General features: G+C 60.4%; 58 protein-coding genes and 1 pseudogene (2 of these 59 running past the window's edge). 17 read left to right on the forward strand and 42 right to left on the reverse strand.

Going from position 1 to position 55,266, the window contains the following annotated elements; translation table 11 throughout:
* The 13 genes from lipA to FHT69_RS07960 all read right to left on the reverse strand — a co-directional run.
* Positions 1-818 carry the 5' portion of a lipoyl synthase gene (gene lipA, locus FHT69_RS07900; protein WP_063475516.1) on the reverse strand. The gene continues 154 nt to the left of window position 1, outside the view, so 818 of the gene's 972 nt are visible here — the first part of the coding sequence; the start codon lies at positions 816-818; its stop codon lies off the left edge, out of view.
* 46 nt (positions 819-864) lie between these two features.
* Positions 865-1,113, reverse strand: a complete 249-nt coding sequence (locus tag FHT69_RS07905; RefSeq protein ID WP_047614990.1) for a GlsB/YeaQ/YmgE family stress response membrane protein — start codon at positions 1,111-1,113, stop codon at positions 865-867.
* A gap of 19 nt (positions 1,114-1,132) precedes the next feature.
* Positions 1,133-1,387, reverse strand: a complete 255-nt coding sequence (locus FHT69_RS07910; protein WP_003539329.1) for a GlsB/YeaQ/YmgE family stress response membrane protein — start codon at positions 1,385-1,387, stop codon at positions 1,133-1,135.
* Positions 1,388-1,441: 54 nt separating this feature from the next.
* Complete coding sequence (gene lpdA / locus FHT69_RS07915) at positions 1,442-2,887, reverse strand: dihydrolipoyl dehydrogenase (protein WP_063475515.1); 1,446 nt, start codon at positions 2,885-2,887, stop codon at positions 1,442-1,444.
* Positions 2,888-2,903: 16 nt separating this feature from the next.
* The gene (locus FHT69_RS07920; protein ID WP_063475514.1) at positions 2,904-3,485 is read right to left on the reverse strand and encodes a GNAT family N-acetyltransferase; all 582 of its coding nucleotides are present in this window, start codon (positions 3,483-3,485) and stop codon (positions 2,904-2,906) included.
* A gap of 2 nt (positions 3,486-3,487) precedes the next feature.
* Positions 3,488-4,129 carry an SGNH/GDSL hydrolase family protein gene (locus tag FHT69_RS07925; protein ID WP_047614987.1) on the reverse strand — a complete coding sequence of 214 codons (642 nt, stop codon included), beginning with the start codon at positions 4,127-4,129 and terminating at the stop codon, positions 3,488-3,490.
* Positions 4,130-4,148: 19 nt separating this feature from the next.
* Entirely contained in the window at positions 4,149-5,510 is a 1,362-nt protein-coding gene (locus FHT69_RS07930; protein WP_047614985.1) for a pyruvate dehydrogenase complex dihydrolipoamide acetyltransferase, read from the reverse strand.
* 15 nt (positions 5,511-5,525) lie between these two features.
* The gene (locus tag FHT69_RS07935; protein ID WP_063475513.1) at positions 5,526-6,911 is read right to left on the reverse strand and encodes a pyruvate dehydrogenase complex E1 component subunit beta; all 1,386 of its coding nucleotides are present in this window, start codon (positions 6,909-6,911) and stop codon (positions 5,526-5,528) included.
* Between the two features lie 16 nt (positions 6,912-6,927).
* Positions 6,928-7,974, reverse strand: coding sequence for a pyruvate dehydrogenase (acetyl-transferring) E1 component subunit alpha (gene pdhA / locus FHT69_RS07940; RefSeq protein WP_047614983.1), 1,047 nt, complete (start codon positions 7,972-7,974; stop codon positions 6,928-6,930).
* 145 nt (positions 7,975-8,119) lie between these two features.
* Positions 8,120-8,440 (reverse strand): FtsB family cell division protein, encoded by a 321-nt coding sequence (locus FHT69_RS07945; protein WP_047614982.1) that lies wholly within the window; start codon positions 8,438-8,440, stop codon positions 8,120-8,122.
* 136 nt (positions 8,441-8,576) lie between these two features.
* Positions 8,577-9,851 (reverse strand): phosphopyruvate hydratase, encoded by a 1,275-nt coding sequence (eno, locus tag FHT69_RS07950; RefSeq protein WP_047615742.1) that lies wholly within the window; start codon positions 9,849-9,851, stop codon positions 8,577-8,579.
* A gap of 222 nt (positions 9,852-10,073) precedes the next feature.
* Positions 10,074-10,919 (reverse strand): 3-deoxy-8-phosphooctulonate synthase, encoded by an 846-nt coding sequence (gene kdsA / locus FHT69_RS07955; protein ID WP_047614980.1) that lies wholly within the window; start codon positions 10,917-10,919, stop codon positions 10,074-10,076.
* Positions 10,916-11,812 carry a VOC family protein gene (locus FHT69_RS07960; RefSeq protein WP_183905162.1) on the reverse strand — a complete coding sequence of 299 codons (897 nt, stop codon included), beginning with the start codon at positions 11,810-11,812 and terminating at the stop codon, positions 10,916-10,918. Before FHT69_RS07960 ends, kdsA begins: the two co-directional genes overlap by 4 nt.
* Before the next feature lie 197 nt (positions 11,813-12,009).
* On the opposite strand from FHT69_RS07960, the gene lexA reads away from it, so the two are divergent.
* A complete protein-coding gene (lexA, locus tag FHT69_RS07965; RefSeq protein ID WP_003539306.1) occupies positions 12,010-12,729 on the forward strand; it encodes a transcriptional repressor LexA in 720 nt (239 codons plus the stop codon).
* On the opposite strand, the gene FHT69_RS07970 is transcribed toward lexA, so the two are convergent.
* Entirely contained in the window at positions 12,710-15,142 is a 2,433-nt protein-coding gene (locus tag FHT69_RS07970) for a ComEC/Rec2 family competence protein (RefSeq protein ID WP_183905163.1), read from the reverse strand. The genes lexA and FHT69_RS07970 overlap by 20 nt on opposite strands.
* A gap of 290 nt (positions 15,143-15,432) precedes the next feature.
* Here FHT69_RS07970 and gltA point away from each other — a divergent pair, with 290 nt between their 5' ends.
* Entirely contained in the window at positions 15,433-16,722 is a 1,290-nt protein-coding gene (gltA, locus tag FHT69_RS07975) for a citrate synthase (protein WP_047614976.1), read from the forward strand.
* 28 nt (positions 16,723-16,750) lie between these two features.
* Here the strand turns inward: gltA and lpxB are convergent, their stop codons facing one another.
* From lpxB to FHT69_RS08045, 14 genes are all read right to left on the reverse strand, one after another.
* A complete protein-coding gene (gene lpxB, locus FHT69_RS07980; protein ID WP_183905164.1) occupies positions 16,751-17,920 on the reverse strand; it encodes a lipid-A-disaccharide synthase in 1,170 nt (389 codons plus the stop codon).
* Entirely contained in the window at positions 17,917-18,798 is an 882-nt protein-coding gene (locus FHT69_RS07985) for an LpxI family protein (RefSeq protein WP_183905165.1), read from the reverse strand. Before FHT69_RS07985 ends, lpxB begins: the two co-directional genes overlap by 4 nt.
* Positions 18,799-18,801: 3 nt before the next feature.
* Positions 18,802-19,620 (reverse strand): acyl-ACP--UDP-N-acetylglucosamine O-acyltransferase, encoded by an 819-nt coding sequence (lpxA, locus tag FHT69_RS07990; RefSeq protein ID WP_047614971.1) that lies wholly within the window; start codon positions 19,618-19,620, stop codon positions 18,802-18,804.
* On the reverse strand, positions 19,617-20,084 hold the full coding sequence (gene fabZ / locus FHT69_RS07995) for a 3-hydroxyacyl-ACP dehydratase FabZ (RefSeq protein WP_047614969.1): 468 nt from the start codon (positions 20,082-20,084) through the stop codon (positions 19,617-19,619). Before fabZ ends, lpxA begins: the two co-directional genes overlap by 4 nt.
* Complete coding sequence (gene lpxD, locus FHT69_RS08000; protein ID WP_183905166.1) at positions 20,077-21,141, reverse strand: UDP-3-O-(3-hydroxymyristoyl)glucosamine N-acyltransferase; 1,065 nt, start codon at positions 21,139-21,141, stop codon at positions 20,077-20,079. Before lpxD ends, fabZ begins: the two co-directional genes overlap by 8 nt.
* 50 nt (positions 21,142-21,191) lie before the next feature.
* Positions 21,192-23,525 (reverse strand): outer membrane protein assembly factor BamA, encoded by a 2,334-nt coding sequence (bamA, locus tag FHT69_RS08005; protein ID WP_047614966.1) that lies wholly within the window; start codon positions 23,523-23,525, stop codon positions 21,192-21,194.
* A gap of 197 nt (positions 23,526-23,722) precedes the next feature.
* Complete coding sequence (rseP, locus tag FHT69_RS08010) at positions 23,723-24,856, reverse strand: RIP metalloprotease RseP (RefSeq protein WP_047614964.1); 1,134 nt, start codon at positions 24,854-24,856, stop codon at positions 23,723-23,725.
* Positions 24,857-24,884: 28 nt separating this feature from the next.
* Positions 24,885-25,715 (reverse strand): phosphatidate cytidylyltransferase, encoded by an 831-nt coding sequence (locus tag FHT69_RS08015; RefSeq protein WP_047614962.1) that lies wholly within the window; start codon positions 25,713-25,715, stop codon positions 24,885-24,887.
* Positions 25,715-26,458 (reverse strand): isoprenyl transferase, encoded by a 744-nt coding sequence (locus FHT69_RS08020; protein WP_028757646.1) that lies wholly within the window; start codon positions 26,456-26,458, stop codon positions 25,715-25,717. Before FHT69_RS08020 ends, FHT69_RS08015 begins: the two co-directional genes overlap by 1 nt.
* 37 nt (positions 26,459-26,495) lie before the next feature.
* On the reverse strand, positions 26,496-27,056 hold the full coding sequence (frr, locus tag FHT69_RS08025; protein WP_028757647.1) for a ribosome recycling factor: 561 nt from the start codon (positions 27,054-27,056) through the stop codon (positions 26,496-26,498).
* Positions 27,057-27,324: 268 nt separating this feature from the next.
* On the reverse strand, positions 27,325-28,047 hold the full coding sequence (gene pyrH, locus FHT69_RS08030; RefSeq protein WP_047614960.1) for a UMP kinase: 723 nt from the start codon (positions 28,045-28,047) through the stop codon (positions 27,325-27,327).
* 95 nt (positions 28,048-28,142) lie between these two features.
* Positions 28,143-29,069: a translation elongation factor Ts gene (tsf, locus tag FHT69_RS08035; protein WP_047614958.1), complete on the reverse strand. Its 927-nt coding sequence runs from the start codon at positions 29,067-29,069 to the stop codon at positions 28,143-28,145.
* Between the two features lie 241 nt (positions 29,070-29,310).
* Positions 29,311-30,078 (reverse strand): 30S ribosomal protein S2, encoded by a 768-nt coding sequence (gene rpsB / locus FHT69_RS08040; protein WP_003573382.1) that lies wholly within the window; start codon positions 30,076-30,078, stop codon positions 29,311-29,313.
* A 412-nt stretch (positions 30,079-30,490) separates the two neighbouring features.
* Positions 30,491-31,327 carry a cell envelope integrity EipB family protein gene (locus tag FHT69_RS08045; RefSeq protein WP_047614955.1) on the reverse strand — a complete coding sequence of 279 codons (837 nt, stop codon included), beginning with the start codon at positions 31,325-31,327 and terminating at the stop codon, positions 30,491-30,493.
* A 136-nt stretch (positions 31,328-31,463) separates the two neighbouring features.
* Between FHT69_RS08045 and FHT69_RS08050 the strand changes: the two genes are divergently transcribed.
* The 4 genes from FHT69_RS08050 to FHT69_RS08065 all read left to right on the forward strand — a co-directional run bounded on the left by FHT69_RS08050 (position 31,464) and on the right by FHT69_RS08065 (position 34,608).
* Positions 31,464-31,934 (forward strand): RidA family protein, encoded by a 471-nt coding sequence (locus tag FHT69_RS08050; RefSeq protein WP_183905167.1) that lies wholly within the window; start codon positions 31,464-31,466, stop codon positions 31,932-31,934.
* A complete protein-coding gene (locus FHT69_RS08055; RefSeq protein WP_183905168.1) occupies positions 31,931-32,653 on the forward strand; it encodes a glycerophosphodiester phosphodiesterase in 723 nt (240 codons plus the stop codon). Before FHT69_RS08050 ends, FHT69_RS08055 begins: the two co-directional genes overlap by 4 nt.
* A 180-nt stretch (positions 32,654-32,833) precedes the next feature.
* Positions 32,834-34,024, forward strand: a complete 1,191-nt coding sequence (locus tag FHT69_RS08060; protein ID WP_183905169.1) for a GNAT family N-acetyltransferase — start codon at positions 32,834-32,836, stop codon at positions 34,022-34,024.
* Positions 34,025-34,176: 152 nt separating this feature from the next.
* Complete coding sequence (locus FHT69_RS08065) at positions 34,177-34,608, forward strand: HIT family protein (protein ID WP_063475505.1); 432 nt, start codon at positions 34,177-34,179, stop codon at positions 34,606-34,608.
* Between the two features lie 79 nt (positions 34,609-34,687).
* Here FHT69_RS08065 and clpA read toward each other — a convergent pair whose 3' ends face one another.
* The 6 genes from clpA to FHT69_RS08095 all read right to left on the reverse strand — a co-directional run bounded on the left by clpA (position 34,688) and on the right by FHT69_RS08095 (position 40,655).
* Entirely contained in the window at positions 34,688-37,180 is a 2,493-nt protein-coding gene (clpA, locus tag FHT69_RS08070; RefSeq protein WP_063475504.1) for an ATP-dependent Clp protease ATP-binding subunit ClpA, read from the reverse strand.
* Between the two features lie 10 nt (positions 37,181-37,190).
* The gene (clpS, locus tag FHT69_RS08075) at positions 37,191-37,541 is read right to left on the reverse strand and encodes an ATP-dependent Clp protease adapter ClpS (RefSeq protein ID WP_063475503.1); all 351 of its coding nucleotides are present in this window, start codon (positions 37,539-37,541) and stop codon (positions 37,191-37,193) included.
* Between the two features lie 379 nt (positions 37,542-37,920).
* Positions 37,921-38,292 (reverse strand): phasin family protein, encoded by a 372-nt coding sequence (locus tag FHT69_RS08080; RefSeq protein ID WP_047614944.1) that lies wholly within the window; start codon positions 38,290-38,292, stop codon positions 37,921-37,923.
* 272 nt (positions 38,293-38,564) lie between these two features.
* Entirely contained in the window at positions 38,565-38,768 is a 204-nt protein-coding gene (locus FHT69_RS34115; RefSeq protein WP_010021897.1) for a DUF3126 family protein, read from the reverse strand.
* 139 nt (positions 38,769-38,907) lie between these two features.
* On the reverse strand, positions 38,908-39,741 hold the full coding sequence (cysE, locus tag FHT69_RS08090; protein ID WP_047614921.1) for a serine O-acetyltransferase: 834 nt from the start codon (positions 39,739-39,741) through the stop codon (positions 38,908-38,910).
* A gap of 128 nt (positions 39,742-39,869) precedes the next feature.
* Positions 39,870-40,655, reverse strand: coding sequence for an alpha/beta fold hydrolase (locus FHT69_RS08095; RefSeq protein ID WP_047614918.1), 786 nt, complete (start codon positions 40,653-40,655; stop codon positions 39,870-39,872).
* A 170-nt stretch (positions 40,656-40,825) separates the two neighbouring features.
* Here FHT69_RS08095 and FHT69_RS08100 point away from each other — a divergent pair, with 170 nt between their 5' ends.
* Both FHT69_RS08100 and FHT69_RS08105 read left to right on the forward strand, forming a co-directional pair.
* Positions 40,826-41,071: a zinc-finger domain-containing protein gene (locus FHT69_RS08100; protein ID WP_003539274.1), complete on the forward strand. Its 246-nt coding sequence runs from the start codon at positions 40,826-40,828 to the stop codon at positions 41,069-41,071.
* Positions 41,072-41,098: 27 nt separating this feature from the next.
* Positions 41,099-42,253, forward strand: coding sequence for an FAD-dependent monooxygenase (locus FHT69_RS08105; RefSeq protein WP_183905170.1), 1,155 nt, complete (start codon positions 41,099-41,101; stop codon positions 42,251-42,253).
* Between the two features lie 32 nt (positions 42,254-42,285).
* On the opposite strand, the gene FHT69_RS08110 is transcribed toward FHT69_RS08105, so the two are convergent.
* A complete protein-coding gene (locus tag FHT69_RS08110) occupies positions 42,286-43,476 on the reverse strand; it encodes a cystathionine beta-lyase (RefSeq protein WP_047614895.1) in 1,191 nt (396 codons plus the stop codon).
* Positions 43,477-43,836: 360 nt separating this feature from the next.
* Here FHT69_RS08110 and FHT69_RS08115 point away from each other — a divergent pair, with 360 nt between their 5' ends.
* The 4 genes from FHT69_RS08115 (at position 43,837) to FHT69_RS08130 (ending at position 48,133) form a co-directional block, all read left to right on the forward strand.
* Positions 43,837-44,862, forward strand: coding sequence for an amino acid ABC transporter substrate-binding protein (locus FHT69_RS08115; RefSeq protein WP_047615731.1), 1,026 nt, complete (start codon positions 43,837-43,839; stop codon positions 44,860-44,862).
* 103 nt (positions 44,863-44,965) lie between these two features.
* Positions 44,966-46,168 carry an amino acid ABC transporter permease gene (locus tag FHT69_RS08120; protein WP_047615729.1) on the forward strand — a complete coding sequence of 401 codons (1,203 nt, stop codon included), beginning with the start codon at positions 44,966-44,968 and terminating at the stop codon, positions 46,166-46,168.
* A 1-nt stretch (position 46,169) separates the two neighbouring features.
* A complete protein-coding gene (locus FHT69_RS08125; RefSeq protein ID WP_047615726.1) occupies positions 46,170-47,324 on the forward strand; it encodes an amino acid ABC transporter permease in 1,155 nt (384 codons plus the stop codon).
* Positions 47,325-47,359: 35 nt separating this feature from the next.
* The gene (locus FHT69_RS08130) at positions 47,360-48,133 is read left to right on the forward strand and encodes an amino acid ABC transporter ATP-binding protein (protein ID WP_047614887.1); all 774 of its coding nucleotides are present in this window, start codon (positions 47,360-47,362) and stop codon (positions 48,131-48,133) included.
* A 63-nt stretch (positions 48,134-48,196) separates the two neighbouring features.
* Here the strand turns inward: FHT69_RS08130 and FHT69_RS08135 are convergent, their stop codons facing one another.
* The gene (locus FHT69_RS08135) at positions 48,197-48,874 is read right to left on the reverse strand and encodes a hypothetical protein (protein WP_183905171.1); all 678 of its coding nucleotides are present in this window, start codon (positions 48,872-48,874) and stop codon (positions 48,197-48,199) included.
* 293 nt (positions 48,875-49,167) lie between these two features.
* The gene (locus FHT69_RS08140) at positions 49,168-49,407 is read right to left on the reverse strand and encodes a hypothetical protein (protein ID WP_183905172.1); all 240 of its coding nucleotides are present in this window, start codon (positions 49,405-49,407) and stop codon (positions 49,168-49,170) included.
* Here FHT69_RS08140 and FHT69_RS08145 point away from each other — a divergent pair.
* On the forward strand, positions 49,381-49,809 hold the full coding sequence (locus tag FHT69_RS08145; protein WP_183905173.1) for a DUF3597 domain-containing protein: 429 nt from the start codon (positions 49,381-49,383) through the stop codon (positions 49,807-49,809). The two genes, FHT69_RS08140 and FHT69_RS08145, sit on opposite strands and share 27 nt — an antisense overlap.
* Positions 49,810-49,973: 164 nt before the next feature.
* Positions 49,974-50,285 (forward strand): hypothetical protein, encoded by a 312-nt coding sequence (locus tag FHT69_RS08150; protein WP_082849734.1) that lies wholly within the window; start codon positions 49,974-49,976, stop codon positions 50,283-50,285.
* Between the two features lie 95 nt (positions 50,286-50,380).
* On the opposite strand, the gene FHT69_RS08155 is transcribed toward FHT69_RS08150, so the two are convergent.
* The 3 genes from FHT69_RS08155 to FHT69_RS08165 form a co-directional block, all read right to left on the reverse strand.
* Positions 50,381-50,560 carry a hypothetical protein gene (locus tag FHT69_RS08155; protein ID WP_063475497.1) on the reverse strand — a complete coding sequence of 60 codons (180 nt, stop codon included), beginning with the start codon at positions 50,558-50,560 and terminating at the stop codon, positions 50,381-50,383.
* 75 nt (positions 50,561-50,635) lie between these two features.
* Positions 50,636-50,845 (reverse strand): cold-shock protein, encoded by a 210-nt coding sequence (locus FHT69_RS08160; protein ID WP_047614884.1) that lies wholly within the window; start codon positions 50,843-50,845, stop codon positions 50,636-50,638.
* A 245-nt stretch (positions 50,846-51,090) separates the two neighbouring features.
* Positions 51,091-51,699: a DUF2026 family protein gene (locus tag FHT69_RS08165; RefSeq protein WP_097594581.1), complete on the reverse strand. Its 609-nt coding sequence runs from the start codon at positions 51,697-51,699 to the stop codon at positions 51,091-51,093.
* 398 nt (positions 51,700-52,097) lie between these two features.
* On the opposite strand from FHT69_RS08165, the gene FHT69_RS08170 reads away from it, so the two are divergent.
* Positions 52,098-52,439 (forward strand): NIPSNAP family protein, encoded by a 342-nt coding sequence (locus FHT69_RS08170; protein WP_097544378.1) that lies wholly within the window; start codon positions 52,098-52,100, stop codon positions 52,437-52,439.
* 68 nt (positions 52,440-52,507) lie between these two features.
* Here the strand turns inward: FHT69_RS08170 and FHT69_RS08175 are convergent, their stop codons facing one another.
* On the reverse strand, positions 52,508-53,065 hold the full coding sequence (locus FHT69_RS08175; RefSeq protein WP_183905381.1) for a dihydrofolate reductase family protein: 558 nt from the start codon (positions 53,063-53,065) through the stop codon (positions 52,508-52,510).
* Between the two features lie 194 nt (positions 53,066-53,259).
* Positions 53,260-53,366, reverse strand: a pseudogene (locus FHT69_RS34120) (CopG family transcriptional regulator); the annotation flags it as partial.
* Positions 53,367-53,523: 157 nt separating this feature from the next.
* On the opposite strand from FHT69_RS34120, the gene FHT69_RS08180 reads away from it, so the two are divergent.
* Both FHT69_RS08180 and FHT69_RS08185 read left to right on the forward strand, forming a co-directional pair.
* Complete coding sequence (locus FHT69_RS08180) at positions 53,524-53,991, forward strand: tyrosine-type recombinase/integrase (protein WP_246780713.1); 468 nt, start codon at positions 53,524-53,526, stop codon at positions 53,989-53,991.
* A 257-nt stretch (positions 53,992-54,248) separates the two neighbouring features.
* Positions 54,249-55,266, forward strand: the 5' portion of a protein-coding gene (locus FHT69_RS08185) for a site-specific integrase (RefSeq protein ID WP_183905175.1). 269 nt of this gene lie beyond the right edge of the window; only the first 1,018 of its 1,287 coding nucleotides appear in the window; its start codon is at positions 54,249-54,251; its stop codon lies beyond the right edge, outside the window.

Here is a 55,266-nt window from a genome sequence, read left to right on the forward strand (position 1 = left end):
GGCGTGACGAAGCTCATGACCTTGTGGTGCTTGCGGGTCGGCTGCAGGTACTGGCCGATCGTCAGGAAATCGACGTCGGCGGTGCGCAGATCGTCCATCAGCTGGAGGACTTCGTTTCGTTCTTCGCCGAGGCCGACCATGATGCCTGATTTGGTGAACATGGTGGGATCGAGTTCCTTCACCCGCTGCAGCAGGCGAATGGAATGGAAGTAGCGGGCGCCGGGGCGAACCGTCAGATAATTGCCGGGCACGGTCTCCATATTGTGGTTGAAGACGTCGGGCTTGGCGGCGACGACCCGTTCCAGCGCTCCAGGCTTCTTCAGGAAGTCCGGCGTCAGGATCTCGATCGTCGTCATCGGCGAGGCCGCCCGGATTGCCCAGATCACCTTTTCGAAGTGCTCGGCGCCGCCGTCTGCCAGGTCGTCACGGTCGACCGAGGTGATGACGACGTGGCTGAGGCCCATCTCCTTGACTGCCTTGGCGACATTCTCAGGCTCGGCCATGTCGAGGGCATTCGGCTTGCCGGTGGCGACATTGCAGAAGGCGCAGGCGCGGGTACAAATCTCGCCCATGATCATGAAGGTCGCGTGCTTCTTGTCCCAGCACTCGCCGATATTCGGGCAACCGGCCTCTTCGCAGACGGTGACGAGCTTGTGCTCCTTCACGATCGCACGCGTCTCGGCATAACCCTTGGAGGTCGGCGCCTTGACGCGAATCCAGTCCGGCTTGCGCATGACTTCCGTGTCCGGGCGATGCGCCTTCTCCGGATGGCGCACACGCTTGGCGTCGGGATTGATCGTGTCGAGGATGGTCACCATTGCAGTTTCAGCTTTCTACCGCCTCTATGCGGCACATCATTCGGATCTAGCGCCGCACCAGTCGCACAAGGAATATCAACAGGCAGGCGCCGAGGAAACCCGTCACGAAGTAACCGAGCCGTCCGCCGACCACCTGGACATGGAACTGCGCGAGGACGGCGCTGGCGACGACCGAGCCGACGATGCCGAGCACGATGTTCAGGAAAATCCCGTATCGCGCTTCCATCAGCTTGCCGGCGAGCCAGCCCGCAAGTCCGCCGATGATGATTGCCGAAATCCAGCCGACGCCTTCCATTCCTGCCCTCTTTTGCCCCTTAAGCGACCGCTCTTGCGATCAGAACCACGATAATGGCGCCGACCGTGGCGTGGATGATCTGCACAACCAGCGCGTTCTCGATGCCCAGCGAAATGCCGAGCGCGCTGAACAGATAACCGCCGACGAAGGCGCCGATGATGCCGCTCAGCAGGCATCTTATCAACCCGCCGCCGCCGACGACCAGACTTGCGAGGAAGCCTGCAACCAGGCCGATCAGCAGAAATACCAGCAACGCCTGCGTCTCCATAGACATGATGATTTCCTTTCGTTTTTTCCACCCCGTGATACAGGGCGGATTGGGAAATTATCAAGCATTCAATACACGGCCGTAGGCATCGAGCACCGCTTCCTTCATCGTTTCCGACACGGTGGGATGCGGGAAGATCGTGTGCATCAGCTCTTCCTCGGTTGTTTCGAGGTTCATCGCGACGACGAAGCCCTGGATGAGCTCGGTGACTTCAGCGCCAACCATATGGGCGCCGAGCAGTTCGCCGGTCTTCTTATCGAAGATCACCTTCACCATGCCCTGGTCTTCGCCAAGCGCGATCGCCTTGCCGTTTGCCGCAAAGGAGAAGCGACCGACGCGGATGTCACGGCCCAGCTCCTTGGCTTTGGCTTCGGTGAGGCCGACGGAGGCGACCTGCGGATTGCAATAGGTGCAGCCCGGGACCTTGCCCTTGTCTGTGGGATGAACGTTCGGCAAGCCGGCGATCTTTTCGACGCAGACGACGCCCTCATGCTCTGCCTTGTGCGCCAGCATCGGCGGGCCGGCGACATCGCCGATCGCATAGATGCCGGCGACATTGGTCTTGCCGTAACCGTCGACGACGACGCAGCCGCGGTCGGTCTTCACACCAAGCGCCTCGAGGCCAAGATTTTCGATGTTGCCCTGAACGCCGACGGCCGAAATCAACCGGTCGGCAGTGATCTGCTGTACTTTACCATCGGACGTCTCGACATGTGCGGTGACGCTGCCGGCGCCCTTCTCGACCTTCGAAACCTTGGCGCTGGTGAAGATCTTGAGGCCACGCTTTTCAAGCTGCTTGCGGGCAATCGCGGTGATTTCGGCATCTTCGACCGGCATGATGGTCGGCATGACTTCGACGACCGTCACGTCGACGCCCATCGAGCGATAGAAGCTTGCGAATTCGATGCCGATCGCGCCCGAGCCCATGACGATCAGCGACTTCGGCAGCGCATCCGGCTTCAGCGCCTCGAAATAGGTCCAGATCAGCTTGCCGTCCGGCTCGATGCCGGGCAGCGCGCGCGGGCGGGCGCCGGTGGCGATGATGATGTGCTTGGCGGTATAGGTGCCCTCGCCCTTGACGTTCTTCGGCAGCGGGTGCTGCGGCTCGACGACGGCCTTCGACGACTTGCCGACGACGATCTCGCCGGGCTTGGAAAGCTTTCCTTCGCCCCAGATGATGTCGATCTTGTTCTTCTTCATCAGGAAGCCGACGCCCGCGTTGAGACGGGCAGAGACGGCGCGCGAGCGGCCAACGACGGCCTTGGCATCCGGCTTGACCGTGCCCTCGAGAACGAGACCGTAATCTTTGAAGTGATTTGCATGATCGAGGACTTCGGCCGAGCGCAGCAGCGCCTTTGTGGGTATGCAGCCCCAGTTCAAGCAGATGCCGCCCATATGCTCGCGCTCGACGATCGCGGTCTTGAGGCCAAGCTGGCTGGCGCGAATAGCGGCGACATAGCCGCCGGGACCCGAACCGATGATGATGACGTCGTAGGATTCAGCCATGTGTTTCCTGCCTTTGTTACGCTGCGCTGCGGGTCATGAGCACCCACGCGTGTCTCTTGCTGTTATCGAAGAGCGGCACGGCATCGGCACGCGCAGCCTCCAAGAATCCGTTTCTTCCATAAAGCGACAAAGCCGCTTCGTTATCACTTGCGGTAATGAGACTGACGGAGCGGCGATCGGCCCTTTCGATCTGATCCTCCAGCAATCTGCGTCCGATGCCGATGCCGCGCAGGTGGCGATAGACGCCGAGACTGCCGATGAACCAGCTACCCACAACCGTTTTCTGCAAGGCGAGCATCGGCTCGGTCGCCGGAACTGTCGCCTCGATCTTATCTATGCCTTCCTCCAGCGCGTGGCCGATCGCCACGCCTGCGACCTCGCCATAGGCCTCGGCGATGACGGCATCCCGCCAGCCGCCGACAGCCTCTTCCTCGCTCATCTTCAGCCGGCCCCGCTCCAGCGGCGTGTCACTCATGCCGGTCGCCACATCGGCGAACCAGAGCCAGGAGGCAAAACCGCGCGAGGCGATATCCGCCAGAATCGCCAGCTCCGAAGCATCCCGCCGTGAGGCCTGCCGGAGGGCGATGAAGGAGGTCATGGTCAGATCCCCAGCATCATCCGCACGATCGATTCCAGCCCGCGTCCGAGCGCACGCGTATTATCCGCATCAAGGTGAATGCCATCGATCGGCGTGGTCTTGGCGACGGAGTTGCCGTCGAAGAAGCCGCAGCCGAGTTCGTCGGCAAGATCACGATAAAGCGTTGCGAGCTTGGCCGATTCCTCGATGCCGCCGGGAAAGGATGCGGCAAAGGGCACATTGCCCGTCGCGCAGATCGCCGGCGGCGCCACGATCAAGATCTCCGGCCCATCGAATTCGAAGGGCCAGGCATGATTGCGGATGAGCCGCACGAGACGGCTGATGCCCTGGCAGGCGGCAAAGGCGGACCCCGCCACGACCGGCTTCATGTCGTTGGTGCCGAGCAGAAGGATGACGAGGTCGAGCGGTGCATGCGTCTGCAGGATCGTCGGCAGGATGCGCGCACCGTTGCGGTCACAATCGGCGAGGTGGTCGTCGAAAGCGGTCGTGCGCCCATTCAGGCCTTCGGCGATGACGCGCGCCTCGCTGCCGAGCGCTGCCTGAAGCACGCTCGGCCAGCGATTCTTGTACTCATGACGGCCGATCGTCTCGGCGTCATAACCCCAGGTCAGCGAGTCACCATAGCAAAGAACGGTCTTGGTCATTTCCGCCTCCGCGCTGCTATCAGACAAGCATGCCCATCGGGTTTTCGATGTAGCCCTTGAAGGCCTGGAGCAGCTCGGCGCCGAGTGCACCATCGACGCAGCGATGGTCGGTCGAGAGCGTGACCGACATCACGGTGGCGATCGCCATTTCGCCCTTCCTGACGACGACCCGCTGTTCGCCTGCGCCGACCGCGAGGATCGTCGCATGCGGCGGGTTGACGACGGCAGCGAAGTTCTTCACGCCCATCATGCCCATGTTCGAGACCGAGCTGGTGCCGCCCTGATATTCCTCAGGCTTCAGCTTGCGGTCCTTGGCCCGCTTGCCGAGATCGCGCATCTCGTTGGAGATCGTCGACAGGGTCTTTTCCTCGGCCTTGCGGATGATCGGCGTGATCAGGCCGCCGGGGATCGAGACGGCGACGCCGACATCGGCGTGCTTGTGCTTGACCATGTTGCTGTCGGTCCAGGAGACATTGGCATCCGGAACGTCGCGCAGCGCCAGCGCCATGGCCTTGATGACCATGTCGTTGACCGAGAGCTTGTAGGCCGGAGCGTTGTCCTTGCGCGGCGCCGCATCGTTCAACTGGGCGCGCAGCGCCAGCAGCGCATCGAGCTCGCAATCGACGCTGACGTAGAAATGCGGGATCGTCTGCTTGGATTCGACCAGGCGCCTGGCGATCGTCTTGCGCATGCCGTCATGCGGCACGAGCTCGTAGGAGCCCGGCTCGAAGAGCTTGAGCACGGCTTCCTCAGAGGCGCCCTTCGGTGCGGCAGCGGCCGGAGCCGGCGCAGCAGCCTGCGGGGCGGCAGCGGGTGCAGGCGCAGCAGCAGCCTTGGCGCCACCGCCGGCAACAGCCGCCTCAATGTCGCTCTTGACGACGCGGCCATGCGGGCCGGAGCCTGTCACTGCCGAAAGGTCGATGCCGGCTTCCTTGGCCAGACGGCGGGCGAGCGGCGAAGAGAAGGTGCGGTTGCCATCAGCCGAAACCGATGCGGGTGCAGCGGCAGGTGCCGGTGCTGCAGCCGGAGCGGTTTGGGCCGGAGCCGGTGCAGCCTCGGCCTTCGGCGCAGGCGCGGCTTCAGCCTTGGGCGCCGGAGCGGCAGAACCCGCACCGTTTGCGGCAGCGGCGACATCCTCGCCATCGGCGGCGAGAACCGCAATCAGCGCGTTGACCTTGACGCCTTCGGTGCCGGCGGCAACGACGAGCTTGGCGACCGTGCCTTCATCTACGGCTTCGACTTCCATCGTCGCCTTGTCGGTCTCGATCTCGGCGATCACATCGCCTGATTTGACCTTGTCGCCTTCCTTGACCAGCCACTTGGAAAGATTGCCTTCCTCCATGGTCGGAGAGAGGGCGGGCATCGTGATATTGATCGGCATCGAGCTGCCCTCCCCTTATTTGTAGCAAACAGCCTTCACCGCATCGACGACTTCGCCGACGTTCGGAAGTGCGAGCTTTTCGAGATTGGCGGCGTAGGGCATCGGAACGTCCTTGCCCGCAATCGTCAGGATCGGCGCATCGAGATAATCGAAGGCCTGCTGCATGACGCGGGTGGCGATTTCGGTGCCGACCGACGATTGCGGATAACCTTCCTCGACGGTGACCAGACGGCCGGTCTTCTTCACCGATTCGATAACGGTCGGCAGGTCCATCGGGCGAATGGTGCGAAGGTCGATCAGTTCGACGTCGATGCCGATCTTTTCGAGTTCGGCCGCCGCCTTGGTCGCGTAAGTCATGCCGATGCCGAAGGAGACCACCGTGACGTCCTTGCCCGGGCGATGGATGCGGGCCTTGCCGATCGGCAGGACGAAATTGTCGAGCTTCGGCACATCGAAGTGCTGACCGTAGAGAATTTCGTTCTCGAGGAAGATCACCGGATTCGGATCGCGGATCGCAGCCTTCAGCAGGCCCTTGGCGTCGGATGCCGTGTAAGGCATGACGACCTTCAGGCCGGGGATTGCGGAGTACCAGGCAGCATAGTCCTGGCTGTGCTGGGCGCCGACGCGAGCTGCAGCACCGTTCGGGCCGCGGAAGACGATCGGAGCACCCATCTGGCCACCGGACATATAGAGCGTCTTGGCGGCGGAGTTGATGATATGGTCGATCGCCTGCATGGCGAAGTTGAAGGTCATGAATTCGACGATCGGGCGAAGCCCAGCCATGGCAGCGCCGACGCCGACGCCGGCAAAGCCGTGCTCGGTGATCGGCGTATCGATGACGCGGCGGGGGCCGAATTCCTGCAGCAGGCCCTGCGTGACCTTGTAGGCGCCCTGATATTCGGCAACTTCTTCGCCCATGACGAAGACGTCTTCATTGGCGCGCATTTCCTCGGCCATGGCGTCGCGGAGCGCTTCGCGCACGGTCGTCGACACCATTTCGGTGCCGGCAGGAATTTCGGGGTCATTCGGAACGACGGCCTTCGGCTCGGCCGGAAGCGGCGCGGAGGCCGAACCGGTTTCGGTCGGCTTCTCTTCCTGGGCAACGGCAGGCGCGGCTGCTGCGGCCGGCTTGGCGGCGGAGAGATCGGCGGCGGATTCGCCATCCTGCAGCAGCACGGCGATCTTGGTGTTGACCTTGACACCTTCGGTGCCGGCATCGACGAGCAGCTTGCCGATGACACCTTCATCGACGGCTTCGACTTCCATCGTCGCCTTGTCGGTTTCGATTTCGGCGATCACGTCGCCTGAGGTGACCTTGTCACCTTCCTGCTTCAGCCATTTGGACAGCGTGCCTTCTTCCATCGTCGGAGAGAGGGCGGGCATGAGGATATCGATAGGCATGGGTTCCCTCCCCCGATTAGAGCAGAATGTCGGTGTAGAGCTCGGATGCATCCGGCTCCGGATCGGCCTGGGCGAAGTCGGCGCTGTCGGCGACGATGTCGCGGACATCCTTGTCGATCGCCTTCAGATCGTCTTCGGAGGCCCAGCCCTTTTCGATGAGGCGCGCCTTGACCTGTTCGATCGGGTCATGCTCGGAGCGCATCTTCTGCACTTCGTCCTTGGAGCGATACTTCGCCGGATCGGACATGGAGTGACCGCGATAACGATAGGTCAGCATTTCGAGAATGATCGGGCCCTTGCCGGAGCGGCAATGTTCGAGCGCCTCGTCGGCCGCCGCCTTGACGGCGCGAACGTCCATGCCATCGACCTGAATGCCGGGGATGCCGAAGCCGGAGCCGCGCAGCGAATAGTTCGACTGCGCCGTGGCGCGGGCGGTCGAGGTGCCCATGGCGTAACGGTTGTTCTCGACGATATAGACGATCGGCAGTTTCCAGAGAGCCGCCATGTTGAAGCTCTCGTAAACCTGGCCCTGGTTGGCAGCGCCGTCGCCGAAATAGGCGATCGAGACATTGCCGTTGCCGCGGTAGCTGTTTGCGAAAGCCAGACCGGTTCCGAGCGAGACCTGGGCCCCGACGATGCCGTGACCGCCGTAGAAATGCTTCTCTTTCGAGAACATGTGCATCGAGCCGCCCTTCCCGTGGGAATAGCCGCTGCGGCGCCCGGTCAGTTCCGCCATGACGCCACGCGCTTCCATGCCGGTCGCCAGCATATGGCCGTGGTCGCGATAGGCGGTGATGACCTGGTCGCCTTCCTTCTGCGCCATCTGCATGCCGACGACGACAGCTTCCTGACCGATGTAGAGGTGGCAAAAGCCGCCGATGAAGCCCATGCCGTAAAGCTGACCGGCCTTCTCCTCGAAGCGGCGGATCAGCAGCATTTCGCGATAGGCCTTGAGCTCCTCATCGCGATCGAAGTCGGCTACCGGGCCTCCATTCGATGCTTTGGCTGCGGGTTTTGCTGCAGTTTTGCGGCTGGAAACGGTCGCGGTCTTTCGCGGCGCCATTCAACCCTCCCTATGGGTTTGTCGGTTCTTGGTGGCGCGTACCATAGGGAAGAAATATGACCACAGCAATGCCATAATTGCATGGCTCGTATTCGGCGCTAAATCGTTGATAAAACGCCTGAAATTCCAATTAACCTGTTTCCGGTTAATTGGAATAATGGTTGAATATGACGATCTCGTCCGCGCGCGACACATTGAGCTGATAGCGCGCTTTTTCGTCCAGCATGTCCTTGTCGAGCGAGCCGTCACTGAGCAGCGCGACCTGATTTTCCAGATGTTCGCGCTTCGTCTTCAAGACTGCAAGCTCTTTTTCACGCGCGACACGCTGGTGCTCGAACGCTTCCGTCGCGCGCAGGCCGTAATCGCCGTGAATGCAGTGATAACCGAAATAGGAAAGGAAGGCGACCGTCATGGCCGGAATGACGAAGCGGCCGAGCTTTCTCTTCTTATGATGCTTTGTCCACATACACGCATGCTCTTGAACGCATTACCAATTCGCTCAATCTACAGCGCAGAGATTAACCGTTCGTTGACTCTAAAAAAGAGCAACAAAAAACCCGCGCCGGAGAGGCGCGGGTCGAACCGTTGAAAATCAGATGCGATCAGCCGCGAATGATCGAGCGGCCGGCATACTGGGCCTGAGGACCGAGGCCTTCTTCGATACGGATCAGCTGGTTGTACTTGGCAAGACGGTCGGAACGCGACAGCGAGCCGGTCTTGATCTGACCGCAGTTGGTGGCGACCGCGAGATCGGCGATGGTCGAATCTTCCGTTTCGCCGGAGCGGTGAGACATGACGGCGGTATAGGCTGCCTTGTGCGCCGTGTTGACGGCGTCGAGGGTTTCGGTCAGCGAGCCGATCTGGTTGACCTTGACGAGGATCGAGTTGGCGACACCCATGCGGATGCCATCGCGAAGGCGGGCAGAGTTGGTGACGAAGAGATCGTCGCCGACGAGCTGGGTCTTCTTGCCGGTCAGGTCGGTCAGCGTCTTCCAGCCATCCCAGTCGTCCTCAGCCATGCCGTCCTCGATCGAGATGATCGGGTACTTGGCGGCGAGTTCGGCCAGATATTCGGCCATGGCGCCCGATTCGAGCGTGCGGCCTTCCCCTTCGAGAACATATTTGCCGTCCTTGAAGAATTCCGTCGAGGCGCAATCGAGGCCGAGGTAGATGTCCTCACCCGGCTTGTAGCCGGCTTTTTCGACCGACTTGACGATGAAGTCGAGGGCTTCGGAAGCGCTCTTCAGGCCCGGTGCGAAACCGCCTTCGTCGCCGACATTGGTGTTGTGGCCCTGTGCGGCAAGTTCCTTGCGGAGCGTATGGAAGACTTCCGAACCCATGCGCACGGCTTCGGCGATCGTATCGGCGCCGACCGGCAGGATCATGAATTCCTGGAAATCGATCGGGTTGTCGGCATGGGCGCCGCCGTTGATGATGTTCATCATCGGCACCGGCAGCAGGCTGGCGGAAGCGCCGCCGACATAACGGTAGAGCGGCAGGCCGGAGGCCTGGGCGGCAGCCTTGGCGACGGCGAGCGACACGCCGAGGATGGCGTTGGCGCCGAGGCGCGACTTGTTCGGCGTGCCGTCCAGCTCGATCATGATGTTGTCGATCTGGATCTGGTTTTCGGCGTCGATGCCGCCGATCGCATCGAAGATCTCGGTGTTGGCGGCATCGACCGCCTTCTGGACGCCCTTGCCGAGGTAGCGCTTGCCGCCGTCGCGCAGTTCGACCGCCTCATGCGCGCCCGTCGAGGCGCCCGAGGGAACAGCCGCGCGGCCCATGCTGCCGTCTTCGAGATAGACATCGACTTCGACGGTGGGATTGCCACGGCTATCGAGAATCTCGCGGGCGATGATATCGGTGATTGCAGTCATGGGTTCTTCCTGCTCAGTGGGTGATAAGTCGTTCGAAACCTGTCTTAATCGAAGGCGAGCAAATTACAATGCCGCAATTGCCAGCCTTCGAACCAGCGTTCCGATGTGGACGAAAGCGCGTCGCGATCTCTAACATTCGCTTGGTCCGCGCTTTGCTCTTTGGTTTTGCGCGACATGCTTATAGCGCGATCATGTCAGACTGTTGAACGTCAAGCTGGGTAATCAGGCCTTGGCGACCGCATCGAAGGCAAGCAGCTTTTCGAGGAGCCGCGGCATGTCCTTGAGATAGACCATGTTCGGTCCGTCGGAAGGCGCATTGTCGGGGTCCTGATGGGTTTCGAGGAAGACGCCGGCAATGCCGGTCGCCACCGCTGCGCGCGCCAGCGTTTCAACGAATTCCCGCTGGCCGCCCGAGGAATCGCCCTGCCCGCCCGGCTGCGCCACGGAATGGGTGGCGTCGAAAACAACGGGAGCACCCATCGACGCCATGATCGGCAGCGAACGCATGTCGGAAACCAGCGTGTTGTAGCCAAACGAGGCGCCGCGCTCGCACAGCAGCACGTTCGGATTGCCGCTGGCGTTAAGCTTCTTCAGGACGTTTTTCATATCCCAGGGAGCGAGGAACTGGCCCTTCTTGACATTGACGACGCGGCCGGTATTGGCGGCGGCGATGAGAAGATCGGTCTGGCGGCAAAGGAAGGCCGGGATCTGCAGGACATCGACGGTCTTTGCCACCTCGGCGCATTGTTCGGCGGTATGAACGTCGGTCAGGACGGGAAAGCCGAATTCCTTCTTGAGGTCGGCAAAGATCTCCATGCCCTTTTCAATGCCGATGCCGCGTTCGGCCGAAAGCGAAGTGCGGTTCGCCTTGTCGAAGGAGCTCTTGTAGACGAGGCCGATGCCGAGCTTTCCGCAAAGCTCCTTCAGCGTGCCGGCCACCATGAAGGCGTGGTCGCGGCTCTCCATCTGGCAAGGGCCGGCAATCAGCGACAGGCGGCCGGTGTTGGAAAAGGTGACCTGGCCCTGGCCCTCGCCGATCTTGACTTGGGAATTCGTATCTGTGCTCATCGTGTTTCCTCGAAGGCGAAAAGCGTGCCCTGCCCGGGCGCGGGCTTCACCAGAATGCGATTGTTCTTGCGCGTATATGTCACCCCGTTAGCAGCCAAATGCGCTTCTGTCACGGCAAGATCGGCGACAGCGAAGAGAATCGCCCGGCCGCGCAGGCCGCGGTCGGCGTATGGGACAGCGACCTCGAAATAGGCCTCCAAACCCTCCGGCGTCATCAGGCTGATTTTCACATTCGACGCCGCGATCTTGACGCCGAAACCGGTGTTCTCGACTGCCGATTGCGCGCTGGCAAGACTGACGAAGGCGGCGAAGGCAGCCGCATCGGGCGCGCAAAGCACCACCTCGGCAATGCCGGTGACGCCATTGGCATGCGCCTCCAGCGCGCCGCGGTCGGCCGGCAGCGGATTGACGCGCTCGACGGTGAAGAGAAAGAGATCGGGCGCGCGCAGGTCGCCGGCAAAGGCCAGCCTGAAGCCGGCAATGCTCTCAGAACCATCCGGCATCGTCATCGGCCGGCTGAACGCCAGCATCTCGCCGGCGCTCGCTCCGTCGCCGACGAAATTCCGATGATCGATATCGGCATCCTCGCTGCCGAAGGCCACCGCCGAAAGCCCTTCCTCGCCGCAGCGGAATCGGAAGGCGCGGTTGCGGGCGGTGAAGACATTGCCTTGCCGCGCCGATGCTTCACTTTCCCTAACGCTCGCAATCCCGAGCGGCTCCAGATAGGTCTTATCGGCAAAAAAGACGCAGGCATTCTCCGTTCCGAAGGGATGACGCGCATCGGCGGCAACGGTAAAGCCCAGCTTGCCGAGCCTCTCGCGCGCCAGATCGATATTGACGACCGGCAGCACGACATGATCCAGCGGGCGTGGTTTGGCGGAATGCTCGTTCATGGTATCCCCTCTCCTCACACGGCAGAGATGTGCGACAGTGCCGCGCAAGGCAAGACTTGTCGGCCAATCCGGCGAATGAAAATAAAAATCTCAACGAGTTGGCGCCAAGTTTTACGGAAATTTAGCTACTTGCGGAACACATATGGAACATATAGTGTCTGTTCTGGATTTGTTTCAATCACGAGGTCACAACGTCGATGCTCACGCGCAAACAACAGGAGCTTCTCCTCTTCATTCATGAGCGCATGAAGGAATCCGGCGTTCCGCCGTCTTTCGACGAAATGAAGGACGCCCTGGATCTCGCTTCGAAGTCCGGGATTCACCGGCTGATTACTGCGCTCGAGGAGCGTGGCTTCATTCGCCGCCTACCGAACCGGGCCCGCGCACTCGAGGTCATCAAGCTTCCGGAGGCCTATAGCCCCAGCATCCAGCCCCGGCGCGGCTTTTCGCCGAGCGTCATTGAGGGCAGCCTGGGCAAGCCCCAGCCGGTCGCCACTCCCGCTCCTGCAAAACCCGTCGCCGACAATGGCAACTCAGTCTCCGTGCCGGTCATGGGCCGGATCGCCGCCGGCGTTCCGATCTCGGCAATCCAGAACAACACCCACGACATCGTCGTTCCGGCCGATATGCTCGGCTCCGGTGAACACTACGCGCTGGAGGTCAAGGGTGATTCGATGATCGACGCCGGCATTTTCGACGGCGACACCGTGATCATCCGCAATGGCAGCACCGCAAGCCCTGGCGACATCGTCGTTGCTCTCGTCGACGACGAAGAAGCGACGCTCAAACGCTTCCGCCGCAAGGGCGCCTCGATCGCGCTGGAAGCGGCCAACCCGGCTTACGAGACCCGGATCTTCGGGCCAGACCGCGTCAAGGTGCAGGGCAAACTCGTCGGCCTTATTCGCCGCTATCACTGACACCCTGCAGGCCGGTTTCGACAAAGCTGTTGCTGCGCCAGTCATAGGCGCGATGGCGGATCCATGGCCGCCACAGATCATCGAATGCGGTTGTGACCTCCATGCCGGCCTCCGCGAACCGCAGCTCGACGGAACCGGTCCGGCGCAACGTCTCGCCGGTGAAGAGCGTCGCGCCTGAGCGGCAGCTGTTGAAACGCAGGCGGACCGACGTTACCACGATATCGGCCGCATCGCAGGCCGGAGCGAGATAGGCGGCATTGTCGATGACGGCGACCACATGACCGTTGCCAAGCCTTGATATGCACCAGGCCTTCTTGACGCAGGAAAAGCGGTTTGCGTCACCGCCGGCTGCAGCCGCCCGCATCGCCGCCCTCGCTTCGTTCTGCTGATCGCGGGAGAGCTTGACGCGGCGGTCCTCTCCCGCTGGCGGGACAGCAGGACCATCCAGCATCTTCGGCGGGTCATGCGCCGGCAGGACCAGCGCGCGCTGCCATTGGTCGAAGATGAAATCCGGCGGGTTTTCACGGTTGGAGGCCATTGCCGCCGCCTCGACGACCGCGACGAGACTGCCATCTTCCGAAATCACCAGATCCGGCGGCCGGGGAACCGGCAGAAGCAGCAGGATGAGCGTTGCGACTGACATGATCGACGTGCCCATATGGCGCAGCCGAGTGCGGAGCAGCGTCAGCAGCAGGAAGCCTGCCACGGCGACCGCGAAATACCAGGCGGGCAAGCGGCCGATGCCGATGTCGCCACCCCAGCCGGACACGGTCTTGGCGACGGCGATCACCAGATCGAGGCCGAATCCGACAATCTTCCAAGGCAAAACGTCCAGACCGAAAGGCATGAGCAGCATCGCCAGCAACCCGGCCGGCATGATGATGAAGGAGATGATCGGCATCGTCGCGAGGTTTGCCGGCAGGCCGTAGGCGGTCAGGCGATGAAAATGCTCGATCGAAAACAGTGCGGTGGAGAAACCGCCGATCAGCGAGGTCAGGAAGACACCGCCGAAGAACCCCGCAACCGCGACGAAAGGCCTGACGATCGGCAGCTTCAGGAAGGCATTCTCGCGGACGCGCCGATCCTTCCACAGCTGATAGCCCGACACGAGCGCCAAGGTTGCGGCAAAGGACATCTGGAAGCTCGGCCCCAGGACTTCGGAGGGCGAAATGACGAGGATGACGAGCGCGGAGAGAGCGACATTGCGCAGGCTGATCGACGGCCGGTCAAAGAAGACGGCAATCAGCATGATGGCCATCATGATGAAGGCGCGTTCGGCCGAGACCGCGAAGCCGGAGATCAGGAAATAGGCCGTGACGGCGATGAGCGCGCCGGCGGCGGCGATCTTCTTCGTCGGATAGGCCTGGGCGACGCCGGGAAAGAGGCTGAGCAGCATCCGGAAGCCGACGAAGAAGATGCCGGCCGACAGCGCCATGTTGAGTCCTGAGATGGCGATGATATGCGCCAGACCGGACTGGCGCAGCGCCTCCGTGGTCGCATTCGAGATGGCGCGCCGTTCGTCCGTCACCAGAGCAGCGGCAAAAGCGCCGGTGTCGCCGGGCAGAATCGATCGGATGCGGTCGCCGATGCCGCTGCGCAGCCGGTAAAGCCATTCGAGCAGGGCTTCCGCCGTCGATCTGGCAGCCTGCGGGCCTGCCTGCAAATCGACTTTCGTCGGCGCGCCGTAGAAGAAACCATTGGCGCCGATGCCATCGAAATGGGCCCCGAAAGAGAAGTCGTTGAGCTCTGGAAGTGCTGGGCCTGACGGTGGTGTCAGCCGAGCCCTGCCGGTGATGATGTCACCGATCTCGAAAGGCGCGTCGGCGCCGCGGGCGATCGCGGTTATCCGTTCCGGCGGCCGCTTCACCTGCGGCGCCTCGGTGCCGGTGACGGCCAGAATGTAGCGCCACCGGCCGCGACCATCGCCTTCGCGCCGTTCGACACGGCCGGTCACCGTCGTCGTCACGGCGGAGTCGAGGATCACGGTCGAAGCCCGCCAGCTTTCGAACTCCGCCGAGACCATGCCACCGGCCATAAGTGCAAGCGCCAGCAGGACGGTCCGCAATGCCGCCCGCATACGGCTGGCGATCAGAACCGCGGTCGTAAGCACCAACAGGCAGAGCAGCGGTGCAATGACCGGAAAATCCGATGCTCCAAGAAACCAGAAGACTGATCCGGCGCCGAGGAAGACCGGCGAGAATAGCAGCAGGCGGCCATGATCCGCCTCCTCGCCCAGCATGCGCCTGCCGGCACGCAGCGATTGCGAGGCCAAAGCCGGCAGGCGATGGCGCAACGGTGTCGCCGACTGCGTCCTTGCCGGCCGCGACACCACGGCAGGGGGAGAAAAACCGGAGGTATCGGCAAGGCCGGCGCCTGCTTCCGGCCGCAATTCGACTGTCGTCAATTCCTGCATCCGCCGCCCAAGCTCACCCGCCAAGGCGGCCAGAATGCAACCTCCCATCAAATCCGGCAAGAATAATCGATTGAAATATGAGGGAAAATCGCGAGTGCCAAAAGACCAGTCGAATCATCAGCTTCCGATATGCACGCGGCTCATCGCTGCAGTGCCTAAAAGGTGATACCGCAATGCACAAAATGCCGTCACGGTAACTTGGCATTAGCTTCGCGATCATATAGCTATCGGTGAGGACGCTTAACCCCTATGGCGCTTTTAAGGCGCCACCGCCATTTCGGAGGATCAGCATGACGGATCAAAGCGCTACAATAAAAATCGGTGACAAATCTGTCGACCTTGCCGTCAAGAGCGGCACGATCGGCCCGAGCGTCATCGATATCGGTGCCCTCTACAAGAACACGGCTTCCTTCACGTACGATCCGGGTTTTACCTCGACCGCATCCTGTGAATCGAAAATCACCTACATCGACGGCGACGAAGGTGTTCTGCTGCATCGCGGCTATCCGATCGAGCAGCTCGCCGAGCATGGCGACTTCCTGGAAGTCTGCTACCTGCTTCTCTACGGCGAACTGCCGACCACCGCGCAGAAGAAGGATTTCGATTATCGCGTCACGCACCACACCATGGTGCATGAGCAGATGAGCCGCTTCTTCACCGGCTTCCGCCGCGATGCGCATCCGATGGCCGTCATGTGCGGCTGCGTCGGCGCGCTGTCGGCCTTCTATCACGACTCCACGGACATCACCGATCCGCACCAGCGCATGGTCGCCAGCCTGCGTATGATCGCGAAGATGCCGACGCTCGCCGCCATGGCCTACAAATACCATATCGGCCAGCCCTTCGTTTATCCGAAGAACGACCTCGACTATGCGTCGAACTTCCTGCGCATGTGCTTTGCCGTGCCTTGCGAGGAATATGTGGTCAATCCGGTGCTTGCTCGCGCCATGGACCGCATCTTCATCCTGCATGCCGATCACGAGCAGAACGCTTCGACCTCGACCGTCCGTCTCGCCGGTTCGTCGGGCGCCAACCCGTTCGCCTGCATCGCGGCCGGCATCGCCTGCCTCTGGGGGCCTGCACATGGCGGCGCCAACGAAGCAGCGCTCAACATGCTGAACGAAATCGGCACAGTCGACCACATCCCGGAATATATCGCCCGCGCCAAGGACAAGAACGACCCGTTCCGCCTGATGGGCTTCGGCCACCGCGTCTACAAGAACTATGATCCGCGCGCCAAGATCATGCAGAAGACGACGCATGAAGTGCTGGGCGAACTCGGCATCAAGGACGACCCGTTGCTCGAAGTGGCGATGGAGCTGGAGCGCATCGCGCTCACCGACGAATATTTCATCGAGAAGAAGCTCTATCCGAATATCGACTTCTATTCCGGCATCACTCTGAAGGCGCTGGGCTTCCCCACGACCATGTTCACCGTGCTCTTCGCGCTCGCCCGCACCGTCGGCTGGATCGCACAGTGGAACGAGATGATCGAGGATCCGGAACAGCGCATCGGCCGTCCGCGCCAGCTCTATGTCGGCGAACCCAAGCGCGACTATATCCCGGTTTCGAAGCGCTGATCGCTTCAAAGCCTAAAAGAAAACCCGGTCAGAAACGGCCGGGTTTTTTCTTTTTCAGGACATCGAGAAGGATCTTGGCGGCATGCTCGCCGGGCGGCTTTTCGGTCTGCATGCGCTGCCAGATAAGGTCATAGCCTTCCTTCATCGCCTTCAGCTGGTAGGTGTCGGCCGACAGCCTTTCCATCCAGCGGGCGAGACTGGCGCCGCGAACGATATCGTTGAGATATTCCGGCACGACCGCGTAATCGGCGATCAGGTTTGGCAGCGCGCCTGTCCAGGTCTTGATGGTTGATGTCAGCAACCGCATGATCCAGTCGACCTTGTAGGCGGAGACGACGGGCACATCGGCAAGCGCCAGCTCAAGAATGACAGTTCCGGACGCCGCCATGGCTGCATCGGCTTCGGAGAAGGCTTTCCATTTCGCTTCCGCGCCGACGACGATCTCCGGTTTTACCGCCCACCCCGCCGTCATTTCGCGGACAAGCGCCTCCTTGTGCGTCACCGTCGGCAGAATGAAGCGAATCGGCCCATTGCGGGCAACAAGCTCCTTCGCTGCGGCCTCGAAATAAGGCACGAGATTCTTGATCTCGGATGAACGCGAACCGGGAAGAAGAAGGATCGGGCCGTTGCCGGGCTGCCTGCCGGCGCGCAGCCGCCGCGCCTCGAGCAATGCCGGATCGGCAATCAGGCGATGGCCGACATAAGTCGTCTCCGGGCCGCCGAGCGTGCGCATCACTTCCGGCTCGAAGGGCAGGACGGCGAGCACATGATCGACATAGCCGAGCATGCGCGTGGCGCGATATTCCTTCCAGGCCCAAACGCTCGGACAGACATAATTGACAACAGGCAGATCGGGCAGCGCGGTGCGGACGCGCTTTGCAACGCGATGGGTGAAATCCGGGCTGTCGATGATGAGAAGAATGTCCGGCCTTGCGGCGATGATTTCAGCCGTCGTCCGGCGGATCAGGGTATAGAGTTTTGGCAGCCGGCTCAGCACCTGGGTGATGCCCATGATCGACAACTCGGAGAAATCGAACAGCGATCTCAGGCCTTCTGCTTGCAGCGCCTCGCCGCCGACGCCGACCAGTTCCACCGGTCCGCTATGAATCCGTTTCAGGGCGGCGATGAGATCGGCGCCGAGCAGATCCCCCGACACCTCACCGGCAATGACGGCGATCTTCAGCGGCGCCCCGTTCATACAAGCCCCCATGCCGGCAGGCCGCGATCGATGCCGCAGACGAAAAGCCCGGCCTCGTCGGCGGCCTTGATGACGGCGGCGCGATCGAGCACCAGTGAACGGCCGGCCTCAACGACGACACCGGCAAGGCCGGCTTTCCTCGCGTTCAGCACCGTGGATACGCCGATCGCCGGCAGATCGGCGCGGATATCCTGCTGCGGCTTGCAGAGCTTGACGAGTGCGCCGCGGCGGCGTGGCGAGATGCGTCCGGCGGCTCTGAGACCCGTCACGCGGTCCAGCATCTCATCCGTGCCTTCAAGACCCTCCAGCGCGACGACACGCCCGCCGATGCTGACGGCGCCCTGCCCGACATCGAGCCGGCCGAGCATTTCGGCGGCTTCGCCAGCACGGCTGATATCACGCCGGTCGTCCTCGCCGGGCGCCACAGCACCAAGCGGGCCGACGGAGGCAAGCAGGTCGGGGGCGATTTCATGGGCGCCAACGACGCGGCGGCCGTTTCCCTCGATCAGGCGGATCACCATCTGCAGAACCGTATCGTCGCCGCCGGACAGCAAGGTGCGGATGGCGGCCGGCACTTTCATCAGGATGCGCAGCGTCGGGCGCACCTCGCGCCATTCCGGGCGGCGGCGCACACTGCCCGACATCACGACACGGCCAATGCCATACCGGTTGAGCAACCCATCGAGGGCGGCGAAATCGCCGATACCGATGACAGCGTGGTCATAGCCTTCCCAACGCCGGTCGCTTTCGTCCTTCAGCGCGACGATGACCGGATTTTCGCCGGCGGCGCGCGCGGCTTCGGCGACATAGGAAGGCAGAAGACCGCCGCCGGCGATGATCGCCAGCCGGCCCGCAGCGGTTTCGCCGGAAAATGTCACGGGCTAGCCCTTCTGCCCCCGGGTCGGCGAGGACAAGGCGCGGTCGCTATCGGCGGCGATGAAGTCGAGAATGTGGACCACCTGCTCGCAATCGGCATATTCGTCGCGGATGGCGGCGGCGTTTTCGCGGACGGAGCCCGTTCCTTCAAAGATCGCCTTGTAGGCGCGACGCACCCGGTGAATGACGGCGCGGTCGATGCCGGCGCGCGTCATGCCGACGACGTTGAGGCCGCTCAGCAGCCCGGGATTGCCGTTCAGCATGCCGTAGGGAATGACGTCGTAACTGACCGCCGAGAGCCCGCCGACGAAGGCCTGACGGCCGACACGGGTGAACTGGTGAACGGCAGAACCGCCGCCCAGAATGACACGATCCTCGATGACGACGTGGCCGGCGAGCATGACGTTGTTCGACATGATCACGTGATTGCCGACGCGGCAGTCATGCGCAACGTGGGAATTGGCGAGGAAGAGGTTGTTGTCGCCGACGATCGTCTGGCCACCGAAGTCGGAGGTGCCGGTATTCATCGTCACGCCTTCGCGGATCGTGCAGTTGGCGCCGACCGTCAGCGTCGTCTCCTCACCGCCGTGATGCACGCTCTGCGGATCGCCGCCGATGACGGCCATCGGGAAGATGCGCGTGCCCTTGCCGATCACGGTGCGGCCGGTAACGACCGCATGCGACAAAAGCTCGACATTCGCATGCAGGACGACGTGCGACCCGACATGGCAGAAGGGACCGATCTTGACGCCCTCACCGATAACGGCACCGTCTTCGACGGCGGCCATCGGATGAATAAGGGCGCTTTCGGCGATATTGCTCATGCCTGATCCTTACGAACGATCATCGCGCCGATATCGGCCTCGGCGACAAGCGCGCCGTCAACCTTGGCGTCGCAATGGAATTTCCAGATATTGCCGCGCTGCTTGTGTTTCTTGACATGGAATTCAACGCGATCGCCGGGCACGACGGGCTTGCGGAAGCGCGCATTCTCGATGGTCATGAAATAGACGAGGTTGCCCGGCTGGCCTTCCTTCTTGGCACAGATCGCGCCCGCAGTCTGAGCCATGCCTTCGATCAGGAGAACGCCCGGCATGATCGGAGCTTCCGGAAAATGGCCGGTGAAATGCGGTTCGTTCGCCGTGACGTTCTTGATGCCGATCGCGCTGTTGTCGCCGTCGATCTCGATGATCTTGTCGACCAAGAGGAAGGGGTAACGATGCGGCAGCAGCTTCATGATCTCGATGATGTCAGCCGAAGAAAGCGTTGTCGTGGCTTCCTCAGTCATTTTGCTTGCCTCCAGGTTTACTCTCGCGCTGCTTGGTCTTGGACATCAGCTGCGCAGCCTCTCTCAGATAGTCTTTTAGCGGGCGCGCGGGTACGCCGCCATATTGCCCGCCGGCGGCAAGGTCGGTCATGATACCGCTTTTGGCGGCGATCTGCACGCCGTCGCCGATCGTCACATGCCCCTTGATGCCGACCTGGCCGCCGATCTGCACGCCATTGCCGATCTTTGTGCTGCCGGCGATGCCGACCTGGGCGACGACGGCACAGTGGCGGCCGATCTGAACGTTGTGGCCGATCTGAACCTGGTTGTCGATTTTGGTGCCTTCGCCGATCACCGTATCGTCCATGGCGCCGCGATCGATCGTGGTGTTGGCGCCGATCTCGACATTGTCCTGGATGATCACCCGGCCGATCTGGACGATCTTGATCATACCGCGCGGGCCCGGGGCATAGCCGAAACCATCCTGGCCGATGCGGGCGCCGTTGTGAATGATGACGCCATTGCCGATCAGCGCGCAGAGAATGCTCGCGCCGGCCGCAATCGAACAATCCCGGCCGATCTTGACGCCCGGGCCGATGATGCTGTGCGCACCGATGCGCGTCCCCTCGCCGATCTCGGCATGCGCACCGATGACGGCCATCGGCTCGACGATCACACCTTTTTCGAGCTTGGCGCTCGGATCGATCACAGCACTTGGCGCGATCTCGCTTTCACTGGAAAAGACGACCGGGCGCAAGGCCGCGGGATAAAACAGACCGCCCGCCATCGCAAAGGCTGCGTGCGGATTGGACGACAGAATGACCGGAATGTGCTCGGGGATGAGATCGACGAGCGCCTTGTCGCAGATCACCGCCGAGGCTTCGCATGTCGCCAGCTCATCGCGGCTGCGGCGCGACAGGATATAGCAGACATCGCCTGCCCGGGCCCGGTTGAGGGGAGCCACGGATCTGACGATGACATCGGCATGATCGGGATTGGCGAGTTCTGCCCCAAAAAACTCTGCCAGCTCAGCGAGCTTCAGACCTTCATGGGGCAGAAAAAAAACGTTTTGCTCCATCGGCAATGCTCCAGAACGGAATTGAGTCTTACAGTTCCGGACTGCCGATATCAGAATTGGTTGTTGATGCCAAACTTGAAGTTCTGCGTCTTGTCGAAGTCTTCCTTGAGGACCGGGATTGCGTAATCCAGACGCAATGCACCGAAGGGAGACTGCCAGACAACACCGACACCAACGGAAGCGCGCAGCGAAGCACTGGTGCCCTCCGCTTGATCGGAGCCGAGAAGCTCGACATCATTGCCAAACAGCGTGCCGGCATCGGCAAAGACGGCGCCGCGCAGGTTGAAGTCACGCGGGAAGCCAGGCATCGGGAAGGTCGCTTCCGCCGACGCCGTGAAATAGGTCGTGCCACCGAGCGGGTCATCATTATCGCCGCTGATGCGTGGGCCGATCCCCTTGTTCTCGAAGCCACGAATATCGCCGTTGGTCAGGGTGAACTGATCGAAGACATTCAGGTGGTCGCCGAGTGGGACGACATAACCCGCCGAAGCCGAGACCGAGCCGATGATATCGGCATCGTCGGCGAGCAGATGGTAGTAACGCGCCTTGCCGTAGATCTTGTAGAACTGCGAGTCGCCGCCGAGGCCGGCAAGTTCCTGCGTCGCCGTCGCATAGATGCCTTCACGCGGCAGGACGGTGTCATCAAGCGTGTTGTAGGTTAGCGTCTGCGAGACGGAAGAGCGCGTCCACGGGCTCTCATCGACCAGATTGGCATAGGTCGCCGAAAGATCGGAGGTATCGCCGTCATACTTCATCTGCTTGTAGTTATAGCGGAAGGTCGTCGCCAGATCTTCGGTGATCGGTGCGGTCACACGCAGAACGACGCTGGTTTCCTCGTAGTCATAGTCGTCGTTGCTCGACGTTTCGCTGCGGTTGACGTCGAAGCCTGCCGCCAGGCGATAGCCGAGGAAATAGGGTTCGGTGAAGCTGACGCCGTAGGCGCGCGAGCCTTCCTGACCGCCGCCGGCCGAAATGCGGATATACTGGCCGCGGCCGAGAAAGTTCTTTTCCTCGATCGATGCTTCGAGCAGCAGACCGTCGCCGCCGGCGGCATAACCCGCGCCGACACCGAACGAACCAGTCGACTGATCCTGCACGTCGACGACCACCACGACACGGTCGGGCGAGCTGCCCGGCTGGGTGGAGATATTGACGGAAGAGAAGTAACCCAGCGCTTCGAGGCGACGCTTGGCCTTGGTGATCATCTGCTGATTGAAGGCGTCGCCTTCGCTCATGTCGAATTCGCGGCGGATCACGTAGTCGCGCGTGCGGCTGTTGCCGCGGATCTCGATGCGCTCAACATAGGCGCGTTCGCCCTGGTCGACCAGATATTCGACACCGATCGTATTGTTGTTGAGGTCGCGGTTGCCGCGCGGCGTGACGCGCGCAAAAGGATAACCGGCAGACGCCACCTGGTCGGAGATCGCCTCGATCGACTTCTGCACGTCCTTGGCGCTGTAAACACGACCTTCATGGGTGCGCACGAGCGGCAGCAACTGATCGGAACCGACGCCTTCGACGGTCGACTGGACGGTCACTGGTCCGAAATCGTAGCGCTGGCCTTCCTCGATGTTGAAGGTGAGCGTGTATTTGTTGGTCGCGTCGTCGAAGGTGGCATCGGAAGAGACGATGCGCATGTCGGCGTAGCCGCGATTGTAATAGAACTGGCGCAGCGCTTCTTCGTCGGCGTGGAGCTTGTCTTCGTTATAGACGTCCTTGCGGGTCAGGAACGAAAGGAAGTTCGAACGCTTGGTATTGATGACGGCAGCCAGGCGGCCGGCGCTGTAGGCATTGTTGCCGACGAAGTTGATCGAATCGATCTTGGTGCGATCACCTTCGTTGATGACGAAGGCAAGGTTGACGCGGCCTTCGCCGAGCGGCACCACCTGCGTCGTCACTTCGACTTCACTGCGGCCGGTGGCAGCGTAGGCATCCTTGATCGACTGAATGTCGGACTGGATCTGGGTGTCGCTGTAGGGACCGGCGGCGTGGGTCTGGACGATGGTCGCGAGCTTGTCGTCCTTGATCTTGCGGTTGCCGTTGAAGACGACCTGATTGACGAGCTGAGCTTCCTGAACGTTGACGACGAGCGTGCTTCCGGAGACCGAGATCTTCACGTCGGAGAAGTAACCCGTACCGTAAAGCTGCTTGACCGAAGCATCGATATCGCTGTTGGAAAAACTCTTCCCGGGAGAGATGGTGAGGTTCGACCGGACGGCCTCCGCGCCGACGCGGCTTGCGCCGCGCACATCGATACGCTGGATGACGGCGGCCTCAGCAGCCGTAGCGGAAACGAACGTCAAAGCACCTGCGCCCGAAGCAACAACACTAGCAGACAGCGCAACCGCCGATACTGCGTTCAAAAACTTTGAACCAGCCTTCATTTCACCTATTACCTTTGTTTCCCTCGTCCCCGGCTCCGGGAGAACCCGATTCCGGTCACGTGTGTCGTTTTACCCGCTTTTGACATACAAGCAAGCGAGGTCGTTAATTTCTGTTTACTTCATTTGCAAGCGTGACCCATTCGCCACTACAGCCTTGAAACATCGTAAATAAACAGTAATTCCCTCGCCTTGCCCGTTTACCCTCTGATCGAGCCGATGTCGTTCCAGGTCGTGAAAACCATTAATGTCAATATCATTGCCAAGCCGATGCGAAATGCAATTTCCTGAGCCGTGGAGCCCAGCGGCTTCCCCCTTACCGCTTCCACCGCATAGAACATCAGGTGGCCGCCATCAAGTACCGGAACCGGCATCAGGTTAAGCAATCCTATCGAAACCGAAAGCATTGCCGCAAGTTGCAGCACCGCGCCTATGCCAAGCGTAGCCATCTGGCCCGAAGCTTGCGCCACGCGGATCGGCCCACCCAGTTGGTCGGCCCGCATCGTTCCGGCGAAGATGTTGCCGATATATTTGAAAGTGCCGGTGACGATGTCGCGAGTCTGGATCACGCCCTCCTGCAGCGCCTCGAGAGGCGTATAGGTCTTCAGGCGGAAATTGCCAGCCTGCTGATTGGTGACGATGCCGATCTGGCCCAGCTCGATCTTGTTGCCGAACTGGTCGGTCTGGTCGGTGCGTTGCGGCACCATCGGCAGATCGAGCTTCTCGCCGCCACGCTCGATCGTCACGACGATCTTCTGGCTCGGGCGGATGCTGACATAGCGGCGCACGTCGTCGAAGGTCTCGACCTTGTTGCCGTCGATGGCGACCAGCAGGTCGCCGGGAAGGATGCCGGCGGCAGCAGCGGCGCCATCCGGCTTGACCTCGGCAACGACAGGATCGGCGATCATGCGGCCATAGACAGAAAAAAGAACGGTGAAGATGGCGATCGCCAGCAGAAAATTGGCGATCGGGCCGGCTGCGACGGTGGCAGCGCGCTTCCACAGCTTGGCGCCGGCAAAGGAGCGCGCCCTGTCTTCCTCGGACATGGCGGCGAGTTTGTCGGCGTCTGGCTTGCTCGAGGCGTCTTCGTCGCCGAAGAACCGGACATAACCGCCCAGCGGGATCACCGAAATCTTCCAGCGTGTTCCGTGGCGGTCGGTGAAGCCGAAGATCTCCGGACCGAAGCCGACGGAAAAGGCAAGGATGCGAATGCCGCTCCAGCGCCCGACGAGATAGTGGCCCATCTCATGCACGAAGACGAGCAGCGAGAGCACGAGGATGAAGGTGACGATATTCCCCATCAAGAATCCGTATATGCCGGTCACCGTTTCCATGAGTCCCTTCCGTCAAGCTGCCGCGTCATCAGAGGCCGAACAATGCCGCGCCGAGCGAGGTCATCTCAGCCCCCTTTATCAGGGAAAAAAGCCCAGCTAGCAAGAACGCCGAAAAACAGGCAAAAATCAGTCCGTCGACACGGTCCATGACCCCGCCATGGCCCGGAATGAGATGGCTTGAATCCTTGACGCCGAATTTCCTTTTGATGAAAGATTCGAAAAGATCGCCCGACTGGCTGCAAACCGACAGAACGAGCGCTACGCCGGCGGCGATGATTTCAGTGCCCGGAAGGAGAAAATGGACGAGAACGACGCCGGCAGCGACGGCTGAAACGGCCCCGCCGATTGCGCCCGACCACGTCTTTCCAGGCGAGATCGAAGGGGCAAGCTTCGGTCCGCCGAGCGCCCTGCCGACGAAATAGGCGAGGATATCGGTTGCCCAGACGACGGCAAAGACGAAGAGCATGGCATAAAGGCCAGGCCGGTCATCGCTTCTGATGGCGGCGAGCGCCAGGCCGGTGGCGCCGGCATAAAACAGGCCAGCCGGAAACCAGCGGCTCGTACCGTGCAGGATGATCAGGGCGATGCCGACGGCGGTGACGCCGGCCAGCATCCCGGCGGCGAATTCGAAATTGCCGACAAGCACGAGAAAGGCGACCGCCGCCTCGCCGATCCAGCCGACGGCATTGGCGACCCAATCACGCGCGATGCCTGTTATTTTCGACCATTCATAATAGATCAGCAGGCCGATCGCGGCCGCCAGGATACGGAAGGCAAGACCGCCATACCAAGTGGCGGCAAGAACGATGACCGCAAGAATCAGTCCTGAAACGATGCGGAGCTTCAATTCCCTCTGCATCAGGTGCCGACCGCGGCTGCCTGCGACGACAGGCCGCCGAAGCGCCGGTCACGAGAGGCGAATTTCTCGAGCGCCTGGCGGAAGATCTCGGGGCTGAAATCCGGCCAGTATTCCGGAAGGAAGATGAATTCCGAATAGGCGGCCTGCCAGAGCAGGAAGTTGGAAAGCCGCTCCTCGCCGCTGGTGCGGATGATGAGATCCGGATCGGGGATGCCTGCCGTGTCGAGACGTGCGTTGATGAGCGCGGGGGTGATGTCCTGCGCCCTCAGGCAGCCGGCCTCGACATCCCGGGCCAAACTCACCACGGCGCGGGCGATCTCGTCGCGCGAGCCATAGTTGAAAGCGATGACCAGCGTCAGCGCCGTGTTGTCCTTGGTCGTTTCCTCCGCCTCGAGCAGCAGACCGAGAATGTCGCTGCGCAGGCTGTGGCGGTCGCCGATCACCTTGATGCGCACATTCTGGCGATGAAGCTCGGCGAGGTCGCGCCGAATGAAAGCCTTGAGCAGGCCGAGCAGATCGGAAACCTCGGCCTCGGGCCGGCGCCAGTTCTCCGAGGAGAAGGCAAAGAGGGTCAGATATTTTATGCCGACGGCACCGGCGGCGCGCACTGTCTCGCGGACCGCCTCGACGCCCTTGCGATGGCCCATCGTGCGCGGCAGGCCACGCTGCTTGGCCCAACGGCCATTGCCGTCCATGATGATGGCAACATGCTCAGGCACGGTCACAAATACAGATTCCGACATTTCCCGTCCGGTCTTTCCAGGCAAAGGCACAGATCCACTAGACCTGCATGATTTCCTTTTCCTTCTCGCCAAGCAAGCGGTCGATTTCGGAAATCGTCTCGTCCGTCATCTTCTGTACACGTTCCGACTGCGCCCTGCTCTCGTCCTGGCCGATTACACCATCCTTTTCGGCCTTCTTGAGGCCGTCCATGCCGTCGCGGCGGACGTGGCGAATCGCGACCTTGCTCTTTTCAGCATAGTCGTGAGCCACCTTGACGAGCGACTTGCGGCGCTCCTCGTTCAGCTCCGGCAGCGGAATGCGCAGGTTCTGGCCGTCGACGATCGGGTTGAGACCGAGATTGGATTCGCGGATACCGCGCTCGACGGCGCTGACCATCGACTTGTCCCAGACGGAAACCGACAGCATGCGCGGCTCAGGCACGGTGATGTTGGCGACCTGGTTCAGCGGCATGCGCGAACCGTAGGCCTCGATCGTTACCGGATCGAGGATGTTGGCCGAAGCCCGGCCGGTGCGCAGCGATGCGATGTCGCTCTTGAATGCGGAAACCGCGCCATCCATGCGGCGCTTCAGTTCCTTGATGTCGATACCTTCACTCATGTCGATGCTCCCGTATAAAGCGCGTCGCGATCTTTCAGATTCGCTTGCCGCGCTTTAGGTCTTTGGTTTGCGCATGCCGTCATCGCAAAACCGCTGCACACTTTTGCGCGACATGCTCTAGACCATGATGCCGAAAAGCGTCAGCGGCTTTCGGACGACATCATGCTCTAACTATTTAATGTAGAACATGATTCAGATTTCAGGCCAACCGGCCTAAAATCATCATGTTCTATCCAGGGCTGCGCCTGATAAAGCGGCGCAGCTTATATCAGTTGTCGGAGACGATGGTCTTGAGGCCACCGCCCGTCAAGATTTCAGCAAAACCGCCCTTCTCGTGGATCGAGAAGACGATAATCGGAATGGAATTCTCCCTGGCGAGCGCGACGGCGGCAACGTCCATCACCGCTAGTCCCCTGTCCAGCACTTCCTGGTGCGTCAGGCGGTCGAGGCGGGTCGCATCGGGATATTTCTTCGGGTCGGCGGTGTAGATCCCGTCCACCTGCGTGCCCTTGAAGATCGCTTGTGCGCCCATTTCGGCGGCGCGGAGAGCTGCGGCAGAATCGGTGGTGAAGAAGGGATTGCCGGTGCCGCCGGCAAAGATCACCACGCGTCCCATCGACAGATGATAAAGGGTTGCACGCTGCGAAAAGCTCTCGCAGATCTCCGGCATGGAGATGGCGGAAAGCACCACCGTATCGATGTTCAGCTTGCGCAGCGAGGTCGCCAGCGCCAGAGCATTGATGATGGTGCCGAGCATGCCCATATGGTCGCCGGTGACCCGGTCGCCGCCCTTGGACGCTACCGCGACCCCGCGGAAAATGTTGCCGCCACCGACGACGACGCCGACTTCCACGCCCATATGCCTTGCCTCGGCGATGTCAGATGCAATGCGGTCCGCCACCGCGACATCGATCCCGAAACCCTGGCCACCCATGAGCGCTTCGCCGGAGGCCTTGAGTAGAACGCGTTTATAGACAGGCTCTAAAGACATCTTGGCTCCTCGTAAATTGCCGTGAATGCCCGATACACGAAGGGCATCGCGTTGTCACGCGATGCCCTAGTGTTTTCCCAATTATGGCTGGAAGATCAACCCTTGACGGCAGCCGCAACTTCGGCTGCGAAATCGGTCTCTTCCTTTTCGACGCCTTCGCCGAGCAGAAGACGGGCCATGCCGGCGACTTCGATCGGTGCGCCAACGGCCTTTTCAGCTTCCTTGATGGCGGCTGCGACGGTCAGATCCGGATTGATGACGAAAGCCTGCGAGAGAAGGGCGACTTCCTCGAAGAACTTGCGCATACGGCCTTCGACCATCTTCTCGATGATGTTGTCAGGCTTGCCGGAAGCGCGCGACTGCTCGATGAAGACGTTGCGCTCGCGCTCGGCGACGGCGGCATCGACTTCTTCCGGGCGGATCGCCAGCGGCGCGGTCGCAGCGATGTGCATGGCGACCTGGCGGCCGATTGCGTTCAGGGCTTCCTTGTCGCCGGTCGACTTCAGCGCCACGAGAACGCCAAGCTTGCCGAGGCCGTCGGAAACAGCATTATGGATATAGGTGGCGACGACGCCGTCCTCGACGGAGAGAGCGGTCGAACGGCGCAGGTTCATGTTCTCGCCGATCGTTGCGATCGCATCCTTGATCGTGTCGGAAACGGACTTGCCCGATGCCGGGTAGGTCGCAGCCGCAACGGCTTCGACGGTACCGTCCGTGGAGACGGCGACCTTGGCGATGCCGCGGACGAGATCCTGGAAGGCGTCGTTACGGGCGACGAAGTCGGTTTCGGAATTAACTTCGACGACGACGGCCTTGGTGCCCTGGCTCGAAACGCCGATGAGGCCTTCAGCGGCGGTGCGGCCGGACTTCTTGTCGGCCTTGGCGATGCCCTTGGCGCGCAGCCAGTCGATCGCCGCTTCCATGTCGCCACCGGTTTCAGCAAGAGCCTTCTTGCAGTCCATCATGCCTGCGCCGGTCTTTTCGCGCAGTTCCTTCACCATTGCAGCCGTAATCTCGCTCATTAGCTTCCTCTTGTCGGTTCATACGGTGGGCCGCAGAGCGCGGCTCGGCACCGGATTGAGGCACGAAATGTACCTGTATGTATGACAGCGTGATGAAGACGCGCCATACCGAAACTTAGTCTGGCGAAGAGCCTGACGCCCTCGCCCTGAAACAGGCAAGGCCGCCGAACTTCGATGAGTCGCGAGCGGCCTTTCCCAGTCTCTGTAAGCTTTGGCGGAGCTTTCGATCCGCCCGCCTTCATCAGCCTTCGGCTGCTTCCTCGAGAGCCGGCTCGACCGGAACCTCGGAGGATGCGCCGAGATCGCGGCCGGAAGAGCTCTGCTGACGCGCAATACCGTCGATGGCGGCGCGGGAGATCAGCTCGCAGTAAAGAGCGATGGCGCGCGATGCGTCGTCGTTACCCGGGATCGGATAGTCGATCAGGTCCGGATCGCAGTTCGAGTCGATGATGGCGACAACCGGGATGCCGAGGCGCTTGGCTTCGTCGATCGCGATCTTTTCCTTGTTGGTGTCGATGATGAACATCAGGTCGGGGGTGCCGCCCATATCGCGGATACCGCCGAGAGCCTTGTCGAGCTTTTCACGCTCGCGCTCGAGGTTCAGGCGTTCCTTCTTGGTGAAGCCCTGGGCTTCGCCGTTCAGGATCTCGTCGAGCTTGCGCAGGCGCTGGATCGAGTTGGAGATCGTCTTCCAGTTCGTCATCATGCCGCCGAGCCAGCGCGAGTTGACGTAATACTGGGCCGAACGCTTGGCGCTGTCGGCGATGATCTCAGACGCCTGGCGCTTGGTGCCGACGAAGAGAACGCGGCCGCCGCGGGCAACGGTGTCGCTGACGACCTGAAGGGCGCGCGACAGCATCGGAACGGTCTGGGCCAGATCGATGATGTGAATGTTGTTGCGATCGCCGAAGATGTACGGCTTCATCTTCGGGTTCCAGCGATGCGTCTGGTGGCCGAAGTGGACGCCTGCCTCGAGAAGCTGGCGCATAGAAAAATCAGGCAATGCCATGCCTTGTTACTCCTTTTCCGGTTGAACCTCCGCAAAGCGAACAGCACCCTCTTCGAGAATGCCACCGGCGGAACAGCCCGGATTTCTCCCGGACGATCCCATGCCTTACGTGTGGAATGCCGGTGCCCATACATTCGATTTGGCGCAAAAGCAAGGCTTATGCCGAAAAAACCGACCCATTAACCCGGCACCGCGTATCGATGCGGGAAAAAATGAAAAGGATAACCGTCGGCTTCTGCGAACGCCGCCGTTCAACTCGCCAGCGCGAGACCTGCGACAGACATCAATTTGGATGCAGGTGCCCTGCCAAAAGCTTTGCTGCAAGGATCGTATCACCTTGCAGATCAGGACGCTGCGTGGACGATTTAATCGTCGCCGATCGCCCGACCGTGGTTTTTTCAAAAGCCTGCGTCTACTTGCAGACCTCGGCCTTGCGTTCGAGCAACTCCAGCTTGGCAAGCTTGCCGGTCAGGACGAAATCGCCGTAATCCATCGTCAGGTCACGGGTGATGCCGTTCTCATAGAGCTTGAACGACATGCGGTAGACCGGCAAAGCATCCGATTTCGCATTCTCGTTGAAATAGGCGATCGTCACCGGCCAGAAGGCGGTCTTGGAGAAGGCGCCGGCATTGCCGGCATCGGCCTCCTCGGCAATCGGCGTCTCCTGCTTGCCGACGATCGTCGTCGTCACCAGCGATTTGTCGCCGTCATCGGAACCGTCGAAGACGCGCGCCTCGAAGAAGCGCTTGCCGTCCTTGGCGTTCTGGATGACGTCGAGCATGTGTTCCGTGGGAAAACGGCTTTCGGCAAGCTGCAGTTCGCGGCTCGATGGCTGCTTCAGATCGACCTTGACACCGTCGGGCTGATCCTGCGCGGCACCGTTGACCTCCTTATCGAGCTGGTCGTCGGTGAAGGATTTGGTGTCGAAGGTGAACTTGCCATCCTTCAGGTTCTCGAAGGTCTTCGTCTGCTGGTCGCTGACGCGCACGCTGTCGCCGGTGTCGATCTGCGTGACAAAGCGGAAGTTGGTCGTGAAGCCCTGGCAATAGCTGCCGTCGAACTCATAGACCATCCGACCATACATGCCGGCGATGCCGGAGCGGTCCGAAGCGTCCTTCAATTCCAGATCGTAGACCGCGCGATGTGCGACGAGGCCGGTCGCGATCGCAGCGCTTACCGCAGGCGCAGCCGCCCATGCATTGGCGGAAACGCTGGCGAGAAGCAGAGCGACAAGACTCGATCGGAACATTCATTAACTCCTGTTGGACTCGGTCGCGATGTTATAAGAACGCTTTCGGCCAAATCGAGGCTCGAACCTGTCATATTAAAGATTCTAGTCTTGATGCATAATTTTTGAAGAATTGACAACAAAAGCGGAGACGAAAATGTCCGATGAAATTGCTGCACGCCTGACTGAGATGGGGATAACCCTGCCCGAAGCCGCAGCACCTGCTGCAAATTACGTTCCCTACGTCATCAGCGGCAATCTTCTCTACATCTCCGGCCAGCTGCCGCTCGAAGGCGGCAAGGTCGCCGTATCAGGCCATCTCGGCAAGACCGTCGACGTTGCGGGCGGCCAGCGCGGCGCCGAACTCTGCGCCATCAACATCCTCGCCCAGGCGAAGGCGGCACTTGGCGGCGGTCTCGGCCGTATCCGGCGCGTCATCAAACTGAATGGCTTCGTCGCCTCGGCGCCCGACTTCGTCGAGCAGCATCTCGTCATCAATGGCGCTTCGAACCTGATTGCCGGCGTACTCGGCGAGGCCGGCAAACATGCGCGCGCCGCCGTCGGCATGGCTGCCCTGCCGCTGAACGCCGCCGTCGAGATAGATGCTATCATGGAAATCGCCGAATGACCACCAATGCTGCCTGGATCAAGGACGTGCCGGTCGCCCATCGCGGCTATCACGACCTCAACAAGCATGTCTGGGAAAACACGCTTTCGGCCTTTTCGCGTGCCGTCGAAGCGGGCTTTGCGATCGAATGCGATCTGCATTACGCCTCCGACGGCGTGCCGGTCATCTTCCACGACGAGGACCTGCAGCGCCTGTGCAATCTCAACGGCGACATCCGCGAGCGCACGTCGCGGGAGCTTGGCCTGATCGCCGTCGGCGGGACCAGCGACAAGGTGCCGACGTTGCGCCAGCTCCTCGACCTCGTCGAGGGCAAGGTGCCGCTGGTGCTGGAGCTCAAGGGCCGCGAGGCCGATGACGAGGGTTTTGCCGAAGCCGTTCTCGAAGTGCTCGAAGACTATGAGGGCAAGGTGGCGCTGATGAGCTTCGACCACTGGCTGCTGCGCGATCTGAAGGCGCTTGGCTCACCCTACCCGCTCGGGCTGACGGCCAACGGCAACACGCCGGAGGAGTTCAAGACGCATGCGAAGGCGATGGAGATCGGCCTCGATTTCATCTCCTATTATTATGACGAGCTGCCGAATGCCTTCATCACAAGTCAACGCGAAAAGGGCATTCCCGTCATTACCTGGACGGTGCGTGACGAAGAGGCGCGCCGGCGTACATTCGCACACGCAGACCAGATGACTTTCGAAGGCTTCGATCCGCGCGTGGCGGTTTGACGCTCGCTTTTTGGCCAAGATCATGCGCAAACTGCCACATAATTCCTTAGATCGGAATCGATTTAAGGATAAAATTGTGCAGCAACTCAAAGCGTTACAGCGTCCTTTGCGCGTCTGAAAGACACGTGGCGCTGTAAGGCAGAGCCGAAACCATCCTCCCACAGGCTTCGCATTTGCTCCATGACTGATGAACTGTCCATTCGCGTAGAACGCTCCTTCACCGCGATTTCCCCGGAGAGCTGGTCCAGGCTTTCCGGGGCCTCGAAGACTTGCGCCACGCTTGCCTACAACCCCTTCGTTTCGCACGCCTTTTTGTCGTCGCTGGAGGAATCCGGTTCAGCCAGCGCCGAGACCGGCTGGCTCGGCCACCACCTGCTGCTCGAAACCGATCGCGGCGAGCTGATCGGCGCCCTGCCCGGCTATCTCAAGAACCACAGCCAGGGCGAATATGTCTTCGATCACGGCTGGGCCGACGCCTTCGAGCGGGCCGGCGGGCGTTATTACCCCAAACTTCAGTGCTCCATCCCGTTCACGCCGGCGACAGGTCCGCGTCTTCTTGTCGCCGAGGGGCTGCAGCGGCTGCCGATCCAGAGCGCCATCGCCGAAAGTCTCAAGGAGGTCGTGCGCCGGCTCGGCATCTCCTCGGCCCATATCACCTTCGTGCCGGACGAGGAGATCGGCGTTTTCGAGATGGACGGCTATCTGCACCGCACCGACCAGCAATTCCATTTCATCAATGACGGCTATGCCAATCACGAGGCGTTTCTCGAAACGCTCGCCTCGCGCAAACGCAAGGCGTTGCGCAAGGAGCGCCGCGCCGCGCTCGAAAACGGCATCAGCATCGACTGGCTGACCGGCCGCGACCTGACGGAGCGCATCTGGGACCAGTTCTTCAAATTCTACATGGATACCGGCGGCCGCAAATGGGGCCGGCCCTATCTCACTCGCAAATTCTACTCGCTGATCGGCGAGCGCATGGCCGATGACATCCTGCTCGTCATGGCCAAGCGCGACGGGCGTTATGTCGCCGGCGCAATCAACTTCATCGGCGGCGATACACTCTATGGTCGTCACTGGGGCTGCATCGAGGATCATCCCTTCCTGCATTTCGAGGTGTGCTATCACCAGGCGATCGACTTCGCCCTTTCGAAAGGGCTGAAGCGCGTCGAGGCCGGAGCGCAGGGCGAACACAAGCTTGCGCGCGGTTACCTCCCTGTGACGACGCATTCGGCCCACTACGTCGCCCATGCCGGCCTTCGCCGGGCAATCGGCGACTATCTCGCGCGCGAGCGCGCCGATGTCGAGCATATGAGCAAGGTCCTGAGTGAGCACAGTCCTTTCCGCAAGGGCGAGCGCCTGCAGGAGGATTGACGCTGCCCTGCCGGGCGCGTTACCCGATCAACCCTGCATAACTCCTTAAATCGGAATCGATTTAAGGAGTTATGCAGTAATTTAAAATGCTACAGCGTCCTTGGGGCGTCAGAAAAGACGCGCGGCGTGGTAGGAACCGAGGAGATTTCGCGATGACCGACCCGGCCGACTATGACGACAACAACATCTTCGCCAAGATCCTGCGCGGCGAAATCCCCTCACACCGGATCTACGAGGACGCGCACACGATCGCCTTCATGGATGTGATGCCGCAGGCGCCGGGCCACGTGCTCGTCGTTCCCAAACCGGCGTCGCGCAATATCCTCGATGCCGATCCAGCCACCCTCGCCCATGCGATATCAGTCGTCCAGAAGGTCGCCATTGCGGTCAAGGACGTCTTCGACGCTGACGGCGTCTTCATCGCCCAGTTCAACGAACCGGCCGCCGGGCAAACGGTGTTTCATCTGCATTTCCACGTCATCCCGCGCCATGAGGGTGCTGCGCTCAAGCCGCATTCCGGCAAGATGGAGGATGGCGCCGTGCTTGCCGCCCATGCCGAAAAGATCAGGGCGGCACTGGCGTAACATCGATCCCTGGCGATGCCCAGAAACGAAAAAGGCCGCGTGTAAGACGCGGCCTTTTCCAATTTGGTGGGACGAAAGCTCACTTCTTGCGCGGAACCTTCGGAACCGTGCTTCCCTTCTTCGGAGCGTCGCGGACTTCAGGCTCGGCCTGCGGCACGGTCTTGGCGCGGGCCTTGGGAGCCGGCTTCGTCTTCAGCTCGCCATCACCCTCATCGCCGGCTTCGGGATGCACGACCTCAGCTTCCGGCTTCGGCTTGATCGGCGCCGTATCTGGAATGGCTTCCAGCACGATACCGGACTTGCCGTCTTCCTTCGGGCCGACGGTGACGTTGACGACGCCGCCCTTCTTCAGCTTGCCGAAGAGAATCTCGTTGGCAAGCGGCTTCTTGATCGTGTCCTGGATGACACGGGCAAGCGGGCGGGCGCCCATCTTCTCGTCGTAACCCTTTTCCGAAAGCCAGGCGATCGCGTCCTCATGCAGGTCGAAGGTGACGTTCCTTTCGGAAAGCTGGGCCTCCAGCTGCATGATGAACTTCTGCACGACCTTGTGGATAACGGCCGTCGGCAGCGCCGCGAAGGGAATGATCGCGTCGAGACGGTTGCGGAACTCCGGCGTGAAGAGGCGGGTCAACGCCTCCTCGTCCTCGCCGGTGCGCTTGGACGAGCCGAAGCCGATCGCCGCCTTGGCCATTTCGGAAGCGCCCGCATTGGTCGTCATGATCAGGATGACGTTGCGGAAGTCGATCTTCTTGCCGTTATGGTCGGTCAGCGTGCCGTGGTCCATGACCTGCAGCAGGATATTGTAGATATCCGGATGCGCCTTCTCGATTTCGTCGAGCAGGACCACGCAATGCGGGTGCTGGTCGACGCCATCGGTGAGAAGACCGCCCTGGTCGAAGCCGACATAGCCGGGAGGTGCGCCGAGCAGACGCGAAACCGTGTGCCGCTCCATATATTCCGACATGTCGAAGCGCAGGAGTTCGACGCCGAGCGACGAGGCCAGCTGCTTTGCCACCTCGGTCTTGCCGACACCGGTCGGACCGGAGAAGACATAGGCGCCGATCGGCTTGTTCGGTTCGCGAAGACCGGCGCGCGCCAGTTTGATCGACGTCGAAAGGGCTTCGATCGCGATATCCTGGCCATAGACGACCGACCGCAGTTCCTGCTCGAGATTGGCGAGCACGGCTTCGTCGTCCTTGGAGACGGTCTTCGGCGGAATACGCGCCATCGTCGCGACCGTCGCCTCGATCTCCTTTTCAGTGATCAGCTTGCGGCGCTTCGACGGCGGCAGCAGCATCTGGGCCGCACCCGTTTCGTCGATCACGTCGATCGCCTTGTCGGGCAGCTTGCGGTCGGAGATGTAGCGGGCCGACAATTCGACGGCCGACTTGATGGCGTCGTTCGAATAACGCAGATGGTGATACTCTTCGAAGTAGGGCTTCAGGCCCTTCATGATCTCGATTGCATCATCGATCGACGGTTCGCTGACGTCGATCTTCTGGAAACGACGCACCAGCGCCCGGTCCTTCTCGAAGAACTGGCGATATTCCTTGTAGGTGGTCGAACCGATGCAGCGGATCGCGCCCGATGACAGGGCCGGCTTCAGGAGGTTCGAGGCATCCATCGCGCCGCCCGAGGTGGCGCCGGCGCCGATCACCGTGTGGATCTCATCGATGAAGAGCACGGCGCCCGGATATTCTTCCAGTTCCTTGACGACCTGCTTCAGGCGTTCTTCGAAATCGCCGCGGTAGCGCGTGCCGGCCAGGAGTGTGCCCATGTCGAGCGAGAAGATCGTCGCATCGGCGAGCGCTTCCGGAACCTTGCCTTCGACGATGCGCTTGGCAAGGCCTTCGGCGATCGCCGTCTTGCCGACGCCGGGATCACCGACGTAGAGCGGATTGTTCTTCGAACGACGGCACAGGATCTGGATGGTGCGGCTCACCTCGGCGTGACGGCCGATCAGCGGATCGATCTTGCCGCCCTTGGCCTTCTCGTTGAGATTGACGCAATAGGCTTTCAGCGCATCCTGCTGCTTCTTGGGGCCGCCCTCTTCTTCGCCGCCGCGCGCCGTCGGCTTGCTGCTTTCGGCTTCGTCCTCGGCGCCGCGCGGCGGGCGAGCCTCCGAAGCGCCAGGCCGCTTGCCGATGCCATGGGAGATGTAGTTGACGGCGTCGTAGCGGGTCATCTCCTGCTCCTGCAGGAAATAGGCAGCATGGCTCTCGCGCTCGGCGAAGATCGCGACGAGCACGTTGGCGCCGGTCACCTCTTCGCGGCCGGAGGATTGCACATGAATGACGGCACGTTGGATGACGCGCTGGAAGCCGGAGGTCGGCTTCGAATCCTCGTCATAACCGGTGATCAGATTGGACAGTTCATTATCGACATATTCGACGAGCGTCTTGCGCAGCGCGTCGAGATCGACATTGCAGGCGCCCATGACCGCGGCCGCATCGGCATCGTCGATCAGGGCGAGCAGCAGATGCTCGAGCGTCGCATATTCGTGGTGCCGCTCGTTGGCAAAGGTCAGTGCCTGATGGAGCGCCTTCTCTAAACTAGGCGAAAATGTTGGCACGTTCAGATCCTCACTTCTTTTCCATGACGCATTGCAGCGGATGCTGGTGCTGCCGGGCGAAGTCCATCACCTGGCTGACCTTCGTTTCCGCTACCTCGTATGTGAATATTCCGCATTCGCCGACGCCGTGGTTATGGACATGGAGCATGATGCGGGTGGCACTTTCACGATCCTTCTGAAAAAAACGCTCCAGAATATGGATGACGAATTCCATGGGAGTGTAGTCGTCATTCAAAAGCAGCACACGATAAAGATTGGGCTTCTTGGTCTTCGGCTTAGTGCGTGTGATGACCGAGGTTCGATTTGCGTTGTCCCCGTTCCTTTCGCTGTCGTTCTGCATCCGGATCGGCGTTGCGATCATTGTCATTCATTCCTCAAGCAATCCGGCGGAGCATGGGAGGGTGCTGTTCCCGCCGAATATCTGAAACACTAACTTAGTTCATAATAGGCTGATTTTAAGCCCCCTGTCAGTCACTGCAATCAAGAAATGGGCGGCATGCACGGGAAAGACCAAAAAAGTCCCCAAAGCATGTCGCGCAAACCGTGCAGCGGTTTTGCGGCAACGACATGCCTAAAAACAAAGACCTGAAGCGCGAAGAGCGAATCTAAAAGATTGCGCCGCGCCTTAGCCCATCCCATGGAAGCGCTGCAGCGAAAGTGGAAACAAAAAGACCGGCCACAGATGCGTAGCCGGTCCTCATATTTCAATATGTAGCGCAGGTTGCGCCGGGAGAATCAATTCACGCGGCGGCTGATGTCGCCGCCGGCGCCGACTTGGTGGCCTTGGCGACGGCAGCGGCGATCGGAGCCTCGTAGGGCTTGTAAGCGGACTTGGCGAGATCGGCATACATCTCGCCGAGCTTCGTCGTCTCGGAGACAAGGTTCTCATAGTACGACTTGACATAGCTCGTCTGCAGCTCGAAAGCTGCCTCGAAGCTCTTGGCGCCGGCCAGCGTTTCGAAGTGCGTCACCGCATCCTGGAAGGATTTCTTCGAATATTCAGCGGCTTCGGCGGCGATCGCCTGAAAGCCCTTGGCCGTCTCGGAATAGGTTTTCAACGCCGTGTCGACGGCTTCCTTGCTCTTTTTGTTGGCATCGTCAAAGTTGAACATGAGGCATCCTCCGTTGGGCTGTGGCTGGCGGCAGGGTAGCTGCAATGCACAAATAGTCAAGTAGTCTTGTGCGCTGCAAAACATCCAAAGGTTGCATTACAAAAAGATAACAAAGCATGCGCGCCGGGGCACGTACGTCTTTAGTTGATTTTGCTAATATATATCACAAAGCCACAACCTGAGGCTTTAAAAAAATTTTGACTCGGCAGCAAAAAAACAAAAAAAGACCGGGCGGATCGCGCCGCCCGGTCCCTTGAAGTTTTCGAGAACGATCAGAGATCGACGTCGAGGATCGCCATCGAAAAGTTGTAGGAGCGGTCGCCGTCCTCGTCATCGATATAGACGACGCCCAGAAATTCTTCGCCGAGATAGACTTCCGCAGAATCATTCTTGCGCGGACGCGCCTTGACGATGATCTGCGGGTTGAACATGCGTTTGAAGTAGGCGTCGAGCTTCTTGATTTCTTCTGGCTTCACTCTGTCATCTCCGTAAGCAGTCTTGATTGGCCGCTTCTTGCACAGGAAAAGCAGCGGTGTAAAGGCAAGGGTTGCCGCTTGGCGATTCTGTCCCCGCTCACACTCCGCCGACTGTTCCTATCCTTTATCCAACAGGCGCTCAGATATCAGCGCCGATTACCTGATCCATGTTGCGCGACGGCTCTGAACAACCGGCTTCGCCGACAACCTTGGCCGGCACGCCCGCGACCGTCTTCTTGGGCGGCACCGCCTTCAATACGACGGAACCGGCGGCGACGCGTGAGCAGTAGCCGATCTCGATATTGCCGAGGATCTTCGCGCCGGCGCCGATCATGACGCCGCTGCCGATCTTCGGATGGCGGTCAGCGCCCTCTTTGCCGGTGCCGCCGAGTGTCACGCCATGCAGGATCGAGACGTTGTCGCCGATAACGGCCGTCTCGCCGACGACGAGGCCGGTGGCGTGATCGAGGAAGATGCCCTTGCCGATACGGGCGGCGGGATTGATGTCGGTCTGGAAGACGCTGGAGGAGCGGCTCTGCAGATAGAGCGCGAAATCACGCCGGCCGCGGTTCAGCAGCCAATGGGCCAGACGATGCGTCTGCAGCGCGTGGAAGCCCTTGAAATAGAGCACCGCCTCCATGAAGCGCAGGCAGGCGGGATCGCGGTCGTAGATGGCCTGGATATCGACGCGCAGAATGGAGCTCCACTCCGGCCAGTCGAGGAGCATCTCCTCAAAGGTCTGGCGAAGCAGGTTCGCCTGCATGTCGGGGTGATCGAGACGTTCGCAGATGCGGTGGATGACGCATTCCTCGAGCGAATGGTAGTTGATCACCGTCGAATAGAGGAAGGCGGCGAGAACGGGGTCCCGTTCGGCGGCGAGCCGGGCTTCCTCGCGCAGGCTGTCCCAGATGGGATCCATCACCTTCACGGGATGGCCTGTGTCAAAAGCACGGATGTCAGTCTTTGCGACCATCGCCGCTCTCCTCGTTGCCAGCCGGAATGCCGTTTTCGGAATGCCAATATATAGAGGAAAACGCCAATAACATAAATGGGTGCCGTCGCCATGGTTTTTTAGCATGGTTTTTCGCCATCACGATGATGTCAGCGATGGGCGACCCTTGCATAGAAGGCCAGCACCGCATGCTTGAAAACCCTGTCGCCGACGGCGAGCATATGATCGCGGCCCGGAATATCGAGTGCTTCGGCATTGGGCATCAGCGCCGCCAATTCCTGCGGTGAGCCGGCGATATCGTCCTTGGTGCCGACGCCGATCAGCGTTGGCATGTCGAGCTTGGCCATGTCAGAACGGGCGACGAGATCGCGTGAGCCGCGGATGCAGACGGCAAGGGCAGTGCGGTCACTCTTCGTCTGCTCGGCGAAGGCGCGGAACATGCGACCGCGGCTATGCGTCACCGCCTCCAGCGAGGGCGCCAGCAGCGCATCGGCGATCGGGTCCCAGTCGCCGACACCGTCGGTCATGCCGATGCCGAGGCCGCCGAGCACCAGCGAACGGACGCGATGCGGATTGGCAAGTGCGGCAAAGACGGAAATGCGCGCCCCCATCGAATAGCCCATGACATTGGCTTCGGGGATGCCGAGATGATCGAGCAGCGCGATCGCATCGCCGGCCATGACCCAGGGACGGTAGGCTTCGGCATCGTGCGGCTTGTCGCTTGCGCCATGGCCGCGATTGTCGATGGCGATCACCCGGTAGCCGGCATCACCCAGCGTCTTCAGCCAGCCCGGATGCACCCAGTTGACGTTTGCCGTCGAGGCAAAGCCGTGGATCAACAAGACGGGGACACCGGCCGGATCGCCCTCATCGAAGAAGGCGAGCTGCAATCCATCATGAGTGAAGCTTGAAAATGCGGGCGTATTCAGATTCATCAGGTCTTCCTTTTGGCGCGACCATAATCGAGCGGCCTTTCATCGTGAAGCCAAAAACTGTGGCTGAAAACTGCGCCTGAAAACTGTGATTGGCGCGGCGCTTTGGCTCTACACATTTGCGGCGAAGGCTTATAAGGTTCGTGCACATTTCAAAGCATTCGGAGAGCGACATGGCCGGCCACAACATTCCCCACTTCCAGAACGACGGCGGTCACCGCGTTATCGAAGTCGGCGTCAAGGAATTCATGTGCACCGGCGCTTCGGCTCCCTTCGATCATCCGCACATCTTCATCGATATGGGCGACGACAACGAAAAAGTCTGTTCCTACTGCTCGACGCTCTATCGCTTCAATTCGGCGCTCAAGCCCAGCCAGACCAATCCGGCCGGTTGCGTTTTCCACGTGAAGGCGGCGTAGTCGGTCCAGATCCGGATCGGGCGAACCATGCCGGTCGAACATGCCGCCATCATCGGCGCGGGGATCTCAGGGCTGACAGCCGCCCTTGCGCTTTCGCGCCGGGGTATCAGCTCGGAGATTTTCGAGCAGGCGGGCGAACTCGCCGACATCGGCGCCGGATTGCAGATCTCGCCGAACGCCTCGCGCATCCTTGCCGAACTCGGTATTCTTGAAGGCCTGTCGAAGCTCTGGCTCGAGCCGGACGCGATCCGGCTGATATCGGGCAGTTCACTGCGCCAACTCGCGGCGGTGCCGGCGGGCAAATTCGCGCGGCAACGCTGGGGCGCGCCCTATGGCGTCCTGCACCGCACCACATTGCAGAAAGCCCTTCTGGCTGCAGTCGCGGCCGACCCGCTCTGCCGGCTTCATCTGGGTGTGCGGATGGAATCGACGCTGCCGCCTTTCGAGCGGACCGCCGATGTCGTGATCGGTGCGGATGGTGTCTGGTCGAAGCTGCGGCAATCCGTTCCGGGCAGCCCCTCGCCGCACTTTTCCGGCAATATCGCCTACCGCTTCACCATTGCAGAGGATGAAGCGCCGGCTTTCCTCGACCGGGCAAGCGTTTCGGCTTTCCTCGGCGGTTCGGCGCATCTCGTCTGCTATCCGCTGAAGGAGACCGGCAGCTTCAACATGGTGGCGATCACCGCCGGTAACATCGCACCGCAGGCCTGGCAGAGCGAGCCGACGGCCGAACAGCGCACGCAGCTGCGGACGCGGCTTGCCGGCTGGAACGCCGCAATCGTCTCGCTGCTCGAAAAACACCCGAAGCTGACGTTCTGGCCGCTGTTCGAAACCACATCAGGCGCTTGGCAGGACGGCCGAAAGACGATTCTGATCGGGGACGCCGCGCATGCGATGATGCCTTTTGCCGCCCAGGGAGCGGCGATGGCGATCGAAGACGCCTATGAACTCGCCGCCTTTCTCTCGAATCATCCCGTGTCGGAAGCGCTGACGCTGTTCGAAAGACATCGGGCGCCGCGTATCGCGAAGCTTCGCCAGCGTGGCGCCTTCAACCGGTTTGCCTATCATGCGAAAGGGCCGATCCGGATCGGCCGCGATCTCGTGCTCGGCCTCAAGCCGCCGCAAAGCCTGGCGGCCGATCTCGACTGGATCTACGGCTACCGGGCTCTGCGTCTGCCATAGCGCTGCAAGCGGGCAACGCCCGGCGATGCCGCTCAGGCGGCGCTTGCGGCGGCAAAACCCCGCTCGATATCCGCCTTGAGGTCGGCCACATCCTCGATGCCGATCTGCAGGCGGATGACCGGGCCATCCGTCGGCGCCTTGGCGACCTTGCGATCGTTGAGATGGGCGTGCAAGGCGAGGCTTTCAAAGCCGCCCCAGGAATAGCCGAGCCCAAAAATCCTCAGCGCATCAAGGAAGGCATGCGCCTTTGCCGTGAATTTCTCGGAGCTATCGGCGGCAAGCACGAAGGAAAAGATGCCGCTGGCGCCCTTGAAATCGCGCTTCCAAAGATGATGAGAGGGGAAACTCGGCAGGGCCGGATGCAGAACGCGGGCGACGTCCTCCCTGCCCTCCAGCCATTCGGCGATATCAAGCGCGCTTTCATAATGCCGCTCGAGGCGCAGGCCCATGGTGCGCAATCCGCGCAGGATCTGGTAGGCATCATCGGGTGCGCCGCAGATGCCGAGCACGCCGTTCGATTCCTTCAGCCGCTCCCAGTGCTCGGCATTGGCCGAAACCGTTCCGAGCAGAATATCGGAATGGCCGGACGGATATTTCGTCGCCGCATGGATGGAGATGTCGACGCCGTGGTCGAGCGGCCTGAAATAGAGCGGCGTCGCCCAGGTATTGTCCATCATGACGACGGCGCCATGGCGGTGCGCAACGGCCGATATCGCCGGAATGTCCTGCATTTCGAAAGTGTTGGAGCCGGGAGCCTCGGTGTGGACGATCTTGGTATTCGGCCGAAACAACGCCTCGATGCCGGCGCCGATCGTCGGATCGTAATATTCCACCTCGACGCCGAGACGCTTCAGCATCGTATCGCAGAAATGCCGGGTCGGACCGTAGACCGAATCGACGACAAGCGCATGATCGCCGGCGGCGGAAAAGCCCAGGAACGGAATGGTGACGGCCGCGAGACCCGAGGGCACGAGGATCGTGCCGGCTGACCCTTCGAGCGCGTCAATCGCCTCGCAGAGCGCATCGGTCGTCGGCGTGCCGCGCGTCCCGTAAGTGTATTTCTGCGCGTGTGTCTTCATCACCTGCGCATTCGGAAACAACACCGTCGAGGCGTGCACGACCGGGGGATTGACGAAGCCGTGATAGTCGAAGGGGTCGTTGCCGATATGGGTCAGGCGGGTGTTGATGCCGGCATTCTGCAGCAAGCTGTCTTTGTCTTTCATGTCGGAAATAGCCTTTGGCGAAGGGTCGCGAAACCAGACTTTTGGACGCCCCGTAATATCCGGTCAACCCCTTGGAGATGGATCGCCAGCGACGGACCAAAGCGGCGGAACTCACGATTTCGCGTTAATTTTCCGCAACTAGCCGCCTATTTCATAACCAAGTGCCCATCAACGCGGCGCAATCTGCCAAAATGCTGAAATTTGCCGCAATTATTGACCGCGACACTTGACCATGGTGACATTTGCGACTGTGATAGAACAACTCGCGCCGGGAGGGTGTCGAGCAAATGGGGAGGCGGCAGATTTCGCCGGAACTTCCCACAAGAAAATACAAGACAACGGAAAAGGTTGGGAAAAAAAATGAAGAACAAGCTTCTGTCGGCCTCAATCGGCGCAGCAGTTTTCGCTCTTGGCGCTTCGGCTGCTTCGGCCACGACACTCGAAGATGTAAAGGCAAAGGGTTTCGTTCAGTGCGGCGTCAATACCGGCCTTACCGGCTTTGCCGCACCTGACGCTTCCGGCAATTGGGCCGGCTTCGACGTCGACTTCTGCAAGGCGGTCGCCTCGGCTGTCTTCGGCGACCCCACCAAGGTCAAGTACACGCCGACAAACGCGAAGGAGCGCTTTACTGCCCTTCAGTCCGGCGAAATCGATGTTCTCTCGCGCAACACCACGTGGACGATCAACCGCGACACCGCACTCGGCTTCAACTTCCGTCCTGTCACCTATTATGATGGTCAGGGCTTCATGGTTCGCAAGAGCCTGAACGTGAAGTCGGCTCTCGAACTCTCCGGCGCCGCAGTCTGCGTACAGTCGGGCACGACCACCGAACTGAACCTCGCTGATTACTTCAAGACGAACAATCTGCAGTACAATCCGGTCGTCTTCGAAAATCTTCCCGAGGTCAACGCGGCATATGATGCCGGTCGTTGCGACGTTTACACGACCGACCAATCCGGTCTCTATTCGTTGCGTCTGACGCTCAAGAATCCCGACGAACACGTCATCCTTCCTGAGATCATCTCCAAGGAGCCGCTTGGCCCGGCCGTCCGTCAGGGTGACGATCAGTGGTTCGACATCGTTTCCTGGACGGCTTATGCGCTGATCAATGCCGAAGAGTTCGGCATCACCCAGGCAAATGTCGACGAGATGAAGAACTCGCCGAACCCGGATATCAAGCGCTTCCTCGGCAGCGAGGCCGACACCAAGATCGGCACCGATCTCGGCCTGACCAATGATTGGGCCGCCAACGTCATCAAGGGCGTCGGCAACTATGGTGAAATCTTCGAGCGCAATATCGGTCAGGGTAGCCCCCTCAAGATCGCACGCGGCTTGAATGCTCTGTGGAACAAGGGCGGCATCCAGTATGCACCGCCGGTTCGTTAATCGAGCACTGACATGAAATGCCGGGAAGGCGGCCCAACCGCCTTCCCACTTCCAAAAAGTTAAAAAGAAAGCCCGAAAACGGGCACAAGGGGATTGGCGCGGCATGACGCATGAGGCTGTGGATAGGACACCTTTGCATGACACCGGCTGGAGTTTCCGGTCGGCAATGTACGACCCGAAATACCGGAGCATATTTTTCCAGGCTTTGACAATTGTTGCCCTCGTGGCGTTCGTGTGGTGGGTGGCCCACAACACGGCCGTGAACCTTGCCCGCAGCAATACTGCATCGGGTTTCGGCTTTCTTCGCGGTCGCGCCGGTTTCGAAATCGGCCAGTCGCTGATCGGCTATTCAAGCGACTCGACTTATGCGCGTGCCCTTTTCGTCGGCATTCTGAATACCTTGCTGGTGGCGGTGACGGGTATCATCACCGCGACCATCATCGGTTTCATTGTCGGGATCGGCCGGCTGTCGCGGAACTGGCTGATTGCCAAGCTCTGCACGGTCTATGTCGAAATCTTCCGCAATATTCCGCCGCTGCTCGTCATCTTCTTCTGGTATCTCGGCGTTCTCTCTGTCTTGCCGCAACCGCGGGAATCGGTGGGGCTGCCGCTCGGCATGTTCCTCAACAACAGAGGACTAGCCTTCCCGAAGCCGATCTTCGAGACAGGCATGATCGCCGTCGGCATTGCTCTGGTGATTGCGATTGTCGCCACCGTCGTCATGGTGCGCTGGGCCCATAAACGTCAGGCAGCAACCGGTCAGCCGTTCCATACGGTATGGGCGTCGATCGCGCTGATCGTCGGCTTGCCATTGCTGGCCTTCATTGCCTCGGGCTTTCCGCTCAGCTTCGATGTTCCCATCGCCGGAAAGTTCAATCTGACGGGCGGCTCGGTCGTCGGCCCGGAATTCATGTCGCTGTTTCTCGCTTTGTCCTTCTATACCGCCTCCTTCATCGCCGAGATCGTTCGCGGCGGCATTCGCGGCGTTGCAAAGGGACAATCCGAGGCAGCCGGCGCGCTGGGGCTGCATCCGTCGAGCGTGACGAGACTTGTTGTGGTGCCACAGGCGCTGCGCATCATCATCCCGCCGCTGACGAGCCAGTACCTGAACCTGACCAAGAACTCCTCCCTCGCCATCGCGATCGGTTTCTCGGATCTCGTGGCCGTCGGCGGCACAATCCTCAATCAGAGCGGTCAAGCGATCGAAATCGTGTGCATCTGGGGTATCGTCTATCTCAGCTTGAGCATTCTCACGTCGCTGTTCATGAATTGGTTCAACGCCAAGATGGCACTGGTGGAGAGATAAGATGTCGGTTGCCGATAAACCCTTCGTCAGAACGTCCATCCTTGCGGCCGAACCGCCCCCGCCCGGGGAAAGGGGAGCCGTCGCCTGGATACGCCGCAATCTCCTCGCAACCCCGAAAGACGTGATCCTGACGATCCTGGCTGTTGCGCTGATCGCGTGGGCCTTGCCGCAACTCATCAACTGGCTCTTCATCCAGGCTGTATGGTCCGGGCCGGACCGCACATTCTGCGCGACGACGATCCAGGGCGGCATCCAGCCTGACGGCTGGAGTGGTGCATGCTGGGCCTTCGTCAGTGCCAAGTACGATCAGTTTATCTTCGGCCGCTATCCGCTCGACGAGCGCTGGAGGCCGGCGATCGTCGGGATCCTGTTCATTGTGCTGCTGGTTCCGATGCTGATCCCGTCGGCGCCGCGCAAGGGCTTGAACGCCATTCTTCTGTTCGCCGTCCTGCCGGTCCTCGCGTTCTGGCTTCTTCACGGCGGCTTCGGCCTCGAAGTGGTGGAAACTCCGCTCTGGGGCGGGTTGATGGTGACCCTTGTCCTGTCCTTCGTCGGCATTGCCGTCTCCCTGCCCTGCGGCATTCTGCTTGCATTGGGACGCCGCTCGAAGATGCCGGTCATCCGGATGCTTTGCGTTACCTTCATCGAGGTCATCCGAGGCGTTCCGCTGATCACCGTTCTGTTCATGGCAAGTGTCATGCTGCCGCTCTTCCTTCCCACCGGCTGGAACGTGGACAAGCTTCTGCGGGCGCTGATCGGTGTTTCGATCTTCACCTCGGCCTACATGGCTGAAGTGATCCGCGGCGGCCTTCAGGCGATCCCGAAGGGACAGTTCGAGGGCGCCGATTCGCTTGGCCTCGGCTATTGGCAGAAGACGCGGCTGATCATCATGCCGCAGGCCATCAAGCTGGTGATCCCGAGCATCGTGAACACCTTCATCGGAACGTTCAAGGACACGTCGCTGGTTACCATTATCGGCATGTTCGACCTGCTCGGTATCGTCAAGCTGAACTTCTCCGATGCCAACTGGGCAAGCGCCGTCACGCCGATCACCGGTCTGATCTTCGCGGGCTTCATCTTCTGGCTGTTCTGCTTCGGCATGTCGCGTTATTCAGGCTTCATGGAACGCCATCTCGACACCGGCCACAAACGATAAGAACGCTAAAACGATAAGAATGAGGGAAAATAGTCATGGCTGAAGCTCCAGCTAAAAAGCTCACCGTTTCCGCAACGGAAGTGGCGGTCGAGATCATCAACATGAACAAGTGGTACGGGGATTTCCACGTGCTGCGCGACATCAACCTGAAGGTCATGCGCGGCGAGCGCATCGTCATCGCCGGGCCGTCGGGCTCGGGCAAATCGACGATGATCCGCTGCATCAACCGTCTGGAAGAGCATCAGAAGGGCAAGATCATCGTCGACGGCACCGAACTCACCAACGATCTGAAGAAGATCGACGAGGTCAGGCGCGAAGTCGGCATGGTGTTCCAGCACTTCAATCTCTTCCCGCACCTGACGATCCTCGAAAACTGCACGCTGGCGCCGATCTGGGTGCGCAAGATGCCGAAGAAGCAGGCGGAAGAGATCGCCATGCACTTCCTGAAGCGGGTCAAGATCCCGGAACAGGCCAACAAATATCCGGGCCAGCTCTCCGGCGGCCAGCAGCAGCGCGTGGCGATCGCCCGCTCGCTCTGCATGAACCCGAAGATCATGCTGTTCGATGAGCCGACCTCGGCGCTCGATCCGGAAATGATCAAGGAAGTGCTCGACACCATGGTGGGCCTTGCCGAGGAAGGCATGACCATGCTCTGCGTCACCCATGAAATGGGCTTTGCCCGTCAGGTCGCCAACCGCGTCATCTTCATGGACCAGGGTCAGATCGTCGAGCAGAATTCGCCGGCCGAGTTCTTCGACAATCCGCAGCACGAACGCACCAAGTTGTTCCTCAGCCAGATCCTGCACTAAGCTAGGAGCCGAAGCTTTTTAAAGGACCCGCCGCGCCTTCCGGTTCGGCGGGTCTTTTTACGTTCAGCGAGAGGCTGTCGCCTGCAACAGTCTGCAGAGACCGACAAGACCGGAATCGGAACCGCCGGAAGCAGAGCCGCTTGAGGCGGAGATATCGGCGCAACGGACAAGCATCTTGCGTTGCTCGTTGACGGGCCTCGCCCGGAAGGCCTCCAGAGTGCGGACCTGCGACGGGCTGAGACCGCCGCCAGGCACGGATCCGTCACCGCCACTTGCCGCGCCAGCCCCGTCCACCCCGCCTACCCTACCGATGGCGAGATTGGCATCGACGCCGCTACCGCCTCCGATCGAGGCCGTGGCGTTGGCATCGGCCCCATCTGAACCGCCGGCACGTGCGTTGAGATCGGCATTGACGCCGCGTCCGCCGCCGATCCTGGCATTTGCGCTTGCGTCGAGACCGTTGCCGACGCCGGCGTTGACATCGGCATCGATGCCCTGGCCGCCGCCGGCATTGGCGGTCGCATCGGCATTGACGCCGTTCGAGCCGCCGACGGAAGCATTGGCGTCGGCGCTGACGCCGCGCCCGCCGCCAAGCGAAGTCCCGACATCAGCGCTGACGGCATTGCCCGCATTCACCGACACGCCGACATCGATCGCATGCGCATAGCTTGGCGGCATGGCAAGCAATGCGCAGGTGGATGCGAGCACTGCAAAGGACATTCTATGATGGTTCTCACTCATGGTTTTCCTCCGTTTCCATTCGCCGAACGATCTGTCCGGCAGTCGAAAATCGAGGAACGCGCGTACCTTCGATCGTTGGATGCCTGCAACCTGCAGGGCGTCCATGGCAAAGCAACGTGAAGGGTTGGCGAATGTTTCGCCACACGGCACGGCAAGTCGGTCCGGCGGCCGGCAATGAAGTTACATGCTTATCGAAATACGAATTGTCCGACCGACTGTGCCGAAAACGGCCATGTCTGGCGGCGATTGGAGAGCCGACGAAGTCATTTCCCTCGCAATCGCGCCAGCAATCTTCAGGCAGTTGCAGAACCTGCAAGCAAAGCGCCGTTCTCGATGCGATTGACGGCGAGATCCATTTGCAGTTGCCGATCGGCTGCCCCTGCCCCGGATTTGGCTTTTCCATCGTCGATTGAGACCCGTAAAAATAACTCCCGTTCCGCCTGGATATATCGGGCGGGAATTCCATGTTTCAGCATGTTCTCATCTAATGGAACTGGAGGTTTAGAATGGGCATTTTCGACAAGATCAAACATGCAATCTTCGGAGAGGCGAAAGCAGCCGAACCCGTCGCTGTCAGCCCGCAACGGACAGAGCCGGCGCAAGCGCCTGCCTCACCGTCGGCGGCGCCCAGTCCGACGCCTGCAGCCGCTCCCGCTCAGAGCAAGCCCGCCACGGTCACAGTCGATATCGTGCCCCTCCTTGACGCAGCGGTGAAGAAAAGCGGCCAGAAACTCGATTGGCGTCGCTCGATCGTGGACCTGATGAAAGCCGTCGGGATGGATGCAAGCCTGACTGAGCGCAAGGAACTCGCCGCTGAACTCGGCTATACCGGCGACACCAACGATTCCGCAAAAATGAATATGTGGCTGCACAAGGCCCTAATGAAGCGGCTTTCGGAAAATGGCGGCAAGGTCCCGGCCGATCTCCTGGATTGAACGCAGCGAATGGCTGCCGCCATGATATGGCGGCGGCTATCCAGCCGCCAGAGAGATCACAGCCGGAGCAGACCGCGAAACAAGGCGTGCCCTTGCCCGCAGGCACTGGAACCAATAACGTTCCGCTCGATACTTCGATAAATCGATCAGGGAGAATAAATCCGATGAGATTGATGGCAGTCGTTGGTCTTGCACTTAGCTTGGGCTGTATTTCGGCCGCAGAATCTCCTTCAAACTATCAATCCTACAGCGGCATTCGGGTCGATACCGACCCGGTTCTTCTGGCTCGATACGAAAAAGCTCTCCAGCGGTGCGTGCCGGAGGCAGGGTCATGGCGACGCGGCTCGCCGGATCCACGAAGCCTAGATTACAACGCGGTGCTCAGAAATTGCCTCTACAGGCGCAGCTTTGTCGACAGAGGCGTCTACGCCTACCCCATCCCTCAGGTCTACTTCGATCATTTCCTGGATCGCTAAGAAGAGCTAATCAGTTCCAATCTGCCGCAGCGTCTCACGCATGAAACACAAACCCCGCCAATTTGGCGGGGCTGTATTAACACGGCTGGCAGATGTCAGCGTTTGGCGCCGCCTGGCGGCCGGCCCTTGCCCGTCTGGCGATTGCCGCTCCCGGACGCGGTCTTGGCATCGTTGCCCTGACCGAAGTTGGTGCCGCCGAGATGACCGCCGCCACTGGTGTTGGCGACCTGGCGCTGCGCTCTGCGCAACAGCGCCTCTGCATTGGTCTTGCTCATGACATTCTCCTCAATGGCCGGAAAACCCAGCCGAAATGCTGTCGCCTGCATCCGCGGTCAAAGACCAGCGGCATGTCAGGCAGCGACGATGTTGCCGGCGGAGCTTTTGCCGGAACGGCTATCCTGGATGACGTCGAAGCCAACCTTCTGCCCCTTATCAAGGGACGCCATGCCAGCCTGCTCGACGGCTGAAATATGGACGAAGATATCGGTCGAGCCGTTGTCCGGCTGAATGAAGCCGAAGCCCCGCGTCGGATCAAAGAATTTAACCGTGCCTGTGTTCATGACGGTCTCCTCTCAAGCGCATAAACAATCGCCCTCCGGCGACTGCCGGAACGGCGTAGAAATCGATTTTGAAAGGAAAGATCAGCTGGGCCGCCTGAGGCGCGAACCAAAGCTCGACAAGCAATTTCGATGGAAGAATCGATAGGCCGGCAATGTGTTTAAAACAAGTTTCTGGTGACGGTGTTGGGCGTTACAACCCGGATAACACATATAGCGGCTTCTCTTGGCCAAGACGTCAGCAGCGATCACCACGCGCCAACGAGCGCATTGCCCGAAAGCGGAACCTTTTTCAGCTTTCCGTTTTGATCGGCAACCGATATCGACGTCAGCAATTGCTTCGGCGACTTTCGAAACCAGTTCGCGGCGATCGTCGCCATATCACCGATCATCGCGTGTTTGTGCCAGGCTGCGAAACGCCGGGCAGTCGCCTCGGGTTCGGCTTGATAAAAGAAATCACCGGATTGGCCGAGATTGTTGATCGACGAGGCCATTGATGAGAGCGGACGTTGAAACATTTTCGGAGACACCGAAAGCTCTCGGGCAGTCTCGGAAAATGCCGGAGCCATGAAATCGATAACCCAACCATCCGCCTCCACCCAGCAATGGAAATTTTCCCCAGCGCCAGTCACATAGCCGTCTTCGCGGTAGTCTGCGAACAGTATGAGCGTGCCCCCGAGATTGTAAGCAGCAAGCCCGCCCTTAGGCGTGGCTTTGATTTTGTAGTGTTGTTCGAGGATGAAAGCCCCGAAGGTGCTGAAGTACATACAGGCTGTGGCAGGGTCGGCATTTTCGTTGATGAGCAGGCTATTGATAATGCGGTAAATCCGATGGTAGTCGCTCTGCTTGATCAACATGGTCGTTCACCCACAAACTCTAAGGTTTCGCGCAATCACTAGGCGACGACGCCCGCGATGTAAACGACGCGCACCGATGTCCGTGCCGATTGGCCGGGTGGCAAGCGTGATCCGAAATCCGACCGGGCCGGGTTCGAAGCACATGTAAAACCATCAAGTCTCCCGGCAGCCCCTGCTTGCCGTGGGCCATTCTGCGAACCGCAAAAACGGTGGGAGATAATGGCGACCCCTGCAGGAATGCCAAAACTCTGAAATTATGCTGTAATTTCAATGAAAATTGTTTGATCTGAGGGGCGCCGCGCAAGTGTTGATTACCTTATGGAATTTTATAAGCTGCCCCTCATTTCCGAGAGCGGATTGAGGACGCTCCAAAGGACATCCAGCATGAGGAGCATCCGATGATCCACGAATTGCGCATCTACACATGTCTGCCGGAGAGGCTGCCGGCACTGCAACAGCGTTTCGAGACCGCAACGCTGGCGATCTGGGAACGTCTCGGCATCCGCTCACTCGGCTTCTGGACGACGATGATCGGTTCTTCCAGCAACGATCTGACCTACCTGCTCGAATGGCGGTCGCTGGCGGAGCGCGAGCAGAAATGGGCCGAGTTCATCGCCGATCGGGAGTGGCGGGAAGCGAAGGCGAAGAGCGAGGCGGATGGGCCGATCGTGGCCAACATCGTCAGTTCGCTGCTGCAGCCGACACGCTTTTATCGCGGCTTCTCCAAACCGTCGGAATAACGGCCACGTGGTCCCTCCGTGTCCTTGATGCTGACGACCACAAACGAGTGATGGCTGGGCCGGCGGGCTCAGCGGCGGACGCGGTAGCGGATGTGCGTGGCCTCGGGTGTATCGATCACCCGAACGATCTCCAACTCGACGCGCGATGGTAAGACTTCGAACATTCGGCGGCCACCTCCGAACAAGACTGGAACCTGGTGTATTTGCAGTTCGTCGAGCACGCCAGCTTCCAGCGCCCGCTGCGCCGTATACGCGCCAAGCATCAACACGTCCCGGTCCCCGGCGGCGGCCTTCGCCTGCGCCATTGCGCTCGCGATCCCGTCGCTCACGTATTTGACCAAGGGATAATTCGCGACGGATGGCCCGGGCGGCCTGTGACTGGGTACGAAAATCGCGACACCGTGATTGTCACCACCCCAGTGATCGACCTGCTCCACGGTTCGCCGACCCGCCAGAATCGCACCTGGCGTGTTCCATTCGTCCCACAACTGTCCGACCGGTCCGGTCGGTCGGGAAAAATCCCCGTACCACTCGTGCAACCGCATAAAGTCGTCGCCGCCGGGATTGCCCACTTCATCGTTGGGCCCCGCGATATACCCGTCCAGTGACATGGACATGAAGAGCACTGATTTAGACACTGTTATCTCCTATGGTCTCTTTCCAAACTGGGGCCGTGGGAATTCGCTCTGCGGGGTGGGCTATTGATGCAAAAGCTCGTTCAGGCAAGCCGAGTGCGCGTGCGGACTGTCTTGATGTTCCCAAGGACGCTCGAGCGACACTGACGCCGACATCCCGAATGCGGATTTTGGGTCATCGAAATTCATGCCGACCCATCCACGTCGCCGTCTTCATCGAGGTTGTGCACCGGGAGATAGGGGTGTTCTTCTCCATCCACCGGATTATGAATCTGATCGTGTCATTGCGCGTCTACGCCGTGGACGCGGGTATCGTGAAAAACAATCCCGTCCGAGATGTGAAAATGCCAAAGGCGAAGACTGAAAGCTTCAAGCCTTGGGAAGCGGCCGACGTCGAAAAGTTCTATGCCACGCACCCGGAAGGCTCGCAGGCGCGGCTCGCCATGGACATGCTGCTTTTCACTGGCCTGCGCCGCTCGGACATCTTCCAGATCGGCCCGCAGCATGTCAAAGATAACATCATCGAGTACCGCGCAGGCAAGAATGGCGAGTGGGTTTATATTCCTGTTCACCCAGATCTTAGGGCCATTCTCGATGCGGTGAAGACAGAGCATCTGGCTTATCTGGTGACGCCGGTTCATGGCCGGCCATTTAACAGCGCGGCCGCGTTCGGGAATTGGTTCGGTCAAATGTGCGCTGAGGCGGGCGTGGATGGCCGGGCGCACGGCCTAAGGAAAACGCTCGCCCAGCTCCTGGTCGAAAGCGGCAACAGCAACAGCAAACTCAAGGCCCGTTTTGGCTGGAGAAGCGTTTTTATGGTCAACCATGACGCGGAAGGCCGACAAGCGGAAGCTCGCTATTTCGAGCGCTGCGAAACTGAACGAGAACAGCCTAACCCCTCAAACCAAATCCATTAAGGGGTTAACGCCTGAAAACAAAGCAAAAACAAATACTTGAAAATTGATGGCGACCCCTGCAGGAATCGAACCTGCGACAACCTGCTTAGAAGGCAGGTGCCTTCTGCTAACTCGGCCTATCAAAACCTATCAACAGATATATACGAACAACCTGAATCCCAAGGCTTGCAGGGCTTGTGGTGAATCGTGATAATAACAAATGCAATCACGGCCTATCACCCATCCGCCGTTACCCCGGCGTTACCCCCGAAAGTTTCATGGCAAAAACCCTGACCGTTCGCGCAATCGAAGCATTCAAAGCGACGGACGTTCGCCAGGAAATTCCTGATGGCGGCTTGCCTGGTCTCTATCTAATCATTCAGCCTTCTGGCGTGATGAGCTGGGCCATCCGTTACAGGTTTGAGGGAAAGCCGAAGAAATTCACGATCGGGCCCCTGCCCCTCTATCCATTGGCCAAGGCGCGCGAGGAGGCATCAAAGCTTTTGCGCGACGTCTCGGAGGGAAAGGACCCGTCGGCAGCCAAAGCGACAAAGAAGGCGCTCAAACTCGATATCGTGAACGATGCGCTCGACGAGTTCATCAAGCGATATGTTGAGAAGAAAAACCGGCCATCGACTATCACCGAGAGGAAGCGCCTCTTCGACAAGGACTTTCGGCCGAAATTCGGCAAGCGGGCGATGAAGAGCATTAAGAGGCAAGAGATTGTCGCGCACCTGGACGAGGTGGCTGAACGCGCGCCTATTGTGGCCAACCGGTTGCTTTCGCTGCTCCGAAAGTTTTTCAACTGGGCTGTTCAGCGCGATATTATCGACATCTCGCCGATGGAAAAGAAGATCGATAAGCCCAGCGAAGAGACGACGAGAGATCGGATTTTGACGGACGACGAAGTCCGGCTTCTATGGCTCGCATCCGGAAACATCCCGTATCCTTTTGGACCAATGGTCCGGCTTCTGCTCTTGACCGCACAGCGTCGTAGTGAAGTCTCTGGCGCCCAGTGGCCTGAAATGGATCTGGCAGGCAACGATCAGCAATGGATTATTCCGCCTGAACGAGCGAAGAACCGCAAAGAGCATTACGTTGCGCTCGCAGCCGAAGCCTTACTGGAGATAGAGGCGCTGCCAAAGATCCGGCCGGCGGAAAATGAAGAGCCCATTTTCCTTTTCACGACGACGGGAGTGACGAAAGTCTCGGGATACGGACGGGCCAAGAAAAAGATCGATGCGGAAATGCTGAAGATTGCCAGGAAGGAAGCGCAGGCGCTTGGGCGGTCTCCAG

Source organism: Rhizobium sp. BK008 (genome assembly GCF_014197345.1).
Taxonomy (GTDB): domain Bacteria; phylum Pseudomonadota; class Alphaproteobacteria; order Rhizobiales; family Rhizobiaceae; genus Rhizobium; species Rhizobium anhuiense.

Bases quoted from the DNA above. Each gene is read 5' to 3' on its own strand.
- clpS (WP_063475503.1), bottom strand. From the start codon at position 37,541: ATGATCGCAACGCCGATCCGGATGCAGAACGACAGCGAAAGGAACGGG.
- kdsA (WP_047614980.1), bottom strand. From the start codon at position 10,919: ATGAGCACAGATACGAATTCCCAAGTCAAGATCGGCGAGGGCCAGGGC.
- FHT69_RS08120 (WP_047615729.1), top strand. From the start codon at position 44,966: ATGACGCATGAGGCTGTGGATAGGACACCTTTGCATGACACCGGCTGG.
- pdhA (WP_047614983.1), bottom strand. From the start codon at position 7,974: ATGGCGCCGCGAAAGACCGCGACCGTTTCCAGCCGCAAAACTGCAGCA.
- tsf (WP_047614958.1), bottom strand. From the start codon at position 29,069: ATGAGCGAGATTACGGCTGCAATGGTGAAGGAACTGCGCGAAAAGACC.
- FHT69_RS07930 (WP_047614985.1), bottom strand. From the start codon at position 5,510: ATGCCGATCAATATCACGATGCCCGCCCTCTCTCCGACCATGGAGGAA.
- FHT69_RS08170 (WP_097544378.1), top strand. From the start codon at position 52,098: ATGATCCACGAATTGCGCATCTACACATGTCTGCCGGAGAGGCTGCCG.
- FHT69_RS07960 (WP_183905162.1), bottom strand. From the start codon at position 11,812: ATGAACGAGCATTCCGCCAAACCACGCCCGCTGGATCATGTCGTGCTG.
- FHT69_RS08110 (WP_047614895.1), bottom strand. From the start codon at position 43,476: ATGAAAGACAAAGACAGCTTGCTGCAGAATGCCGGCATCAACACCCGC.
- FHT69_RS07945 (WP_047614982.1), bottom strand. From the start codon at position 8,440: ATGTGGACAAAGCATCATAAGAAGAGAAAGCTCGGCCGCTTCGTCATT.
- FHT69_RS08140 (WP_183905172.1), bottom strand. From the start codon at position 49,407: ATGTTTGATCTTGTCGAAAATGCCCATTCTAAACCTCCAGTTCCATTA.
- FHT69_RS07935 (WP_063475513.1), bottom strand. From the start codon at position 6,911: ATGCCTATCGATATCCTCATGCCCGCCCTCTCTCCGACGATGGAAGAA.
- FHT69_RS08180 (WP_246780713.1), top strand. From the start codon at position 53,524: ATGCTGCTTTTCACTGGCCTGCGCCGCTCGGACATCTTCCAGATCGGC.
- bamA (WP_047614966.1), bottom strand. From the start codon at position 23,525: ATGAAGGCTGGTTCAAAGTTTTTGAACGCAGTATCGGCGGTTGCGCTG.
- FHT69_RS08115 (WP_047615731.1), top strand. From the start codon at position 43,837: ATGAAGAACAAGCTTCTGTCGGCCTCAATCGGCGCAGCAGTTTTCGCT.
- pyrH (WP_047614960.1), bottom strand. From the start codon at position 28,047: ATGTCTTTAGAGCCTGTCTATAAACGCGTTCTACTCAAGGCCTCCGGC.
- FHT69_RS08055 (WP_183905168.1), top strand. From the start codon at position 31,931: ATGACCACCAATGCTGCCTGGATCAAGGACGTGCCGGTCGCCCATCGC.
- FHT69_RS08095 (WP_047614918.1), bottom strand. From the start codon at position 40,655: ATGAATCTGAATACGCCCGCATTTTCAAGCTTCACTCATGATGGATTG.
- FHT69_RS08060 (WP_183905169.1), top strand. From the start codon at position 32,834: ATGACTGATGAACTGTCCATTCGCGTAGAACGCTCCTTCACCGCGATT.
- FHT69_RS08065 (WP_063475505.1), top strand. From the start codon at position 34,177: ATGACCGACCCGGCCGACTATGACGACAACAACATCTTCGCCAAGATC.
- lpxA (WP_047614971.1), bottom strand. From the start codon at position 19,620: ATGAGCAATATCGCCGAAAGCGCCCTTATTCATCCGATGGCCGCCGTC.
- FHT69_RS08155 (WP_063475497.1), bottom strand. From the start codon at position 50,560: ATGAGCAAGACCAATGCAGAGGCGCTGTTGCGCAGAGCGCAGCGCCAG.
- lpxB (WP_183905164.1), bottom strand. From the start codon at position 17,920: ATGAACGGGGCGCCGCTGAAGATCGCCGTCATTGCCGGTGAGGTGTCG.
- FHT69_RS08150 (WP_082849734.1), top strand. From the start codon at position 49,974: ATGAGATTGATGGCAGTCGTTGGTCTTGCACTTAGCTTGGGCTGTATT.
- frr (WP_028757647.1), bottom strand. From the start codon at position 27,056: ATGAGTGAAGGTATCGACATCAAGGAACTGAAGCGCCGCATGGATGGC.
- FHT69_RS07905 (WP_047614990.1), bottom strand. From the start codon at position 1,113: ATGGAAGGCGTCGGCTGGATTTCGGCAATCATCATCGGCGGACTTGCG.
- FHT69_RS07925 (WP_047614987.1), bottom strand. From the start codon at position 4,129: ATGACCAAGACCGTTCTTTGCTATGGTGACTCGCTGACCTGGGGTTAT.
- eno (WP_047615742.1), bottom strand. From the start codon at position 9,851: ATGACTGCAATCACCGATATCATCGCCCGCGAGATTCTCGATAGCCGT.
- FHT69_RS08050 (WP_183905167.1), top strand. From the start codon at position 31,464: ATGTCCGATGAAATTGCTGCACGCCTGACTGAGATGGGGATAACCCTG.
- lpdA (WP_063475515.1), bottom strand. From the start codon at position 2,887: ATGGCTGAATCCTACGACGTCATCATCATCGGTTCGGGTCCCGGCGGC.
- cysE (WP_047614921.1), bottom strand. From the start codon at position 39,741: ATGGTCGCAAAGACTGACATCCGTGCTTTTGACACAGGCCATCCCGTG.
- rseP (WP_047614964.1), bottom strand. From the start codon at position 24,856: ATGGAAACGGTGACCGGCATATACGGATTCTTGATGGGGAATATCGTC.
- FHT69_RS08130 (WP_047614887.1), top strand. From the start codon at position 47,360: ATGGCTGAAGCTCCAGCTAAAAAGCTCACCGTTTCCGCAACGGAAGTG.
- FHT69_RS08160 (WP_047614884.1), bottom strand. From the start codon at position 50,845: ATGAACACAGGCACGGTTAAATTCTTTGATCCGACGCGGGGCTTCGGC.
- FHT69_RS08125 (WP_047615726.1), top strand. From the start codon at position 46,170: ATGTCGGTTGCCGATAAACCCTTCGTCAGAACGTCCATCCTTGCGGCC.
- FHT69_RS08080 (WP_047614944.1), bottom strand. From the start codon at position 38,292: ATGTTCAACTTTGACGATGCCAACAAAAAGAGCAAGGAAGCCGTCGAC.
- FHT69_RS07920 (WP_063475514.1), bottom strand. From the start codon at position 3,485: ATGACCTCCTTCATCGCCCTCCGGCAGGCCTCACGGCGGGATGCTTCG.
- FHT69_RS07910 (WP_003539329.1), bottom strand. From the start codon at position 1,387: ATGTCTATGGAGACGCAGGCGTTGCTGGTATTTCTGCTGATCGGCCTG.
- FHT69_RS07970 (WP_183905163.1), bottom strand. From the start codon at position 15,142: ATGCAGGAATTGACGACAGTCGAATTGCGGCCGGAAGCAGGCGCCGGC.
- fabZ (WP_047614969.1), bottom strand. From the start codon at position 20,084: ATGACTGAGGAAGCCACGACAACGCTTTCTTCGGCTGACATCATCGAG.
- rpsB (WP_003573382.1), bottom strand. From the start codon at position 30,078: ATGGCATTGCCTGATTTTTCTATGCGCCAGCTTCTCGAGGCAGGCGTC.
- FHT69_RS08015 (WP_047614962.1), bottom strand. From the start codon at position 25,715: ATGCAGAGGGAATTGAAGCTCCGCATCGTTTCAGGACTGATTCTTGCG.
- FHT69_RS08045 (WP_047614955.1), bottom strand. From the start codon at position 31,327: ATGTTCCGATCGAGTCTTGTCGCTCTGCTTCTCGCCAGCGTTTCCGCC.
- FHT69_RS08145 (WP_183905173.1), top strand. From the start codon at position 49,381: ATGGGCATTTTCGACAAGATCAAACATGCAATCTTCGGAGAGGCGAAA.
- gltA (WP_047614976.1), top strand. From the start codon at position 15,433: ATGACGGATCAAAGCGCTACAATAAAAATCGGTGACAAATCTGTCGAC.
- FHT69_RS08165 (WP_097594581.1), bottom strand. From the start codon at position 51,699: ATGTTGATCAAGCAGAGCGACTACCATCGGATTTACCGCATTATCAAT.
- FHT69_RS08020 (WP_028757646.1), bottom strand. From the start codon at position 26,458: ATGTCGGAATCTGTATTTGTGACCGTGCCTGAGCATGTTGCCATCATC.
- FHT69_RS08100 (WP_003539274.1), top strand. From the start codon at position 40,826: ATGGCCGGCCACAACATTCCCCACTTCCAGAACGACGGCGGTCACCGC.
- FHT69_RS08105 (WP_183905170.1), top strand. From the start codon at position 41,099: ATGCCGGTCGAACATGCCGCCATCATCGGCGCGGGGATCTCAGGGCTG.
- lpxD (WP_183905166.1), bottom strand. From the start codon at position 21,141: ATGGAGCAAAACGTTTTTTTTCTGCCCCATGAAGGTCTGAAGCTCGCT.
- lexA (WP_003539306.1), top strand. From the start codon at position 12,010: ATGCTCACGCGCAAACAACAGGAGCTTCTCCTCTTCATTCATGAGCGC.
- FHT69_RS08135 (WP_183905171.1), bottom strand. From the start codon at position 48,874: ATGAGTGAGAACCATCATAGAATGTCCTTTGCAGTGCTCGCATCCACC.